Raw genomic sequence first — 56,073 nt, 5'->3', positions numbered from 1 at the left:
GGGCTATGGCCGCCAGAAGGGCCACACCGAGATTTATCGCGGCGCCGAATATGTCGTGAACTTCCTGCCCAAGCTGCGCATCGAGATCGCGGTCGCCTCCGACATCGCCGACAAGGCCGTGGGCGTGATCACCGCCTCCGCGCGCACCGGGCAGATCGGCGACGGCAAGATCTTCGTGACGCCGATCGACCACGCGCTGCGCATCCGCACCGGCGAAACCGACAGCGACGCGCTCTGACCAAATAACGTCTTCGTCGATCGCACCGGGCAACGAGGCCATAGGGTGCGACGTCATTTCTATGCCGGGGGAAACGAGATGGCCGGATTGTTGCGCCGCGCGGCGTGTATCGCTGCGCCGATCGGGTTTGTGTCGGTCACGACATCATCGGCGCAAGCCGCGGCAAGTGAGATCAACGCCGCCGACACCGCCTGGATGATCGTCGCCACCGCGCTGGTGCTGATGATGACAATCCCGGGCCTCGCGCTGTTCTATTCCGGCATGGTGCGCAAGAAGAACGTGCTCGCCACCATGGCGCAGAGCCTCGCCGCGGTCGCGCTGATCTCCATTCTCTGGGTCGCGTTCGGTTATTCGCTGTGCTTCGTCGGCGATGGGCCGTGGATCGGCACGCTCGACCGCTGGTTTCTCGCCGGCATGACCCTGGACAGCGTCAATCCGGCAGCGAAGACCATCCCGGAAGCGCTGTTCATGCTGTACCAGATGACGTTTGCCATCATCACGGTGGCGCTGGTCGCGGGCTCGGTCGCCGACCGGATGCGGTTCTCCGCCTATCTCCTGTTCTCCGTCGCCTGGTTCATCTTCGTCTACATTCCGCTGGCGCATTGGGTGTGGGGCGGCGGCTTCCTCAACAGCATGGGCGTGCTCGACTTCGCCGGCGGTCTCGTGGTGCACCTGTCGGCCGGCACCGGCGGCCTCGTTGCAGCGAAGGTAATGGGGCGTCGCCACGGCTACGGCAGCGAAAATCTCTCGCCGTTCGATCTTTCGCTTGCGGTGATGGGAACCGGTCTGTTGTGGGTCGGCTGGTTCGGCTTCAACGGCGGCTCGGCCGGCGGGGCCAATTCGCGCGCGGTGATGGCGATCATCGCAACGCACCTCGCCGCCTGCGCCGGCGCGTTGACCTGGGGCGCGATCGAATGGTCGACGCGGCGCAAGCCCTCCGTGCTCGGCATGATCTCCGGCGCGGTGGCGGGGCTTGGCACCATCACGCCGGCCTCCGGATTCGTGGCGCCCTGGCACGGCATCGTCATCGGCATCATTGCCGGTGCGATTTGCTATTGGGCCTGCACCTGGCTGAAGCACCGCTTCGACTACGACGATTCCCTCGACGTGTTCGGCGTCCACGGCATCGGCGGCCTGACCGGGACCCTGCTCGCCGGCGTGTTCGCCACCAGCGCCATCGGCGGCACCGCCGGCCTGTTCGAGGGCCATCCGCAGCAATTACTGATCCAGTTCTACGGGGTCGCCGTCACCTTCGTCTGGTCGGCAGGCGTGAGCTTCATCCTGCTCAAGCTGGTCGGCCTGTTCGTGCCCTTGCGCGTATCCCGTGAGCAGGAACTCGAGGGGCTGGATATTTCGCAGCACGGTGAAGCCCTGCAATGAGCGCCGACGCTACTTAATTACCATTTCGCTGCCCGACACATGAGCAACATTGTGTCGGCAGCCTGTCGTGCTTGCATTTTGAGCAGACGTGACCACGTTTTGGGCGCGACGGAATAGCGCACCGCACCGCGATACCCGTCAAACGCGAAAACCCCCGTCTTCATAGTCCGTTAGGCAACACGCCTGATCTGGCACGGCATTTGATTCTAAGGGTCCTGGCTGTGCCCGCGTAGTGAACTTCTCCCTCGTGGCGAACCAGTCGAGAACGCCCGGCCATGTCCGGACCGGGCCCAAGCGGGGATAGGACCCATGAAAATTGTTATGGCGATCATTAAGCCATTCAAGCTGGAAGAAGTCCGTGACGCCCTGACCGCCATCGGCGTTCATGGTCTCACGGTGACGGAAGTCAAGGGATATGGCCGTCAGAAGGGCCATACGGAAATCTATCGCGGCGCCGAATATGCCGTGAGCTTCCTGCCCAAGATCAAGATCGAGGTCGCTGTCGCCTCCGACCAGGTCGACAAGACCATCGACGCCATCACGTCCGCCGCGAAAACCGGACAGATCGGCGACGGCAAGATCTTCGTCATCAACCTCGACCACGCGGTGCGCATCCGCACCGGCGAGGCCGATGCCGCGGCCCTCTGATTTCGCGCTCAACCTTATCCAAGCAGGAGTGAATATTATGACGTTCAAGCGTCCCTATGGCGCGGGATTGGCGGCTCTCGCAGTCGGCCTGTTCGCTGCGACCGCAGCCTACGCCGAGCCAACGGTCAACAAGGGAGACAACGCCTGGATGCTGACATCGACAGTGCTGGTGCTGTTGATGACGATCCCCGGCCTCGCCCTGTTCTACGGCGGTCTCGTCCGCTCCAAGAACATGCTCTCCGTCCTGATGCAGGTGTTCTACACCGTCTGCATCGTCACCGTGATCTGGGCCGTGTACGGCTACAGCCTCGCCTTCACCGGCGGCTCCGACTTCATCGGCGGCTTCTCCAAGGCCTTCATGATGGGCGTCACCACCGACTCGAAGGCCGCGACCTTCTCGGTCGATGCCAACATCTCGGAGCTCATCTACATGTGCTTCCAGATGACCTTCGCGGCGATCACGCCCGCCCTCATCGTCGGCGCCTTCGCCGAGCGCATGAAGTTCTCGGCGATCGCCCTCTTCATCCCGCTCTGGGTCACGCTGATCTACTTCCCGATCGCGCACATGGTCTGGTACTGGCCTGGCCCGGACATGATCCAGGACGCTGCCAAGGCGCTCGCCGCGGCCACTGACGCGGCGGCAAAGACCGCGGCGCAGGCCAAGCTCGACGAGATCAACGCCGACGCCGGCTGGATCTTCAAGATGGGTGCGATCGACTTCGCCGGCGGCACCGTGGTGCACATCAACGCCGGCATCGCAGGCCTCGTCGGTGCTCTCCTGATCGGCAAGCGTGTCGGTTACGGCAAGGAGCTAATGGCCCCGCACTCGCTGACGATGTCGATGATCGGCGCCTCGCTGCTCTGGGTCGGCTGGTTCGGCTTCAACGCCGGCTCCAACCTCGAAGCCAGCGGCGGCGCTGCGCTTGCCATGACCAACTCCTTCGTCGCCACCGCGGCCGCCGCGCTGTCGTGGATGTTCGCGGAGTGGATCATCAAGGGTCATCCGTCGGTGCTCGGCGTGATCTCCGGCGCTGTCGCGGGCCTCGTGGCCGTCACCCCTGCCGCCGGCTTCTCCGGTGTCATGGGCGCGATCGTCCTCGGCCTGGTCGTCGGCGTGGTCTGCATGTTCTTCTGCACCGTCGTGAAGAACGCGCTGGGCTATGACGACAGCCTCGACGTGTTCGGCGTGCACTGCATCGGCGGCATCGTCGGCGCCCTCGGCACCGGCATTCTCGTCAACCCCGCCCTCGGCGGTGCCGGCATCATCGACTACACCGCGATCCCGCCGAAGGTCGCCGATTACGACTTCGCCGTGCAGATGCTGGCCCAGATCAAGGCCGTCGTCACCACGCTGGTGTGGTCGGGCGTCGGCTCGGCGATCCTCTACAAGGTCGTCGACGTGATCGTCGGTCTGCGCACCAATGTCGAAAGCGAGCGTGAAGGTCTCGACATCACCGAGCACACCGAGCGCGCCTACAACATGTGACTCCTCCCGGGCGCGGTCTCCTTCGGGGATCGCGCCCAGAACTACGGTTCGGGCACATACCCGGCAATGCCCTGACCGTCGAGGGGCTCCAGCGCAAGCTGGAGCCCCTTTCTTTTTGGTCGGGACGCAGAAGAAAACGATTGCCATTCCGCGCCGCCGGCGCGGAAATATCGACCACAAGAACCAACAATCGGGGAGGTCGTCATGCGTTTGGAAGGCGGATGCTATTGCGGCGAAGTGCGCTACGTGGCCGAGGGCGATCCGATGATGCAGGCCCAGTGTCATTGCCGCGAGTGCCAGTACATCTCGGGCGGCGCGCCCAACACCTTCATCGCGATGCCGGCGGCCGGCTTCAGCTACATCCTGGGACAGCCCAAGCAGTTCACTCGCAAGGACCTCGAACGCGCCGTCACGCGCGAATTCTGCGCCGAATGCGGCACCCATCTGGTGACCAAGGTCCCGGGCCTGGCGGCGATGATCGTGAAGGTCGGCACGCTGGATGAGCCAAAGCAGTTCCAGCCGCAGATGGCGATCTACACCTGCGACATCCAGGAGTTTCATACGATCCCCGCGGGGATGAAGACTTTCGAGAAGCTGCCGGGCCGCTGAGGCCGCGATGGCGGTGCTCTCCCTCCCCCGCTTGCGGGGGAGGACCGGGGAGAGGGTGTCTCAACATAGGGACAGTCCCTATGCGGAAAGAACCCTCACCCGCGCCTTCGGCGCGACCTCTCCCGCAAGCAAGCGGGAGAGGTGAGCAACCAGCCCCAACGGCAGCCGCATCCCGTTGTGATCCGGCCTCAATATTCCTGCTCTGGACGGAGGCGGCGGCCGATGGTTAATCGCGTCTTAACCTCGCCCTATCTATGGTGAACTGAACCGCTTCCCGCCGGCGCCGTGGTGCGCGACCGGCCGTTCCAAGAGTACTGGCGCCCAGAATGGTCATGACCGCTTCATCCCGCGCGCCGCAGGCCGGTGGAAGCTCCAGCAACGAACGCTCGCCCTTCGTCCGGCTGAACGAGCTGCTGGCGCCGCATCAGCCAGGCAAGCCCTTGATTTCGCTCGCGGTCGGCGAACCACAGCATCCCGTGCCTGATTTCGTCGGACCGGTGCTGGCCAAGCACATCGCCGATTTCGGCCGTTACCCGATGAACCAGGGCACCGACCCGTTCCGCCAGGCAGCAAGCGCCTGGCTGTCGTCGCGTTTCGAGCTGCCGCGGCCGCTCGACCCCAAAAGCGAGATTCTCGTCCTCAATGGCAGCCGCGAGGGGCTGTTCCTTGCCGCCCTTGCGGCGAAGCGCTACGTCGGCCCGCGACCCGGCACGCCCGCCATCCTGATGCCGAACCCGTTCTATCCGGTCTACGGTGCCGGCGCCCTGGCTGCAGCCTGCGAGCCGGTCTATCTGCCGACCACGATCGAAAACGGCTTCCTGCCCGATCTCGACGCCATCGACGAGGCGACGCTGGCGCGCACCGTGGCGTTCTACCTGGCCTCGCCGGCCAACCCGCAGGGCTCGGTCGCCTCGCGCGACTACTTCACGCGGCTGAAGCGCCTCGCCGATCGCTACGGCTTCATGATCCTCAGCGACGAATGCTATTCGGAGATCTACACCCGCGAAGCACCGGGCAGCGCGCTCGAATGTGCCGGCCCCGATTTCACCCGCGTGGCCGCGTTCCAGTCGTTGTCGAAGCGCTCGAACCTGCCGGGCCTGCGCGTCGGCTTCGCCGCCGGCGACAAGACGTTCATCGGCATGTTCCTGGAGCTGCGCAACATTGCCGCGCCGCAGGTGCCGGTGCCGCTCCAGCATGTCGCGACGTTTGCCTACGGCGACGAAGCGCATGTCGAGGAGAACCGCAGGCTGTACCGGATCAAGTTCGATCTCGCCGACCAGATCATCGGTAACCGTTACGGCTATCGTCGCCCCGATGCCGGCTTCTGCGTCTGGCTCAATACGTCCGCGATCGGCGACGACGTGTCCGTGACGCTCAAGCTGTTCAGGGAAGCCGGCGTCCGCGTGGTGCCCGGCAGCTTCCTGGCGCGGCAGCAGCCTGACGGATTCAATCCCGGCGCAGGCTACATTCGCCTCGCACTGGTGCAGGACAGCGAGACCACGGCGCAGGCGCTGCATCGCCTGGTCGAGACTCTGGGTTAGGCGGGCCCCTGAGCATGTCGGCAATCGAACGCGTCATTCCACTGGTCGGCCATCTGCCGCCATCGATCCGCGAGGGTCTGGCGCGGCGCATGCGCGAGCTCACCGGCCTCGGCCTGATCGCGCTCGCGGGCCTTGCCTCGGCCGCGCTGATGACCTGGTCGGTGCAGGATCCCAGCCTCAGCCACGCCACCTCGCGGCCGATCCGCAACATCCTCGGCTATGCCGGCGCGATCGGCGCCGATCTCGCGATGCAGATCCTCGGGCTCGGCGCCATCATGCTGGTCCTGACCGTCGCGGTCTGGGGCTGGCGCATGATGACGCATCGCCCGTTCGACCGCGAAGCGCTGCGGCTCGGCTCCTGGGTTCTCTGCGCGGTGCTCGCGGCGGGCTTCGTCAGCTGCTGGCCGCATGGCGGCGCATGGCCGCTGCCAACCGGCCTCGGCGGCGTGGTCGGCGACGCCCTGGTGCGCGCGCCCGCGGTGATTTTCGGACCCGCCGGCACGATCTACCGCATCGTGCTCGGCACGATCCTGTTCGCCGCAATGGCCGCGACCTTCCTGATCGCCTGCGGTCTTGGCGCCCGTGAGCAGGACGAGGAGCACACCGAGATCGAGGACGACGACAAGCCGCTCGACGAAGACGAGGAGGGCGATCGAGGCTCGGTGTCGCTGGGCTGGCTGTTCCATGCGCTGATGAGCACGAAGGCGCGGCTGATCTGGCTGTGTGGTGCCGCCTACCGTTCGCTGGTCTCGAGCGGACCGAAGGCCAAGGCCGTGGCGTTCAACCGCCAGGAGCCGAATCTCGGCGGCGGCCGCGCCGCGCCCCCGATCTCGCCGCAATCCGAAGACGAGGACTACGAGGATCAGCACGAGGACGAGGAAGAAGAGGAGGAGGAGGAGGAGCCCGTCGCGCGCGCCCCGCGCAAGAAGGCTGCGCCGAAGGCTCCTGCCAAGAAGTCCTCCGACAAGTTCGATCTTCCCTCCGTCTCCATGCTGGCCGCGCCGAAGGCCGGCGATCGCCAGCCGCTCAGCAAGGCCGAGCTGGAGACCAATTCGCGCTCGCTCGAAGGCGTGCTGCAGGATTTCGGCGTGCGCGGCGAGATCGTGAAAGCCAATCCGGGCCCGGTCGTCACGCTGTACGAGCTGGAGCCCGCGCCGGGCATCAAATCGTCCCGCGTGATCGGACTTGCCGACGACATCGCCCGCTCGATGAGCGCGCTGTCGGCGCGCGTCGCCGTCGTGCCGGGCCGCAACGCCATCGGCATCGAATTGCCGAACGCGCATCGCGAGAAGGTCTATTTGCGCGAACTGCTGGTCGCGAAGGAAGCGACCGAGACGGTGGCGAAGCTGCCGCTGTGCCTCGGCAAGACCATCGGCGGCGATCCCGTCATCATCGACCTCGCGCGCACGCCGCACATGCTGATCGCCGGCACCACCGGCTCGGGCAAATCGGTCGCCATCAACACCATGATCCTCAGCCTGGTCTACCGGCTGCGCCCGGACCAGTGCCGCCTGATCATGGTCGATCCGAAGATGCTCGAACTCTCCGTCTATGACGGCATTCCCCATCTGCTCACGCCCGTCGTGACCGACCCGAAGAAGGCGGTGGTCGCGCTGAAATGGGCCGTGCGCGAGATGGAAGAGCGCTACAAGAACATGGCCAAGCTCGGTGTGCGCAACATCGACGGCTACAACACGCGCCTGCTCGAGCTGAAGGCCAAGGGCGAGGAGCCGACGCGCACGGTGCATACCGGCTTCGACAAGGAGACCGGCAAGGCGATCTACGAGGAAGAGAAGCTCTCGCTCGACCCGCTGCCCTACATCGTCATCATCGTCGACGAAATGGCCGACCTGATGATGGTCGCCGGCAAGGACATCGAAGGCGCGGTGCAGCGCCTGGCGCAGATGGCGCGCGCCGCCGGCCTGCACGTGATCCTGGCGACGCAGCGTCCGTCGGTCGACGTCATCACCGGCACCATCAAGGCGAACTTCCCAACCCGCATCGCCTTCCAGGTGACGTCCAAGATCGACAGCCGCACGATCCTGGGCGAGATGGGCGCCGAGCAGCTGCTCGGCCAGGGCGACATGCTCTACATGGCCGGCGGCGGCCGCATCAGCCGCGTGCACGGACCCTTTGCGTCCGACGAGGAAGTCGAGAAAGTGGTGCGTCACCTCAAGACGCAGGGGCAACCGGAATATCTCGAGGCAGTGACCGCCGAAGAGCCCAGCGAGGACGAGGACGGCGGAGCCGTGTTCGACGCCAGCGGCATGGGTGCGGACGGCGGCGGCGATCTCTTCCAGCAGGCCGTTGCGATCGTCAAGCGCGACCGCAAGGCCTCGACCAGCTATATCCAGCGCCGCCTGCAAATCGGCTATAACCGCGCCGCATCGCTGATGGAGCGCATGGAACTGGAAGGCATCGTCGGACCCGCCAACCACGCCGGCAAGCGCGAGATTCTGGTCGAGGAAGAAGACAGCCATATGTGAGGCGGTCGCCTCAAAACATCATTTCACGCAAAATCGATATCTGCTTTTGCCCGAAATCACGCTAAAAAGGCGCCCAGCCATACAGGACGACGCGTTGGAAAGACATCCGGACATTCGATTCGCTGCCACCATCGCTGCGAGAAGCGCGCGCGTGGCTGGCGTGCTGCTCGTCACTGCCGCGATGGTGACCGCGACGTCGTTTGCGCAGACCGTGCCGGTGCCAAAGCCGGCGCCGAAGGGCCGCGATGGTGCTCAATCCGGAGGCGGTGGACCCGCTGTCACCGGCGCAACGCAGACGCCACCCACTCCGGTGATCCCGGATCCGCGCCGCAACGTGCCGAGCAGCATCTTCCAGACCTTCGATGCCAACCAGAAGGCGCAGGCGGCCAAGGTCAGCGCTTATCTGTCGTCGCTGCAGACGCTGGTCGGAAATTTCGTCCAGGTCGGCCCCGACGGCAGCAAGACGCAGGGCGATTTCTACATTCAGAAGCCGGGCAAGGTGCGTTTCGAATATGATGCGCCGAGCCCGATCGACATCGTCGCCGACGGATCGTCCCTGGTGGTGCGCGACCGCAAGCTTGCGACGCAGGATGTCTATCCGCTGTCGCAGACGCCGCTGCGCTTCCTTTTGTCCGACCGCATCGACCTGATGAAGGACACCAACGTCGTCAACGTCTCCGCCGACGACGTCTTCGTCAGCGTCACGATCGAGGAGAAGCAGGCGCTGGTCGGCACCAGCCGCTTGCTGCTGATGTTCGGAGCCAAGGACGGCCAGCTCAAGCAATGGACCGTCACCGATCCGCAGGGCTACGACACCACGATCGCGGTCTACAATCTGGATTCGAGCAAGAAGCTCGATCCCAGCATGTTCAAGATCGATTTCACCAATTACGGCCAGTCGCCGGGTTAAGCGCTCCGCTGCCGTAGGGTGGGCAAAGGCGCGTTTGCGCCGTGCCCACCATCTCTCACCTCATGGCAGGCACGTGGGCACGCTTCGCTTTGCCCACCCTACGAGAGCTCGTTGTGGACAAGCATTTTCTCCGCGCCGATCCATGCTAAGACGCATTTCCCATGCGTCTTTCCCTCACAACCTGGAACATCAATTCGGTGCGGCTGCGCATCGATCTGGTCGCGAAATTCCTCAAGAGCGCGCGGCCGGACGTGCTGTGCCTGCAGGAGACCAAGTGCATCGACGACGCCTTTCCGATGAAGCGCTTCAAGCGACTCGGCTATGAGCACGTCGCGCTGAACGGGCAGAAGGGCTATCACGGCGTCGCCATCGTCTCGAAGATTCCGTTCGACTCGAAGGATATCCGCACCTTCTGCGACAAGGTGGATTCGCGCCACATCTCCGTCTCGTTCGGCGAGAAGGCTCAAATCGCAAGGCCGCTGGTGCTGCATAATTTCTACGTGCCCGCCGGCGGCGACATTCCCGATCCCGCGCTGAACGAGAAGTTCGACCACAAGCTCCGCTTCCTCGACGAGATGAAGGCGTGCGAGCCGCTGCATCCGCGCGGGGAGGATCGCCACATCCTGGTCGGCGATCTCAACGTCGCCCCGCACGAGAACGACGTGTGGTCGCACAAGCAGCTGCTGAAGGTGGTCTCGCATACGCCGGTGGAAACCGAGAAGCTCAAGGCCGCGCTCGAAGCCGGCGAATGGGTCGACGTCGCGCGCGACCGCATTCCGATGTCCGAGAAGGTCTATACGTGGTGGAGCTACCGCTCGCCCGACTGGACCGTCGGTGACCGCGGCCGCAGGCTCGATCACATCTGGGTCTCGCGCGCGTTGAAGGACGCGGTCAGCGATTTCAAGATCCTGCGCGATGCGCGGAGCTGGGAGCGGCCATCGGACCACGTGCCCGTGACGGTGACGCTGGAGGTGTAGCGCCTGCCGTCATTCCGGGGCGCGCGTAGCGCGAACCCGGAATGACAGGGGCTACGACGTCAGCTTCGCGCCTGCCATCAATATGTCGCTGGCGATCTGGCTGGAGCGCACCGCGAATTCGTCGCGCAGACGCACGGCGGCGGCGGGGTCGCTTTCAAGCACGCGCTGAAACAGGCTGCGGGCGACGCGGATGACGGAGGAATGCTCCAGCGCGATCGCGCTCGACGGCCGCTTCATCGGCACCACCAGCGCGAGCTCGCCGATCAACGCGCCGGGACCGGCGATCATCTCGGCGCCGGCGCCGTCCTCGACCCGGAAGGCGCCGCGCTGCACCACGAAGCCGGCATCGGCATCATCGCCGAGATTGAACAAGGTATCGCCGCGGACGAAGTCGCGCTGCTCGGAGCCGATCGCCAGCATGCGCAACGAGGCGTCGCCCAACAGGCGCAGTGTCGGGACCCGCTCGAGAAGCGCAACGTCGTCGTCGATTGACATTCAGATCCGAGGCTCAAGGGCATGCGATCTAAAACGATTCGCACGCCCTTCGAGCGTATCACGGCACCAGCTTGTAGCCACCGGCTTCCGTGACCAGGATTTCCGGGTTGGCGGCGTCCTTCTCGATCTTCTGGCGCAGGCGGTAGATGTGGGTTTCCAGCGTGTGGGTGGTGACGCCGGAATTATAGCCCCAGACCTCCTGGAGCAGGGTCTCGCGGGAGACCGGCATCTGGCCGGCCCGGTAGAGGAAGCGGAGGATGGCGGTTTCCTTCTCCGTCAGCCGCACCTTGCGCGCATTGGCTGCGGTGAGCATTTTCGAGCCGGGACGGAAGGAATAGGGGCCGACCGAGAACACCGCGTCCTCGCTGGCCTCGTGCTGGCGGAGCTGGGCGCGAATGCGGGCCAGCAGGACAGCGAAGCGGAAGGGCTTGGCCACATAATCGTTGGCGCCGGATTCCAGCCCCAAAATCGTGTCGGAATCGGTGTCGTGCCCGGTCAGCATGATGATCGGGGCCTTGAAGCCGCCCTTGCGCAGGGAGCGGACCACCTCACGGCCGTCGGTGTCGGGCAGGCCGACATCCATCAGAACGAGATCGGGGGCATTGGCCTTGGCGGCGCTCGCGCCCTTGGCGCCGGTATCGACGGCGGAGGCTTCGAATTCTTCGTGTAGCGATAATTGCTCCACCAACGTATCGCGCAGATCGGTATCGTCATCCACGATCAGGATCTTGCGGGCATTGGCCATAGGGGGTCATCCTTTTGGGGTCCGGCTCGGCGCGCATCCATGCCGCACCCAGCCGTGAGGGGAAGTTTAGGGGTCGCTGTTGTTATTGTTGTTCGTGTTGAAGTAGTGGGCTGGCACCGATTCACAAGCCAGAACCACTCTAACCCAGAATAGCAGGGCGTTTTGATGAATGTCCTGTAATGAATTCGACATTGCACGTTCACATGAAAAACAGAGCTGCTTCAGTCGGTTACACCATGAATCGAAGTGCCGGGCCGCTCTCCGCGATCCGCGTTAAGCCTGCCGCCGGCAATCCCAGGCGAGGCTGGCTGACGGCGGGATCGCTGACCATTCCGGTCGCGCTGGGGCGGGGCGGCATCCTCGCCAACAAGCGCGAGGGCGACGGCGGCACCCCCAGGGGCAGCTTCCGCCCCCGGCGATTGTGGTGGCGGGGGGACCGGCACAGCCGCCCGCAAAGCTTCCTGCCGGCCCGGATCATCACTGGCGAGGACGCCTGGTGCGAGGATCCCCGAGACCGCCATTACAACCAGGGAATCCGGCTGAGCGAAGGGCAGGGCGGCGACCGGCTCAAGCGCACCGACCATCTCTATGACTTCATCATCGAGATCGACCACAACACGCGGCCACGGATCGCCGGCCGTGGCAGCGCGGTATTCCTGCACTTGGCCCGCGACAATTTCGGTCCGACCGCGGGCTGCGTCTCGATGACGAAATCGGCGATGCTGCAATTGCTGCGGCGCCTGGGCCCGCGAACGAAAATCATCATCGGGTGAGGATGCATGCTCGACAGGGATCAGATCGCGGCCGCTTCGCGCGTGCTCGTTCAACATTGGCGCGACGGCTCCAAGCTTGACGCGCTGGAAGCGCGGTTGCGGCCACAGAGCCGCACCGAGGGCTACGCCATCCAGGCTGCGCTCGAGACCCACTCGCCTGGAAAGCTGTTCGGCTGGAAGATCGCAGCCACCAGCGTATCAGGACAGCAGCACATCAATGTCACGGGACCGCTGGCCGGCCGCATCATGAGCGACACGCTCATTGCCGACGGCGGGACTGCGTCGATGAAGGGCAACGAGATGCGCGTCGGCGAGCCTGAATTCGCCTTCCGGATGGGACGCGATCTGCCCCCGCGCGCAGCGTCGTACACGGCCTTCGAGGTGCTGGCCGCCGTCGACAGCTTCCATCCCGCGATCGAGATTCCGGATTCGCGCTTTGCCGATTTCGCCCGGGCCGGCGAAGCGCAGCTGATTGCCGACAATGCCTGCGCGCATCTGTTCGTGCTGGGCGCGGCGACCGCTGCAGATTGGCGCGCGATGGATCTCGTCGAGGAGCGGCCACAGATCACGCTGCGCGGCGAGCGCTATGCCGGCCACGGCAAGAACGTGCTCGGCGACCCCCGCGCCGCGCTCGCCTGGCTTGCCAATGAGCTCTCCGGGCTCGGCATCACCTTGCGGGCAGGGCAGGTGGTGACCACCGGCACGTGCCATCCGCCGCTGCCGATTGCGGCCGGCGATCATCTTGCGGTGGACTTTGGGGTGCTGGGCAAAGTGTCGGTGGGATTTGCGTAGTCAGCTCCGCCGTCATTGCGAGGAGCCCTTGCGACGAAGCAATCCAGACTACCTCCGCGGAAAAATCCTGGATTGCTTCGCTACGCTCGCAATGACGAACTCAAGAGTTCGGTTGTGGCACGGCCCTCGCTTACGACAATCACCTATGCCCGAAGATCGCACTGCCCACACGTACATGGGTGGCACCCAGCATGATCGCGGTGGCGAAATCCGCGCTCATGCCCATCGAGAGATTGGTCAATCCATTGCGCGCGGCAATCTTGGCGGTCAGCGCGAAATGCGCCGCCGGCGGTTCGTCGACCGGCGGGATGCACATCAACCCGGAGATCGTCAGCCCATAGGTGTCGCGGCAGCTGGCGAGGAAGGCGTCGGCTTCGCCCGGCGCCACGCCGGCCTTCTGCGGCTCTTCACCGGTGTTGATCTGGACGAAGAGCTGCGGGTGCTTGTTCTGGGATTCGATTTCCTTGGCTAACGCTTGGCAAATGCTCGGACGGTCCACCGAGTGGATGGCATCGAACAACGCGACCGCCTCTTTCGCCTTGTTGGATTGCAGCGGTCCGATCAGATGCAGCGCGATGCCCGGGTAAACAGACGTTAACGCGGGCCACTTGCCCTTGGCCTCCTGCACCCGATTCTCGCCGAATACGCGCTGTCCGGCCTCGATGATCGGGGTAATGGCATCCGCGGCGAAAGTCTTGGACACGGCGATCAGCGTCACGGATGCGCGGTCGCGCCGCGCATCCTTGCAGGCGCGGGCGATTTCGACTTCGACCGCGGCGAGCGCGTTTGGTGAATGGCCGGTTACCGGCGCGGCGTTGGCTTCTGTCATGACGTCGATTGGCTGTAGTCCTAACCGAGGTAAGTCTAATTTTACCGAGTTCAAGAAAGAGTTTTTGAACCCTTCGCTTTACCTTGCCCTGCGGGGTGGGTAACGAAGATGGCAAGCATAAGTCTCAACCGCAAGCGGGCGAAACTCAAGCAGGTTCTCGGAATCCGGGCGCGGCTGGCGCTGCTTGCGGTGATTCTGGTGGCGCCCTTGATGTTCGAGCGTATCCGCTCGCTCGAGGACACCCGCGCGCGGCAGATCGCGCAGGCCACGGCCGAATTCACCACCATCGCAAGACATAGCGCCGATGCGCAACGCGAGGTGATCTCGTCGGTCGAGACCATCCTGAAAGCGGAAGCTTTCATCCGCGCCTCCGCCGGCGGCGTCACCAAGAGCTGCGACGTGCTGCGCGCGAGCCTGCCGTCGAACCTGCCCTGGATCCGCACGCTCTTGATCGCGGGCCAGGACGGACGCATCCAATGCGCCACCAACAACATGTATGTCGGCCTCGACCTCAGCGACCGGCCCTATTTTCAGCAGGCCCAGGAGAGCGGCCGCTTCGTGCTGAGCGATTTCATCCTGTCGCGCCCGGCACCGACGCCGACCGTGATGGCGGTTTACCCGGTGTCCGCGTTCAGCGGCGTCGCCGACGCCGTCGTGCTCGCCACGGTCAACCTCGACTGGATGTCGAAGGTGATGAGCAATCTGGGCGGTCGCGCCGGTATCACCGCCGTGCTGGTCGACAGCGCAGGCACCGTGCTGGCCGCACCGGCCGATCAGCACAGCTCGATCGGTCGTCCCCTCGACAGCATGCCGCTGATGGCGGCCATCGCCGACCGGGCGCTGCGGTCGGACCAGGACGAGGGCTCACTGTCTTTCCTCGCCGCCGACGGCTCGCGCCGCGCGGTCAGCTACATCCGTATCGCCGGCACCAATGCCCGCCTGATTGCCAGCATCGACGAAGACAAGGTGTCGGCGGCGGTCAGCCGCGACATCCGCACCGCCTATCTCCAGCTCGCTTTCGTCGTCGTGTTCGTCCTGCTCGGCGCGCTGATCGCTGCCGAGAAGCTCGTCATCAAGCCGATCGAGATGCTCGTCGACATGGCCAAGCGCCTCGGCGAGGGCGATCTGTCGGCCCGCGCCGCGCGCAATCGCCTGCCGGCCGAGTTCGTGCCGCTGGCCCGCGCCTTCAACGCGATGGCCGCGCAACTGAGCCAGCGCGAACGCGAGCTGATCGCGAGCAACGACCGGCTGACGGTGATGGCCTCGATCGACATGCTGTCCGGCCTCGCCAACCGCCGCGGCTTCCAGAGCCGGCTCGACTTCGAATGGATGCGCGCGCAGCAATATGGCAGCGACCTCGCGCTTCTGATGATCGACGTCGACCATTTCAAGCTGTTCAACGACACCTATGGTCATCTCGAAGGCGATTCCTGCCTGACCAGGCTCGGCGAATCGCTGTCCGGCATCGCCGCCGACACGATGGGCTTTGCGGCACGCTATGGCGGCGAGGAATTCTGCCTGTTGCTGCCGAACACCGATGTGGCTCGCGCCGTGAAGATCGGCGAACAGGTGCGCGCGACGGTGCTGAAGCTGTGTCTGCCGCACATCACCTCGGCCCATATGATCGTCACCGTCTCGATCGGCGTTGCCGCGACAAAGCCCAACGAAAGTCTGCGTCCCGGCGACCTGATCGAAGCCGCCGACGCCGCGCTCTACGCCGCCAAACACCGCGGCCGCAACAATGTCGTCGAGCACGGCATCCAGGCGATCGAGAGCGGCGCCGCGGATATGATGATGGCGGCCAGCGCCTAGCGGGCTGTTGCTTCACCTCGCCCCGCTCGCGGGGAGAGGGAGCGCACCGTCATCGTCTCGCCCGAACCTAGCCCGCAGCTTGCGCGCGATCGAGCTCGGTCTCCGTCACGACGCGATTGCGGCCGCCGCCCTTGGCGAGATAGAGCGCGCGGTCGCAGCGCTCGATGAGATCGGTGATCGCTTCGCCGGGCCGGTACTGCGCTACGCCGATCGACACGCTGATGTTGGGCAGGATCTCGCCGGTCGAGCGGCGCGTGATCGTGCATTCGGCAAGCGCGCGCCTGATGCGCTCGGCGATCTCGGCGCAACAGGCGAGATCGGCGGCCGGCAACACCGCGATCAGCTCCTCGCCGCCATAACGGGCCGGCAGATCCTGAGGGCGAACCTTCTCGCGCAACACCTTGGCCATCAGGCGCAGCACCTGGTCGCCGACGCCGTGGCCGAAATTGTCGTTGAAGGATTTGAAGTGGTCGATGTCGAGCATCAGCACGCTGAGCGGCTCGCCCCAATCCGCGGTCGCCTGCGCCTTGCGCAGGAATTCGTCGAGCGCCCGCCGGTTTGCAAGGCCTGTCAGCGTGTCGGTCCGGGCGCGCTCCTCGGACCTCGTGAGCGAATCCCTGATGACGTCGAGCTCGCGGGTCTTCTCCGCAAAGCCTGCCTCGAGCTGGGTCGCCTTCGTGGCGGCCCGGGCCAGCTCGTTCATGAGCTGGGCGACCAGCGCCTTCGGATCGACGCCAGCCTTGCCCTGGTCCGCCACCGCGCTGATGACCCGCATCTGCGAATGGTTGTCAGCGATCGCGGTCGCCAGAAATTCCCTCGCCGTACCCATGAGCGCATGCAGCCGCTCGGAGGTGTCGACGGCGGTGGCGCTCACCTGGGGTGCGACATAGGTCTCGAACAGGTCCTGATTGGTTCTGGCGTCAAAGGGACGATTGTGGTCGATCAAAAGATCGATCGCGTTGCGCAGATCGTCATGGCTGCCCGCGAAATATTGGTACCAGACCGCAAAATTGGTCGGGGTCGGCGCGATCCGCTGTTCGGCCATGCTGCGCATCGCCCGTCCGGCGATGGAGGCGGCATAGTCGTAGTCGGGATCGTCGAAGCTCGAATCCATCGCGGTCGTCCTGTCGGGCCGCAACATGGCATCGAGCCCTTAATCGCGCCCCAACATCGATCCTCGTAGTTATGCGGAGGCCGACGGTCATGGTTCCAAATCGCGGCAACCCATTGACCCCTTGAGGACTTCTATGGCCTAGTCCGCCGTCTTGAGACGGCCGGACCCACAAAAACCCCAACGATTCCATGACCTCCGAACGCTATAACGCCCGCGACGCCGAACCGCGCTGGCAACGCCTCTGGGACGAGCAGGCGATCTTCGTCTCCAAGAACGATGATTCGCGGCCGAAATATTATGTGCTCGAGATGTTCCCCTACCCGTCCGGGCGCATCCATATCGGCCATGTCCGGAATTACACGCTCGGCGACGTATTGGCCCGCTTCATGCGCGCCAAGGGGTTCAACGTGCTGCACCCGATGGGGTGGGACGCCTTCGGCCTGCCGGCCGAGAATGCCGCGATCGAGCGCAAGGTCGCGCCCAAGGCCTGGACCTACGACAACATCGCCGCGATGAAGAAGCAGCTCCGCTCGATCGGGCTGTCGCTGGACTGGTCCAGAGAGATCGCGACCTGCGATCCCTCCTATTACAAGCACCAGCAGAAGATGTTCCTGGACTTCCTGCGCGAAGGTCTCGCCGAGCGCGAGAAGCGCAAGGTGAACTGGGATCCCGTCGACATGACCGTGCTCGCCAACGAGCAGGTGATCGACGGCCGCGGCTGGCGTTCGGGCGCTGTCGTCGAGCAGCGCGAGATGAATCAGTGGGTCTTCAAGATCACGAAGTACTCGCAGGAGCTGTTGTCGGCGCTGGATACGCTGGACCGCTGGCCGGACAAGGTGCGGCTGATGCAGCGCAACTGGATCGGCCGCTCCGAAGGCCTGCTGATCCGCTTCGCGCTGGATGCGGCGACGACGCCGGCCGGCGAGAGCGAGCTGAAGATCTTTACGACGCGCCCGGACACGCTGTTCGGAGCGAAATTCATGGCGATCTCGGCCGATCATCCGCTGGCACAGGCCGCAGCCGCGAAGAACCCCGAGCTTGCCGCGTTCATTGCCGAGATCAAGAAGATCGGCACCGCGCAGGAGATCATCGACACCGCGGAGAAGCAGGGCTTCGACACCGGCATCCGCGCGGTGCATCCGTTCGATCCCTCCTGGAAGCTGCCGGTCTATGTCGCCAATTTCGTGCTGATGGAATACGGCACCGGCGCGATCTTCGGCTGCCCCGCGCACGACCAGCGCGACCTCGACTTCGTCAACAAGTACGGTCTCGGCAACACGCCCGTGGTTTGTCCGGAGGGCCAGGACCCGAAGTCGTTCGTCATCACCGACACCGCCTATGACGGCGACGGCCGCATGATCAATTCGCGCTTCCTCGACGGCATGACCATCGAGCAGGCCAAGGACGAGGTGGCGAAGCGCCTCGAGACCGAGCTGCGCGGCAACGCGCCGGTCGGCGAGCGGCAGGTCAATTTCCGCCTGCGCGACTGGGGCATTTCGCGGCAGCGCTATTGGGGCTGCCCGATTCCCGTCATCCATTGCCCGAAATGCGACGTGGTGCCGGTGCCGGATGCCGACCTGCCGGTGAAGCTGCCTGACGACGCGACCTTCGACCGGCCGGGCAACGCGCTCGACCATCATCCGACCTGGAAGCACGTCACCTGCCCCAAATGCGGAGGCAAGGCCCAGCGCGAAACCGACACCATGGACACCTTCGTGGATTCGTCCTGGTATTTTGCGCGCTTCACCGATCCCTGGAACGAGAACGCGCCGACCACGCCCGCGGTCGCCAACCGGATGCTCCCGGTCGACCAGTATATCGGCGGCGTCGAGCACGCCATCCTGCATCTGCTCTACAGCCGCTTCTTCACCCGCGCGATGAAGGCGACCGGGCACATCGCGCTGGACGAGCCGTTCGCCGGCATGTTCACGCAAGGCATGGTGGTGCACGAGACCTACCAGAAGGCCGACGGTACCTATGTGCAGCCGGCCGACGTGAAGGTCGAGGTTGGCGGCAATGGGCGCCGCGCGACGCTGCTCGGCACAGGCGAGGACATCACGATCGGCCCGATCGAGAAGATGTCGAAGTCGAAGAAGAACACGGTCGACCCCGACGACATCATCGAGACCTACGGCGCCGACGTCGCCCGCTGGTTCATGCTGTCGGACTCCCCGCCCGATCGCGACGTGATCTGGAGCGACGAGCGCGTCCAGGGCGCCTCGCGCTTCGTGCAGCGACTGTGGCGGCTGGTGAACGATTCCGTCGAGCTCGGCAAGGGCGCGCCGACGGCCCGGCCGGCCAGCTTCGGCCCGGATGCCACCCTCTTGCGCAAGGCCGCCCATGGTGCGCTGGACAAGGTGACCACCGGGATCGAGCGGCTGCACTTCAACGTCTGCCTCGCCCATATCCGCGAATTCACCAATAGCTTCTCGGAGATCCTGCAGCGCCCCGGCCAGCCGTCCGCTGACCTGGCCTGGGCGATCCGGGAAGCCGGCCAGATCCTGGTGCAGCTGTTCTCCCCGATGATGCCGCACCTCGCCGAGGAGTGCTGGCAGGTTCTGGGCCAGAGCGGGCTGGTTTCCGAGGCCAATTGGCCCCAAATCGAACGCGATTTGCTGGTTGAAGACAGCGTGACCCTGGTGGTCCAGGTCAATGGCAAGAAGCGGGGTGAGGTCACAGTTGCAACAGCGGCCCAGAATCCGGAAATCGAGGCTGCCGTTTTGGCACTCGATGCGGTAAAGCTGGCGCTGGACGGCAAGCCCGTCCGCAAGGTGATCATCGTCCCCAAGAGGATCGTAAATGTTGTCGGGTAGGATCCGCATCGCAGCCCGCTTGCTGGCGGTCGCCGCCCTGGCCGCGTTGACGGCCGGCTGCTTCCAGCCGATGTATGCCGAACGAAACGACGGCACTCCCGGCCTGCGCGAGAAGCTGATGGGCGTCGAGCTGCCCCCGATCAGCAAGCCCAATGCCTCCCGCGAGGCCCGCGTCGGCGTCGAGATCCGCAACGCGCTTGCTTTCAAACTTTACGGCTCGGCGACGGGCATGCCGCCGACCCACCGGCTGGACATCCGCTTCACCTCCAGCCGCTCCTCACTGATCGTCAGCACCGCGACGGGACTGCCGACCAGCGAAAATCTCGGCATCGACGCCCAATACAATCTGATCGACGTGGTGACCGGCAAGTCCGTCATGACCGGCTCGACTTTCTCGCGCGTGTCCTATGACATGCCGGGATCCTATCAGCGCTTCTCCCGCACCCGCGCCGTGCGCGATGCGGAGGACCGTGCCGCCAACGAGATTGCCGAGAACATCACGACCCGGCTCGCCTCGTTCTTTACCGCGGGGACGTAAACACTCCCTGGGGCGCCCGCAGGGCGAACTATGGTACGCAATTGCGCACCTGAGAATCTCGATCCAAAATCTCCGGATTCCGGGTTCGCGCGCCGCGCACCCCGGAATGACGATGGGGCCCGATGGTCGCGCTGCGCGGAAAAGAGATCGACGCCTTCCTCGCCCGCCCCGATGCGGGCCGTCCGATCATCCTGCTCTACGGTCCCGATGCCGGCCTCGTGCGCGAGCGTGCCGATGCGTTGATCGCTTCCAGCGTCGATGATCCCAACGATCCGTTCTCGCTGGTCAGGCTCGACGGCGACGAGCTTTCCGCCGAACCCTCGCGCCTCGTCGACGAGGCGATGACGGTGCCGCTGTTCGGCGGCCGCCGCGCCATTCGCGTTCGCGCCGGCTCGCGCAGCTTTGCCGGCGGAATCGAGACGTTGGCCGAGATGAACGTGAAGGATTGCCGCATCGTGATCGAGGCCGGCGAGCTCCGCCCGGAATCGCCGCTGCGCAAGGCCTGCGAGCGCGCCAAGACGGCTGTGGCGATCGGGTGCTATCCCGACACCGAGCGCGATCTCGCCAGGCTGATGGACGACGAGCTGCGGATCGCCAACCTGCGTATCGCGCAGGACGCCCGCGCGGCGCTGATGTCGTTCCTCGGCGGCGACCGCCAGGCCTCGCGCAACGAGCTGCGCAAGCTGACGCTCTACGCCCACGGCAAAGGCGAGGTCACGCTGGACGACGTGATGGCCGTGGTTGCCGACGCCTCCGAGCTGAAGCTCGACCCGATCGTCGACGGCGCCTTCGCCGGGCGGCCCGACATCGTCGAGACCGAGTTCGCAAAAGCCATGATCGCGGGCACCTATCCCGGCGTGATCATCTCCGCCGCGCAGCGCCAGGCTGCGTGGCTGCACAAATCCGCGCTCGCCATCGCCGACGGCCAGCCCGCCTCCGCCGTGCTCGATGGCGGCTTCCCGCGGCTGCATTTCTCACGAAAGCCCGCGGTCGAAACCGCGCTGCGCAATTTCAGCGTGGCGAAGCTCGCCGCCGTCATCGAGCAGCTCGCGACCGCGGCGCTCGACACCCGCAAGCAATCGATGCTCGCCGCCGCCATCGCCCAGCGCACGCTGATGGCGATCGCCGCGAACGCAAAGCGGCGGGGCTGAGCGCGGCCCTCTGCACGTCATTGCGAGCGCAACTCTTTCCACCCGTCATTGCGAGCGAAGCGAAGCAATCCAGAGTCTCGCCGCGGAAAGATTCTGGATTGCTTCGGCGCAACCGCTCCTCGCAATGATGTTGTGGCCGAGAGATGCGCGTCACAGAGGCGACGATAATTCCTCATCCTGAGGAGCGCGCTCCTGCGCGCGTCTCGAAGGATGAAGGCCCGTCTGTGGCTCCTCGCCCTTCGAGACGCCGCTTCGCGGCTCCTCAGGGTGAGGGAGATAGACTGGTTATGTTGCGCGACATTCCGGGTCTCGCATCGCGAGCCCGGAACGGCCAACGAAACTACAGCGCGCCCTTGGCCAGCCGCTTCATCACCTCGTCGAGCTGATCGAGGTTGCGGTAGTTGATCTGGACCGAGCCGCCGGGGTCGCGGTGATTGACGGTGACCTTGAGGCCGAGCGCATCGCTGACGCGCTTCTCCAGGTCGATCGTGTCGGGGTCCTTTTCCTTCCCTCCAGACGCGCGCGCCTTTTGCGGCTTGCGCTCCGGCACACCCTCTTCATGCGCGAGCGCTTCGGCCTGGCGGACATTGAGTCCCTCCTCGACGATGCGCTTGGCGGCGGCGAGCGGATCCGGCACGCCGATCAACGCGCGGGCGTGACCGGCCGTCAGCTCGCCGGTCGCGATGAAAGCCTGCACCTCCGCCGGCAGCTTGGTCAGCCGCATCATGTTGGCGACGTGGCTGCGGCTCTTGCCGACGACCTTTGCGATGTCGTCCTGGCTGCGTTTGAACTCGTTGGCGAGCGCGTGATAGCCCTGCGCCTCTTCCATCGGGTTGAGGTCCTCGCGCTGCACGTTCTCGACGATCGCGAACTCCAGCGCATCGCTGTCGCTGATGTCGACCGGAACGATCGGCACCTCGTGCAGACCGGCCATCTGCGAAGCGCGCCAGCGCCGCTCGCCGGCGATGATCTCGTAGCGGTCCTGTGCGCCTTTCACCGGACGCACCACGATCGGCTGGATCACGCCATGCTGCTTGATGGACTCGCTGAGCTCCTTCAGCTCGGCGTCCGAAAAGGTGCGGCGCGGATTGCGCGGATTGGCCTTGATGAATTCGATCGGCACCTTGCGCTGCGCGCGCGGACGATCGACATGCTGAGCCTCGCCGCCGACGTCGCCGATCAGGCTTGCAAGTCCCCGGCCCAGTCGCGAACGCGCTTCATCGGCCATCGCCAGCTCCCTTGGATTCACGGTGCAGCACTCCAGAACTGAATTGTCGTAAGTTGTAGGATGGGTAGAGCGCAGCGAAACCCATCGCTGTATGCGCTTTGGGTGATGGGTTTCGCTGCGCTCTACCCATCCTACGGATCAACGTCGCTTCAATGCGTCGTACGCAGCTCGCGCTCGCGCTGGATCACTTCGGTGGCGAGCCGCAAGTAAGCTTCGCTGCCGACGCATTTGAGATCGTAGACCAGCACCGGCTTACCGTAGGACGGCGCCTCCGAGATGCGCACGTTGCGCGGGATCATCGTCTTGTAGACCTTCTCGCCCATGAACTGCCGGACGTCGGCGACGACCTGGTTCGAGAGGTTGTTGCGGGAGTCGAACATGGTCAGCACGATGCCATGGATCGACAGGTTCGGATTCAGCGTCGAGCGCACCTGCTCCACGGTCTGCAGCAATTGCGACAGACCTTCCAGCGCGAAGAACTCGCACTGCAGCGGCACCAGGATCGCGTCGGAGGCCGCCATCGCGTTCACCGTGAGCAGGTTCAGCGAAGGCGGGCAGTCGATCAGCACATAGGTGTAGTCGGCATCCGGCGAGACGTTGTTGTTGAGCGCGCCGATGGCGTCGCGCAGCTTGAAGGCGCGGCCAGGCGTGGTGCCGAGCTCGAGCTCGAGACCGGAGAGGTCCATGGTCGAGGGCGCGATATGCAGCCGCGGCACCGCGGTCGAGACCACGGCCTCGCGCAAGGCGGCTTCGCCGATCAGCACGTCATAGGTCGAGCAGGAGCGGTTGCGGCGGTCGATGCCGAGGCCGGTCGAGGCGTTGCCCTGGGGATCGAGATCGACGATCAGGACGCGTTCACCGATCGCCGCGAGCGCCGTGCCCAGGTTGATCGCTGTGGTTGTTTTTCCCACGCCGCCCTTTTGATTCGCCAGCGCCAGGATGCGCGGGTGGCCATGCGGCACCTCCGCGGTCGGTTCTTGCGTCTTGTCTTGCTGCGGCTCGTCAATCACGGTCATCGAAATTTCCCCACTCAACCCCTGAGCGCCTCAGCTGCGCCTTTCGGCGGCATTGAGCTCCACGATCCAGCCGTCACCCGTCCGGCTCTGGTGCAGCTGAGGCTCAATATTCCAATATTTAGCGGCTTCGGTCAATTCAGCCTCTACATCTTGGCCCTTAAGGAACAGCGCCTTCGCGCCTTGGCGCACCAGCGGCTCCGCAAAGCCGATGAGTTGGTGTAGCGGAGCCAACGCACGCGCGGTCACGCAATCGACGGGGCCGGTGATTCTATCCACATTATCCCCGATCTCAGCGAGATGTACGACTCCCGGCGATGAGGTGATGCGAATTGCTTCGCGCAGGAAGGCCGCCTTCTTGGCGATCCGCTCGACGAGATGGACGCTGGCACCCGGCATCCCCGCCATGGTGCAGGCCAGGACGACGCCGGGAAACCCGCCGCCGCTGCCGAGATCGGCCCAGCGTCTTGCCGTGGGCGCGAGATCGACCAGCTGGAGCGAGTCGGCGATGTGCCGGGTCCAAAGGTGCGGCAAGGTCGAGGGCGCAACCAGATTGGTCTTGGCCTGCCACTCCCGCAGCAGCGCGATGTAGCGGTCGAGCCGCGCTTCCGTTTCATGTGAAACGGGAGCGAGCTTCAGTGCCGCGGCCTTGTCGGCGGCGATGACGGAATCCAGCGCCTGATCGTTGGCGCGGGCTTTGTCGATTTTCGGATTGGCCGGCGCGTCGTCCCGACCCGCGCCGGCACCTGTTCCGGGTCGTCGTGATAGCGGTCTGTCCCCGCCCGGTCCGCGCTGTTTCACGTGAAACGCCTATGCGATGGCTTATGCGATTGCCTTATGCAATTGCCTTGGAGCTCTTCCGTGCCTCACGCCGGAGATAGGCCGCGAGGATGCCGAGCGCAGCCGGTGTCATGCCGTCGATCCGGCCGGCCTGGCCGACCGTGAACGGCCGCGCCTTCTCCAGCTTGGCCCGCACTTCGTTGGAGAGACCGGGGACAAGGCTGTAATCGACCTCCGACAGCACCATCCCTTCGTCGCGCCGGAAGGCCTCGACGTCGGCACTTTGCCGCTCGAGATAGACATCGTACTTGGCGTCGATCTCGAGATGGGTCGCGATCACGGGATCGATCCGCGCCAGCTCCGGCCAGATCGCCCGGACTTGGCTCCAGCCGATGTCCGGATAGGCCATCAGCTCGAAGGCCGACCGGCGCTGGCCGTCCCGGTTCAGGGACAATCCGTGCTTGATGGCCTCGTTTGGGGTGATCGTCAGCGACTTCGAGAGCGTCCGGGCCGCATTCAGGGCGTCCATCTTGGCGCGGTGGTGCAAGGTCCGGGCGCTTCCAACGCAGCCCAAGGCGATGCCCTTCTCGGTCAGACGCTGATCCGCATTGTCAGCCCGCAGCGTAAGCCGATATTCGGCCCGCGAGGTGAACATCCGATACGGCTCGCTGATCCCGCGGGTGACGAGATCGTCGATCATCACACCGAGATAGCCGTCGGCGCGGTCGAACACCGTCAGTGCCGCCCCGCTCGCAGCAAGCGCCGCGTTCAGGCCTGCGACGATGCCCTGCCCGGCGGCCTCTTCGTATCCGGTGGTGCCGTTGATCTGCCCGGCCAGGAACAGACCGCGCAGACGCTTGGTCTGCAGGGTCGGATCGAGCTCGCGGGGATCGATGTGGTCATACTCGATGGCATAGCCCGGACGGACCATCTTCACCCGTTCCAGGCCAGGGATGCTGGCGAGGATCGCGAGCTGGACCTCCTCGGGGAGCGAGGTCGAGATGCCGTTGGGATAGACCGTGCTGTCGTCGAGCCCTTCCGGTTCCAGGAAGATCTGGTGGCCATCGCGGTCGCCGAAGCGGACGATCTTGTCCTCGATCGACGGGCAATAGCGCGGCCCGGAGCTCTTGATCTGGCCGGAGTACATCGGCGAGCGGTGGACATTGGCCCGGATCACCTCGTGGGTTGCCGCGGTGGTCCGGGTGATCCCGCACTGGATCTGCGGGGTCGTGATCCGCTCGGTCATGACCGAGAATGGCTCCGGCGGCTCGTCTCCGGGCTGCATCTCGACCGCGGACCAGTCGATCGTGGTGCCGTCCAGACGCGGCGGGGTGCCCGTCTTGAGCCGTCCCAAGGTGAAGCCGACACGCTCAAACGACGAGGAAAGGCCCATCGCCGGGGCCTCACCGACACGGCCGGCGGGCCAATTATTCTCGCCGAGATGAATGAGGCCGCGGAGGAAGGTGCCGGTGGTGACCACCACGGCCCCTGCCCGAAGCTCGCGGCCATCGGCCAGACGCAGACCCGTGACCCGGCCCTCGGCTACGATCAGCTCATCAGCCTCGCCTTCAATGACCGAAAGGCCCTCGGTCTCGCGGATCGCGGCCTGCATGGCCGCGGCATAGAGCTTTCGATCGGCCTGAGCCCGGGGACCACGGACCGCCGGACCTTTGCGACGATTGAGCACGCGAAACTGGATGCCGCCGGCATCGCCGACCCGGCCCATCAGACCGTCAAGCGCATCGACCTCACGAACCAGATGGCCCTTGCCGAGACCGCCGATAGCGGGATTGCAGGACATGGCGCCCACGGTCGAGAAGCGGTGCGTGACCAGGGCGGTCGTTGCGCCCCTCCGCGCGGACGCCGCCGCGGCTTCACAGCCGGCGTGGCCACCGCCAATCACGATGACGTCGAAGCTCTCTCGCTCGGTTCGCATGGGCGGACTTCTAGCTCACAGGCGGGAAAGCCGGAAGTGGAAACTGGGAGGCAACGTGTTTCACGTGAAACGACGGAGAGGTGAAACTGATTTCGCGAAAACAACCCCATGCACAGTAGAATGGGCATTGTTGCGACTGTGGTTTTGAAGGCGGAGAAACCGCAAGTCCGGCTGTGTTTCACGTGAAACAAGCTCGGCGGCCTCGGGACAGACAGCCACGGATGTGGGTCAGGCGGCGTGACTTTAGCCCATCTTCCGTCCTGGGCGTTGGACCGGCGTAATCCCGCCGGCCGGCACTGAGCGAAGAGGTCACATTTGGTCGGATCCGATGGGGGCCAATCCACCTTCCCTCACGCAGCGAACGCACTCCAGATTCTTTCGCTCGTGTCTCGGACAAGCAGCAACGCGCGCGTTGCTGCGCAGAGCCGGGATCCAGGAGCTCCGAACGCCTGCGACCTTGGGCCCCGCTCAGCAGCGCACCGTCGAAGAGACGCTGCGCTGCGTCCGGGGCACATGGGGGAGAGAAGAGAGCAGCCGCCGGCCGTCCGCTCCTGTTTCACGTGAAACATGTGTGCCGTAGGAAGTCAGGGAGAAAGGGCTCGTGCGATCGGTCCCGCAGTCTGCACCTCGTTTGTCCGCGGGGACGGCTCTTGGAACCAGCCGTTTCACGTGAAACACGAACTCACCGTTTCACGTGAAATACCAAGAAATGGAACAAGTCCTAGTTCTACAATGAAGAACTAGATCTACTTTCCGATGCAGAACTTCTGGAAGATCGCCCCGAGGACGTCCTCGACGTCCACCCGGCCCAGCAGCCGGCCGAGCGCATAAGCGGCGGCCCGCAATTCCTCGGCAGCCAGCTCCTCGCCCTCTTCTACAAGCTCAAGGCTCCGGCGCAAGCTGTCCAAGGCCCGGCTCAACAGCTCGCGCTGGCGCGCCCGGGTCACCATGGCGCCCTCGCTGGCTCCGAAGAACTCGGCCGCGAATTCGACGAGGGCCTGGACCAGATCGGGGATGCCGTCGCCTTCCCGCGCCGAGATCGCAAACTCGCCGCGCGCCGCAGCGCCCCCGGCCCTGCCCAGATCGATCTTGTTGCGGATGATCCAGACCGGGCCGCTGGACCGCTGCGCATCCATCCCGGAATTCCGAAGCAACCGCATCGTCTCGGGATCGACGGCCTGCCCGGACTCGACCAGCCACAACACCAGGTCGGCATCCTCGGCCCGCGCCCGCGCCCGGCGCACGCCCTCCTGCTCGACCGGATCGTCGGTCTCGCGGATGCCGGCCGTGTCGATGATCGTGACGGGATAGCCGTCGAGGTCGAGCTGGACCTCGATCACGTCGCGCGTCGTGCCGGCATGCGGCGAGACGATCGCGACCTCGCGGCGTGCAAGCTGGTTCATCAGCGTCGACTTGCCGACATTCGGCTCGCCCGCGATCGCAACCACCAGCCCGTCGCGCAGGCGTTCGGAATGTCCCTGTGCCGCAAGGACATTTGCAATTTCGTCGTGCAGCGCTTGGATCGCTTCGACGGCCGGCGCCATCAATTCGGCCGGTACATCGCCCTCGTCGGAGAAATCGATGCCGGCTTCGATCAGCGCCGACGCCTCGATAATCCGCTCGCGCCAGTCGCGCGCGCGGTCGCCGAGCAGGCCCTGCAACTGCCGCAGCGCCTGGCGCCGCTGCCGGTCGGTGTCGGCGTGAATGAGATCGTCGAGACCCTCGGCCTCCGTGAGGTCGAGCTTGCCGTTCTCGAACGCCCGCCGCGTGAACTCACCCGGTTCGGCCGCGCGTGTATTCCGAATAACCGAAATTGAGGCAAGGAGCGCCGCCAGCACCGCGCGGCCGCCATGGACGTGAAATTCGGCGATGTCCTCCCCGGTCGCGCTGGCCGGTCCTGGAAACCAGAGCACGACCGCATCGTCGATCGGCTGGCCCGCCCCGTCACGGAGCAGCCGGCGGCTGGCCAGCCGTGGGGCCGGCAGCTTGCCGGCAAACGTTGTCAGCACGGGGCCGGCCTGCGAGCCCGACACACGCACCACAGCTATCGCGCTCGGCGCCCGACCGGACGACAATGCAAAGATGGTCTGGTCTCGCGGATGCATGGCCTATTTGTCCAGCTGCCGATCAAAAGGCAAATGTCCGCTCGGGCGGCGGACAGCAGGGTTTGCTGCACCGTCTGCCGCAGCAAGCCCTTTTATTGCAACGCAACATACCAGGGAATTTTGCTGCAATTACTCCCGGGCGCTATCCACGTGGGCAGCGGGCCGTCACCTATTACGTAAGCAAGATCAACACATTAAGTGGGACCTCCGCCCCGGCCTCACCTCGCATTTCATGCTGCGCATCCGCTGCAACAAACCTGCACAATAAATAAAAAGGGCGCCCGCAGGCGCCCTCTGAACTTAAGCAGCTTATGCTGCACCGCACTCAGGTATTCATGGAGTCGAAGAACTCCGAATTGCTCTTGGTCGAGCGCAGCTTGTCGAGCAGGAAGTCGATCGCGTCCATCGTGCCCATCGGATTGAGGATGCGGCGGAGCACGTACATCTTCTTGAGCACCTGCGGATCGGTGATGAGCTCTTCCTTGCGGGTGCCGGAGCGCGAGATGTCGATCGCCGGGAAGGTGCGCTTGTCCGAGACCTTGCGGTCCAGGATCAGCTCCGAGTTACCGGTGCCCTTGAACTCTTCGAAGATGACTTCGTCCATGCGGCTGCCGGTATCGACCAGGGCGGTCGCGATGATGGTCAGCGAGCCGCCCTCCTCGATGTTGCGGGCGGCACCGAAGAAGCGCTTGGGGCGCTGCAGCGCGTTGGCGTCGACACCGCCGGTCAGCACCTTGCCTGAGGACGGCACCACGGTGTTGTAGGCGCGGCCGAGACGGGTGATCGAATCAAGCAGGATCACGACGTCGCGGCCATGCTCGACCAGGCGCTTTGCTTTTTCGATCACCATCTCGGCGACCTGGACGTGGCGCACCGCCGGCTCGTCGAAGGTCGACGACACGACCTCGCCCTTCACCGAGCGCTGCATGTCCGTGACTTCTTCCGGACGCTCGTCGATCAACAGCACGATCAGATAGCACTCGGGATGATTGTGCGTGATCGAGTGCGCGATGTTCTGCATCAGCACGGTCTTACCCGTGCGCGGCGGCGCCACGATCAAGGCGCGCTGGCCCTTGCCGATGGGAGCGACGATGTCGATCACCCGTGCAGAAAGGTCTTTCCGCGTCGGGTCGTCGATTTCCATGCGGAAGCGCTGATTCGGAAACAGCGGCGTGAGGTTGTCGAAATTGACCTTGTGCTTGGCCTTTTCCGGATCCTCGAAATTGAGCGTGTTGACCTTCAGCAGCGCGAAATAGCGCTCGCCCTCTTTCGGGCTGCGGATGTGGCCTTCGATGGTGTCGCCGGTGCGCAGGCCGAAACGGCGGATCTGCGACGGCGAAACGTAGATGTCGTCCGGGCCCGGCAGATAATTCGCATCGGGCGAGCGGAGAAAGCCGAAGCCGTCGGAGAGAACCTCGACGACGCCCTCGCCGACGATGTCGGTTTCGGCAAGCGCAAGTTGCTTGAGGATGGCGAACAGCAGCTCCTGCTTGCGCATCGTGCTGGCGTTCTCGACCCCATGCTCTTCCGCGAACGAGACGAGCTCGGCCGGCGTCTTCGACTTGAGGTCCTGAAGTTTAATTTCCCGCATTGGGGTGGTCCTGTGGGGTAACCTTGGAAGGGGGGTGCGAGGAGGCTCTGAAATGCGGACGTGAGAAGATAAGGTCCGCAGGTCTGGCAAGGTTAAGTGCCGGTGAGGCTTCAAACCTGATGCGGTGTCCGGCCTCTGGAAAGCTCAGACACAACCACATCCGCCTGCGTTGGGTGGGATGTCGCCAATATAGAAAATCGCTTCCTGCTCTGCAAGCCGAAGCGCTGGGCTTATCGTCACGGGCCTTGCCTAGAACGGCTTCACGATCACCATGATGACGATGAAAATCATCAGAACGGTCGGCACCTCATTGATAATGCGATAGAATTTCTGGGTGCGCGGGCGCCGGTCGGCGGCGAAATCCTTCAGCCAGCGGGAAAAAAAGCCGTGGACCGCAGACATCACCAGGACCAATGCCAGTTTTACGTGCAGCCAGCCGAATGAGAACCAATGGCCGGACCAGGCGAGATAGAGCCCGGCGAGCCAGGTGACGGTCATGGCAGGGTTGATGATGGCCTTGAGGAGCCGGCGTTCCATCACCTTGAACGTTTCCGACTGCTTCGAGCCGATCTCGGCCTCGGAATGATAGACGAATAGTCGCGGCAGATAGAGCATGCCGGCCATCCAGGCGATGACGGCGATCACGTGCAGCGCCTTGATCCAGAGATAGACGTCTTCGAACATTTTCGCGGGTCCGGCCTTCTGCGCAGTGAAGGGAACTGGGGATAGTAAGAACTCGTTAAGGTCTCACCGTGCACACATATCCGTCCGTAGCGCCTTCCTCAAATCTAGAATCTTAGATTCTTAAGGTTTGAGTCTATGTGACCGTGGATTGGACTCATGCAATTCCATCCGCGAGTTCGTGCGCGCTTGTTCACATCCATCCACATATCCCGATAAGGTCTGCCGACTTCCGATAAGTCAGCCGGCTGCAAAGACTTGCGCGATTCTGTCGGCAGCTTATCAAGGCGGTTGTCCGCGCAATCCCGTTTCCGGCCCGACCGGGCGGCAAACTTGTTCTGAGGGGCAGCGGTGTGAATAAAATTGGCACTTGTCCCGCCCCCGGTGTCGCGCAACCCTTTCCGAGGGGTTAAGCTCCACAGAAATCCACAATCCACACCGCCCTCATACAAAGAGTTTTTGTGCCGACCTCGAACAATTATTTCCATCTGCACCTCGTCTCCGACTCCACCGGCGAAACGCTGATCACCGTGGCGCGCGCGGTTGCGGCCCAATACGCCAACGTCACGCCGGTCGAGCATGTCTATCCGCTGGTGCGCAGCCAGAAGCAGCTGGACCGCGTGCTCGACGAGATCGAGGAAGCCCCGGGAATCGTGCTGTTCACGCTGCTGGAGAAGGATCTGGTCTCCAGGCTCGAGGACAAGTGCAAGGAGATCAACGTTCCGAGCCTGTCGATCATCGGCCCGGTGATGCAGCTGTTCGAAGCCTATCTCGGGGCTGCGACCACGGGCCGCGTCGGCGCCCAGCACGTCCTCAACGCGGAATATTTCAAGCGCATCGACGCGCTGAACTACACCATGATCCACGACGACGGCCAGCATGTCGAAGGCCTCAACGACGCCGACGTCGTTCTGGTTGGCGTCTCCCGCACTTCGAAAACGCCGACCTCGATCTATCTCGCCAATCGCGGCATCCGCACCGCCAACGTGCCGCTGGTTCCGGGCATCCCGGTGCCCTCGCAATTGGAGACGCTGACGCGGCCGCTGGTCGTCAGCCTGCACGCGACGCCGGAACGCCTGATCCAGATTCGTCAGAATCGCCTGCTCTCGATGGGAGCGGAGTCCGGCAGCGAAACCTACACCGACAAGCAATCGGTCACCGAGGAGGTCGCGTTTGCGCGCAAGCTCAGCGCCAAGCACGATTGGCCGCTGCTGGACGTCACGCGCCGCTCGATCGAGGAAACCGCGGCAGCGATCATGAAGCTCTACAGCGATCGCCAACGCAACCGGCCTTCCGAATAGGTGTCGCGATGGGGCTGTGGCTCGGCACATCTCCGTTGATCCTGGCCTCGCAGAGCAGCGCGCGTAAAATGCTGCTGGCCAATGCCGGGCTGGAGTTCAAGGCTGTTACCGCCGATATCGACGAACGCGGTATTCAAGCAGCCTCGAAGCTTTCAAATCCGCGCGAGATCGCTCTAAAGCTCGCGCGCGAAAAGGCCAAGGCGGTCTGCGCCCGTCATCCCGGGAGCTACGTGATCGGCGCCGATCAGACCCTGGCTCTTGGCAGCCGCCTCTTCAACAAGCCCGCCGGCCGCGACCAGGCATTGGCGCAATTGCGCGACCTCGCCGGCAACAGCCATGAGCTGAATTCCGCGGTCGCTATGGCGCATGACGGCAAGATTGTTTTCGAAGACGTCTCGATTGCCCGCATGACCATGCGTGCGATGACCGAGGCGGAGCTATTGGCCTATCTCGACGCCGCCGGCGACGCCGTCACGACCAGCGTCGGCGCCTATCAGCTCGAGGGGCTGGGCGTTCATCTGTTCGAGCGCATCGAGGGCGACCATTTCACCATTCTCGGCCTGCCGCTACTGCCGCTTCTTGCGTTCCTGCGGCGTGAGCGGCTAGTTGCGGTCTGACTGACGGAGATGGCTGCACGCTGATGCGGATCCTGGGACTGACCGGCTCGATCGGGATGGGAAAATCCACCACCGCGAAACTGTTCGCGGAGGCCGGTGTGCCCGTCTACGATGCCGATGCCGCGGTGCATCAGCTCTATGAAGGCGAGGCAGCGCCCGCGATCGAGGCTGCCTTTCCCGGCACCACCGTGAACGGCAAGGTGGACAGGTCAAAGCTGTCGGCGCGCGTCGTGCATGATCCCGCCGCGATCAAGCAGCTCGAGCAGATCGTGCATCCGATGCTCGGCGCCTCCCGGCAAAAATTCTTCGTCGAGGCCGAGGCAGCCAAGGCGCCGGTCGTGGTGCTCGACATCCCGCTGCTGTTCGAGACCGGCGGCGAGAAACGGGTCGACGCCGTGGTCGTGGTGTCGACTTCGCCGGAACTCCAGCGCGAGCGGGTGCTGGCGCGGGGCACGATGGACGAAGCCAAGCTCGATGCCATCATCGCCAAGCAGACGCCTGATGCCGAGAAGCGCAAGCGGGCCGATTTCGTGGTGGATACCTCGCACGGACTTGAGCCGGTGCGGGCGCAAATCGCGCAGATCCTGGCCGAGGTCGTTAAGATGCCGCAGCGGCGAACCTGATTCGCCGCCTCATAACGGCTCTCACGACACTGATCTCAAGAGACTGATCTCAAGACATGCGCGAAATCGTCCTCGACACCGAAACCACCGGCCTCGATCCGCTTCGCGGCGATCGCCTGGTCGAAATCGGCTGCGTCGAGATCCTCAACCGCATGCCGACGGGCCAGACCTATCACGTCTATATCAATCCTGAGCGGGACATGCCGGCGGAAGCCTTCGCGGTGCACGGGCTGTCGGCCGAATTCCTGTCGACCAAGCCGCTGTTCCACGAGGTCGTCGATGGGTTCCTGGAGTTCATCGGCGACGACCCGCTGGTGATCCACAACGCCTCGTTCGATATCAGCTTCATCAATGCCGAGCTCGACCGGATCAAGCGCGCAGCGATCCCGCGGGAGCGGCTGGTCGATACGTTGCTGCTGGCGCGGCGCAAGCATCCGGGTGTGTCGAACCGGCTCGACGATCTCTGCTCGCGCTATGCGATCGACAATTCGCACCGCACCAAGCACGGCGCGCTGCTGGACGCCGAGCTGCTGGCCGAGGTCTATGTCGACCTGGTCGGAGCCCGGCAGTCGCAGCTGCTTCTGGCGTCGGAGAGGGAAGAGATTCGCGTCAACGCGGCGGGCGATACGCCGCGGCGGCAGCGCCTGGCGCCGCTCGCGCCGCGGGTTTCGGATGCCGAAAGAGAGGCCCATCGGGCCTTCATCGCAACGATGGGTGAAAAGGCGATCTGGAACGAGTATCTCGCCGCTCCAGTCGCCTCTCCGGCCGGTTCAGCTTTGATTTAGGCCTGGCCGGTCTGGCCACCGCCCTGGGCGGCCATTTGCCGCTCCATGTTCTGGCGATATAGACCGACGAAGTCGACCGGATCCAGCATCAGGGGCGGGAACCCGCCGTCGCGCACCGCGGTCGCGATGATCTCGCGCGCGAACGGGAAGAGCAGGCGCGGACACTCGATCATGACCAGCGGATGCAGATTCTCCTTCGGCACGTTGGCGATGCGGAACACGCCGGCATAGGCGAGCTCAAACGAGAACATGATCTTGCCGGCAGTATCGGCCTTGCCCTCGACCGACAGCGTCACCTCGAATTCCTGCTCGCTGAGATTGTTGGCGCTGACGTTGATCTGGATGTTGATCTGGGGCGGCTGGCTCTGCTGCTGGAGCGAGCCCGGCGCGTTCGGATTTTCGAACGACAGGTCCTTGGTATATTGCGCCAGCACGTTGAGCTGGGGAGCCTGGGCCGCCTCGGGAGGGGTGCCGTTACCGTTGGTCATGAGAGTCTCTCCTTACCCGATTGGGGCTGAATTTCGCGGCGGTTGGCTAACATAGGGCCGCCTCGTTCCACAAGGACGAACGGTCCCGGGGGCGGGGATTCGGTCCGCGCCGACACCTTTGACGGTCACCCTGCCTTTTCCGTAAAATTGCGCCTTAAACGATTGAAGATACGCGATTTCCGGGCAGGATCGGGTTTCCCCTTAAGCATAAAACGCGCTACACTCGGTGCTGTGCCAAAAGGCGCCATTGGCCCGGCAAGATTTCGTGCCTACATCCCAAGGACCTGATGTGGACCTAAATTGGCGATGTAGACTTGCCGTTCCCGTAGGGAACGGTCTACTGGCCGGATTGATTTTCCCGGCGACGACCCCGAAAGCGAAGACCCAGAGCAAAGACCAGAAAGCGAATCTGACGTGGACATCTACACCATTATCTTCCTGGCGCTGGCGGTCTTCATCTTTCTGCGGCTGCGCAGCGTGCTTGGGCAGCGAACCGGCAACGAACGGCCGCCGTTCGATCGGACCGCCGCCCGCAATGCGCTGGGGGGTGCCCAGGACAACAACGTTGTGACCATGCCGGGCAAGGTGATCGACCAGGCACCTCTGGCGCCGTCGGCCGACCCGACCCCGCCCTCCGACCGCTGGAAGGGCTTGGCCGAGCCCGGCACCGCGCTGGCGCAGGGCCTGGACGCCATCGTCGACAAGGAGTCCACGTTCGACCCGCGTCATTTCATCTCGGGCGCCCGCGGCGCCTACGAGATGATCGTGCTGGCCTTTGCCAATGGCGACCGCCGTGCGCTGCGCGACCTGCTGTCGTCGGAGGTCTACGAAAGCTTCGACGCCGCGATCAAGGAGCGCGAGAAGAACGAGCAGAAGACCGAGACCCGCTTCGTCTCGATCGACAAGGCCGAGCTCGTCGGCGCCGAGCTGCGCGATCGTACCGCCCAGCTCACGATCCGTTTCGTCTCGCAGATGATCTCGGCCACCCGCGACAAGGCCGGCAACATCGTCGACGGCAGCGCCGACACGGTCGCCGACATCACCGACATCTGGACTTTCGCCCGCGACGTCACCTCTCGCGATCCGAACTGGAAGCTGGTTGGCACCGGAAGCGCGAATTAAGATCTTTCTGAAGACCAGCGCGACCGCGCTTTGCGCAGGCGCCGTCGCGCTGTCATCGTTTTCGCTCGGCGCCGAGGCGGCGCGGCGCCACTATCGCAACCATCACCATCATCATCCGCCGCAATTGCCTGCCGCGCCATTGCGGGCCTTGCCCTACCCGCAGGTCCCCCTGCCGTTCGACATTCCCGGCGCGCAATATTTGCCGCTCTCCTGGGCTGACGTGAAGGGTTGGGGCGACGACAATCACCTCGCCGCTTACAAGACGTTCCGTGCCAGCTGCCGCTCGATCAACGCGCAGAACGGATCGGCTGAACCCAAGGCGCTCGGCGGCTCGCTGAGCGAGCCTTGCCGGGTCGCCAGATCGCTCGAGATCAGCGACGACGCCAAGGCCAAAACCTTCTTCGAGGAGAATTTCGCGCCGCTGCGCATTTCGCGCCTCGGCGAGCCCGATGGTTTCGTCACCGGCTATTATGAGCCGGTGCTGGAGGGATCGCGCACACAGACCGACGTCTACAACGTTCCGGTCTACCGCCGTCCCTCAAATCTGTTCGTGCGCGGCTACAAGCAGGATTCGTTGAGCCTGCCCAACAAGGGCCCGGTCTATCGCAAGATCGGCCGCCGCAAGCTGGTGCCCTATTACGACCGCGGCGAGATCGAGGACGGCAAGATCGCCGGCCGCGGGCTGGAGATCGCCTGGCTGAAGGACCCGACCGATCTGTTGTTCGCGCAGATCCAGGGCTCGGCGCGGATCAAGTTCGACGACGGCAGCTCGGTCCGGCTGAATTACGACGCCTATAACGGCTATCCCTACACCGCCGTCGGGCGCATCCTGATCGAGCGCGGCATCATCCCGAAGGAGGAGATGTCGATGCAGAAGATCAGGGAATGGATGGCGCAGAATCCTGACGGCGCCAAGGAGCTGCGCCGCGCGAACCGCGCCTACATCTTCTTCCGCGAGGTCAACCTCTCCGACAAGGAGGAGGCGGTGGGCGCGCAAGGCATTCCCTTGACGGCGGGACGCTCGATTGCGGTCGACAAGTCGCTGCATGTCTATGGCACGCCGTTCTTCATCGAGGGCGAGCTGCCGATCGAATCCGAACGCGCAAAGACGCCGTTCCATCGGCTGATGATCGCGCAGGATACCGGCTCGGCCATCATCGGCCCCGCGCGCGCCGATCTGTTTTTCGGCGCGGGCCAGGAGGCGGGCCGGGTCTCCGGGCGGCTGCGCCATCCCATGCATTTTGTCATGCTGGTGCCGAAGGGCCTCGATCCCTCGGTTCGCGCCGCGCGCCTGCCGGTGCCTGATCCGCGTCCCTCGGAGAAGATCGCAAAGCTGTTTCCGCAAAGCGATCCGGGCAAGGGGACCGCGAAGCCGGCCGCTGTCGCCGGCGCAATGGACAACAAGAACGAAACCGTTGCCATCGCAGGTCCTGTCCCGCTGCCGGTGCCGCGCCCCGCGATGGAGCCTGCCTCGGAGCCGCAGCGGCCGGTGAAGAAACGTCCCCTTCGACAGCAATGAAGCGATCGTCCCGTCCGCCCGTGCTCGAGCCTCGCCCCTCGCCGCGCCGCCGCGCGCTGAGCGAGGAGGAGCGCGCGCTGTGGGATACGGTCGCCAAGCAGGTCAAGCCGCTGCGGAAGCAGCGCGCGGCGAAAGCGCATGCCGCTCCGCGCACCGAGCCTTTGCCCGCAGCATCCGTCTCGCGGCCTGCATCATCGCCACGGCCGATCGCCGCCGCGCCGGCACCACGTGCCGCAAAACCGGCCGTCCCGCCCTTGGCGCCGCTCGGCAAGCGCGAGCGGACAAAATTGTCGCGCGGCCGCAGTGAGATCGAGGCGCGGCTCGATCTGCACGGCATGACGCAGACGCGCGCCCATCGCGCGCTGACCGGCTTTCTGCACCGCGCCCATCACGACGGCCTGACCTTCGTGCTCGTCATCACCGGCAAGGGCCGCAGCGGCGGCGAAAGCGGCGTGCTGCGGCGCCAAGTGCCGGAATGGCTGAGCCTGCCGGAATTCCGCGCCTTCGTCGTCGGCTTCGAGACGGCGCATATCGGCCACGGCGGCGAGGGCGCGCTGTATGTGCGGATCAGGCGGGCGAGGGGTTAGCGATGCCGACGCGCCCGGGCGATGCGAAGCATCGTCCCGCGCGGCGGCTGAGGGCTCTCTCCTCTGCGGAGAAAGCCCTCTCCCCAACCCTCTCCCGCAAGCGGGAGAGGGAGCGCACCGCCGCTGCAGCTGCAAGCGAAGCTCAAAACGGCCGGATGATGCCGACGCGCGGGATCAGTGTGAGGACCAAGCCGAAGATGTTGGTGTTGCGATCCTCCGCCGGAATCAACTCCGTCTCCCGTGCCGCCGGCAGCATCTTCACGGCGTGCAGGATCAGGAACATGCAGACCGCCCAGTTCGAGATCCAGCGCGAATAGTCGAACACCATCGCGAACATCACGAGGTAGCCGAGGCTGACGCCAGCCAGCGCCGCGATCACCAGGCGGCGGTGCATCTCGCTGGCAAGCGCCCCGATCAGCTTGGCAAAATAGCGCCACAGCGGCGTGTGCAGCCAGATCAGCAGCGCGAACACGGGCACGCCGAGGATGTTGTGCGGCAGGCGGCCCCAGGTGTCCGAAATCTCCTTCGCCAGCGGCTGATACCAGATATAGGCGAATTGCAGGAGGTCGTTTCGGGACGGATCGGCCATTCGGCTCTTCAGATGCGCGACGAAATCCGCTTCCGGGATCGGCATCGTTCCCCAAAACTGCGCGGCAAGGAACAGCGCGGAGACGATGAGCAAGGCAACGATGCCGAAGGCGACATTGCTGCGATCGAGCCCGCAGGCGAGATAATGCCTGACCACGACGATGGTGAAGATCGTGGGCACGTACATCAGCAGATGAATGTGGTGGATCAGCACGAGGATGACCGCGAACAGCGCTGCCGTGGCGACGAACAGCAGCGAGCGCGCCGGCATCAGCAGCAGGACGAGCGCCAGCGCACAGCCGTAGATGTCGAAATGGCCGAGCGTGTGCATGAAGTTCTTCAGGAAGAACGGCGATCCCGCCATGAAGACGAACAGCGGCAGCGTCCTCGCGGTGAAGCCGAACGTTTTCTGAAAGAGTCTTGAAAACAGCGCTGATGTCACGAGCCATGTCACGCCGCCGAGCGCAAAGACCAGCCAGACCGGCACCTTGTCCGTGACCAGCACGACGATGGCTCCGATCAGTGCGCGCTTGATGAAGCCGAAATGGTAGTCGACCAGAAGGTGGATGTAGGGGACGTAAGGCGGCAGCAGGAGCTTGTGAATGAACACGCCGACGATAACCGCCGCGTTGATCGCGAGCAGCAGCCGCCAGGGATTTTGCCAGCTGTTAGCGGGCACGTGGCACCCGCCGCACGTCAACCTCCGCTGTCGTCCCGGGCAAGCCACCGGGTCCGCGCAAAGCGCGGCCCGATGACAGGCTCCGCGCGACCCGGGACCCATAACCACAGGAGGTCGTGTGTGCCGGGATTGGAGCCGCCATCTGTTTCAACAAGGACCGCTGGTGGTTATGGATCCCTGCTTTCGCAGGGACGACAGCGGATAGATAGCGGACTGAACCGGAATTACAAAATGAACCGGCTCAGATCCGCGTTCTTGGCGAGGTCGCCGACGTGCTTCTGCACGAAATCGGCGTCGACCTTGACGGTCTCGCCGCTGCGGTCGGGGGCGGTGAAGGAGATCTCGTCCAGCACCCGCTCCATCACGGTCTGCAGCCGCCGCGCGCCGATGTTCTCGACGGTGGAATTGACGGCGACCGCGACATCGGCAAGCGCGTCGATCGCGCTGTCGGTGATGTCGAGCGTCACGCCCTCGGTCTGCATCAAGGCGATATATTGCTTGATCAGCGAGGCCTCGGGCTCGGTCAGGATGCGGCGCATGTCGTCGCGGGTCAGCGCCTGCAATTCGACGCGGATCGGCAGCCGGCCCTGCAATTCCGGCAGCAGGTCGGACGGTTTTGCGACGTGGAAGGCGCCGGAGGCGATGAACAGGATGTGGTCGGTCTTCACCGCGCCGTGCTTGGTCGAGACCGTGGTGCCCTCGATCAGGGGCAGGAGATCGCGCTGCACGCCCTCGCGCGAGACGTCGCCGCCGACGCGGCCGTCACGGGCGCAGATCTTGTCGATCTCGTCGAGGAACACGATGCCGTTGTTCTCGACCGCGCTGATCGCCTCCAGCGTCAGCTGCTCGGTGTCCAGCAGCTTGTCGGATTCCTCGTTGACGAGGATCTCGTGCGAGCTCTCGACCGTCAGCCGCCGCGTCTTGCTGCGGCCGCCGAGCTTGCCGAAAATGTCGCCGAGCGAGATCGCGCCCATCTGCGCGCCCGGCATGCCGGGGATCTCGAACATCGGCATGCCGCCGCCTGAGGACTGCGTCTCGATCTCGATCTCCTTGTCGTTGAGCTCGCCGGCGCGCAGCTTCTTGCGAAAGGATTCTCGCGTCGTGGACGAGGCATTGGCGCCGACCAGCGCGTCGAGCACGCGCTCCTCGGCGGCGAGCTGCGCGCGGGCGTGCACGTCCTTGCGCTTCTTCTCGCGGACCTGTGCGATCGCGACCTCGACGAGGTCGCGCACGATCTGCTCGACGTCCCGGCCGACATAGCCGACCTCGGTGAACTTGGTCGCTTCCACCTTCAGGAACGGTGCGTTCGCGAGTTTTGCCAATCGCCGCGCGATCTCGGTCTTGCCGACGCCGGTGGGGCCGATCATCAGAATGTTTTTCGGCAGCACCTCCTCGCGCAAGGAGCCGGACAGCTGTTGCCGCCGCCAGCGGTTGCGCAGCGCGATCGAGACGGCGCGCTTGGCATCGGCCTGGCCGACGATGAAACGGTCGAGTTCGGAAACGATTTCACGCGGAGAGAAGTCTGTCATGGGACCTTAGCTAGGGTCAGTTGCGGGGTAGGACAAGCCGCTTTTTTCGGCCGTCAGATGATCGGCGGGCCGGATTGCCATTGCTTCACGGCCTCGATCGGATGGATCAGCATCAGGATGTTGAGCGTCAGATTGTCGCGAATGTGAAGCGCCAGCATGATCTCGAAGGCGAGCCCGAGCAGGACGGTCGCGGTGACAGGCAACGAACGCGCGGCGAGGAACCCGAACACCATGGCCAGATTGTCGGAGACCGAGTTGACGATGCTGTCGCCGAAATAGTCCAGCGAGATCGTGCCGGCGCGGTAGCGCTCGATGATGAAGGGCGAGTTCTCGACGATCTCCCAGGCACCTTCGATCAGCATGGCGACGATCAGCCGTGCCGGCCAGGAGAGGGGCAGGAACGGCAGGCGCGCGAACAGCAGCCAGGTCAGGCCGTAGAACAGGAAGCCGTGCAGAACGTGCGAGAAAGTGTACCAGTCGGCGATGTGCTGGGAGTTCTCCGAGCTGTTCACCACCCCGTGCCACAGCTTGACAGTGCCGCAGGTGCAGATCGGCACGCGGCCCATCGCAAGCAGGATCGCGGCCTGCAGCGCCAGCAGCAGCAGCGCGATGCCGGCCCAGGCGAGCGGCGGAAACGAGACCTTGCTCTCGCGCGCGTGGACCAGCGTCATGGTTCACGCACCATCAGCAGCGCCGGCCCATCCGGCGTCTCCACCACGCGGTCGCGGACGAAACCGGCCTTCTCATAGGCACGCAAGGCGCGTGCGTTGAGCGGGTCGGGATCGGTGACCATGCGCGGCAGGCCGCTGCGAAACTGCTCATCGACAAACTGGCGGATGAAGGCCGAGCCGTGACCGCGTTCGATCATGTCGGTTTCGCCGATGAACAGGTCGATCCCACGCGTGCCCTCCGGTTGCGGCCCAAAGCCCGTATTCCAGGCGGTGAGGCGGTAGCACTGAAGATAGCCCAGGGGCTGCTGGCCGGCCAACACGATGAACTGGTCCATGGCCGGTTCATCGAGATCGCCGCTGACAAGCGCAAACTGCTCGTCCGGATCGCCCCACCAGTCCCGCACATGGGCCTCGCCCAGCCACCGCCGGATCAGCGGCAGGTCGGCGGCGGTCATGGGATGGAAGGTGTAGGTGTGGACCATCTATCGACCATCGCGGCACTGCGCTCCCTCTCCCGCCTGCGGGAGAGGGTTGGGGAGAGGGTATCTCCGCGATGGGACAATCCCCCAGAGGAGGAAACCCTCACCCGGCGCTATGCGCCGACCTCTCCCGCAGGCGGGAGAGGTTACAGCCGGTCCGGAGCGCCGCTGTTGAGTCACAAGATAGGCCCCTACCCCGTCGCCAGGCTCTCGATGGTCAAGCTGCGGTTGGTGTAGACGCAGATATCGGCGGCGATGTCCATGGAGCGGCGGACGATGGTCTCGGCGTCCTTGTCGGTGTCGAGCAGGGCCCGTGCCGCCGCCAGCGCGTAATTGCCGCCGGAGCCGATCGCCATCACGCCGGCCTCGGGCTCCAGCACGTCGCCGGTGCCTGTCAGCACCAGGGAGACGTCCTTGTCGGCCACGATCATCATGGCCTCGAGCCGCCGCAAATAGCGGTCGGTGCGCCAGTCCTTGGCCAGCTCGACCGCGGCCCGGGTCAGCTGCCCCGGATATTGCTCGAGCTTGGCCTCCAGCCGCTCGAACAGGGTGAAGGCGTCGGCGGTTGCGCCGGCAAAGCCGCCGATCACGTCGCCCTTGCCGAGCTTTCGGACCTTCTTGGCGTTGGACTTGATCACGGTCTGGCCGATCGAAACCTGGCCGTCGCCGCCAACCACCACCCTGCCGCCCTTGCGGACCGTCAAAATCGTGGTGCCGTGCCAGCCCGGCGAGCTGTTCTGGGAATCCTGCATGAATGATCCTCGTTGTCCGCTTGATTTAGGCGGTCGCGGACAAGGGGACAACCTGGGCACAACGGGCCGTTCCGGGCCAAATTTCGCTCACCATAGGCAGAAGTAGAGGCCCGGCCGGCCGTTCCCGCAGTAGCGAAGGTGTCATTTGGCTGTTAAGAGACTGGCGTTTTCGGCCCCGAGCATGATCCCGGAAAAGTGGGTACCGGTTTTCCGAGCAGGACATGCTCAAATAGAAGCGAAAGCCTTCAATGCGCACCGCGACGATCAAGCGCAAGACCAAGGAAACCGAGATCGAGGTCTCCGTGAACCTCGATGGCACCGGCGTGGCCAATATCGCGACCGGCATCGGCTTTTTCGACCATATGCTCGATCTCCTCGCCCGCCATTCCCGCATCGACCTCACGGTCAAGGCGGTGGGCGATCTGCACATTGATTATCACCATACCACCGAAGACACCGGCATCGCGCTCGGCCAGGCGGTCAAGCAGGCGCTCGGCAACATGGCGGGCATCACCCGCTATGCCGGCGTGCACATGCCCATGGACGAGACGCTGTCGCGCGTGGTCATCGACATTTCGGGCCGCCCGTTCCTGGTGTTCAAGGCCGACTTCCCCCGCGACAAGATCGGCGAGTTCGACACCGAGCTGGTGCGCGAGTGGTTCCAGGCCTTTGCCATCAACGCCGGCGTGACTCTGCACGTCGAGACCCTATATGGCGATAACAGCCATCATATCGCCGAGTCTTGCTTCAAAGGTCTGGCGCGGGCGCTGCGCACGGCGGTCGCGATCGATCCGAAAGCGGCGGGCGAGATCCCGTCCACCAAGGGCTCGCTCGGCGGCTGACGTCTCTTCCCGGCGGCACGCGCCGCCTGCGGTATCACTGACTTGCTAGGAACGGGGCATCACCATGCCTGTCTACACAGTTCATGCGCCCTCCCCTGCCGGAGCCGATCTGCGCGCGACCGACAAGTTCGTGTTCGTGCGCGACGGTTTCCATTTCTGGGCGATGATCTTCGGACCATTCTGGCTGCTGTGGAATCGGCTGTGGCTGGCGCTGATCGGCTATCTGATCTTCATCGCCGCGTTCAATGCGGGGCTGTCGAGCCTCGGTATCGGACGTTCTTCGATCTTCTTCGCCGATCTCATCATCGCGCTGCTGATGGGTCTGGAGGTCTCGAGCCTGCGGCGCTGGACGCTGTCGCGCGGCAAATGGCGCCAGCTCGATGTGGTGGTTGCCGACGACGAGGACACCGCCGAGCGCCGCTTCTTCGAGCGCTGGAGCCAGAAGCAGCACGGCATCGTCAACGATCAATGGGCCGTCGATCGCGGCGGTCCGCCGCCGACCCGCAGCGTGCCGGGCCAGCAATTCTCGAACCCGCCGCCGATTCCGGCCGGCGGCATCATCGGGTTGTTTCCAGAACCGGGAGGGTCAAGATGAGCGTCGCCATCATCGATTACGGTTCCGGCAATCTGCATTCCGCCGCCAAGGCTTTCGAGCGCGCCGCGCGCAGCATGGAGAACCCGCAAAAGGTCTTTGTTACCAGCGATCCCGATCAGGCTTACGAGGCTGATCGTCTGGTGCTGCCGGGCGTCGGCGCGTTCGCCGATTGCCGGCGCGGGCTCGATGCCGTCAACGGCATGGTCGAGGCGATCACGGAAGCGGTGCGCGTCAAGGCGCGGCCGTTCTTCGGCATCTGCGTCGGCATGCAGCTGATGGCGAGCCGCGGCAAGGAGCACGTCATCACCGAGGGCCTGAACTGGATCGGCGGCGACGTCGAGAAGATCACGCCGCGCGACGAGAGCCTGAAGATCCCGCACATGGGCTGGAATACGCTCGACCTGCTGCAGGAGCATCCGGTGCTGAACAAGCTGCCGCTCGGCCCGAAGGGCCAGCACGCTTATTTCGTGCACTCCTATCACCTCAATGCGGCCAACGAGGCGGACGTGCTCGCGCGCGCCGATTACGGCGGTCCCGTCACCGCGATCGTGGGCAAGGACACCGCCATCGGCACGCAATTTCACCCCGAGAAGAGCCAGCGTTTCGGCCTGGCCCTGATCTCGAACTTCTTGCGATGGAAACCGTGATGGCCGCTTCGCTCTCTCTTGTCACCTCCCCCCTTGTGGGGGAGGTCGAACGCGCAGCGTTCGGGAGGGGGGTAAGCCCCGACGGCGGTGCCCGCGGCTACCCCTCTCCCCAACCCTCCCCCACAAGGGGGGAGGGAGCGCACCGTGTGCGCGGAAAAATCCTGGCTCAATCATGATCCTCTTCCCCGCGATCGACCTCAAGAACGGCCAGTGCGTGCGCCTCGAGCAGGGCGACATGGCGCGCGCGACCGTGTTCAACCTTAATCCGGCGGCGCAGGCGCAGAGCTTCGTCGAGCAGGGCTTTGAGTATCTCCACGTCGTCGATCTCGATGGCGCCTTTGCCGGCAAGCCGGTGAATGCCGAGGCCGTCGAGGCGATGCTGAAGACGATCAGGATTCCGGTGCAGCTCGGCGGCGGCATTCGCGATCTCAAGACCGTCGAAGCCTGGCTCGACAAGGGCATCACCCGCGTCATCATCGGCACGGCGGCGGTGCGTGATCCCGAGCTGGTGAAATCCGCCGCGAAGAAATTCCCCGGCCGCGTCGCGGTCGGGTTAGATGCCCGCGACGGCAAGGTCGCGGTCGAAGGCTGGGCCGAGACCTCGCAAGTGACCGTGCTGGAGATCGCAAGGCGGTTCGAGGATGCCGGCGTCGCCGCCATCGTCTTCACCGACATCGCGCGCGACGGCCTGCTCAAGGGCCTGAATCTGGACGCGACCATTGCGCTCGCGGACGCCATCTCGATTCCGGTGATCGCCTCCGGCGGACTCGCCTCGATCGAAGACGTCAAGGCGATGCTCACGCCGCGTGCGAACAAGCTCGCCGGCGCGATCGCCGGACGTGCGCTCTATGACGGCCGCCTCGATCCCGCGGCCGCCCTCACTTTGATCCGCGACGCGCGCAGGAGCTGACACATGTTCAAGGTGCGTGTGATCCCCTGCCTCGACGTCAAGGACGGCCGCGTCGTCAAGGGCGTCAACTTCGTCGATCTCAGGGATGCCGGCGACCCCGTCGAGGCTGCGATCGCCTATGATGCGGCCGGCGCCGACGAGCTCACCTTCCTCGACATCACCGCGACCCACGAGAACCGCGGCATCATGCTGGACGTGGTCCGGCGCACCGCGGAAGCCTGCTTTATGCCTGTCACCGTCGGCGGCGGCGTGCGTGAGGTCAACGACATCAAGACGCTGCTGCGCGCCGGCGCCGACAAGGTCTCGATCAACAGCGCCGCAGTCTCGCGGCGCGAGTTCGTCAAGGAAGCGGCCGAGAAATTCGGCGAACAATGCGTCGTGGTCGCGATCGACGCCAAGCGGGTGAAGCGCCCGGGCGGCGACCGCTGGGAGATCTTTACCCATGGCGGCCGCAACTCGACCGGCATCGACGCGATCGAATATGCCCAGGAAGTCGTCGCGCTCGGCGCCGGTGAAATCCTGCTCACCTCGATGGACCGGGATGGCACCAGGCAGGGATTCGACATCCCCCTGACCCGGGCGATCGCCGACAGCGTGCCCGTTCCGGTGATCGCCTCGGGCGGCGTCGGCAATCTCGACCATCTCGTCGACGGTATCCGCGACGGACACGCCACCGCCGTGCTGGCGGCCTCGATCTTCCATTTCGGGGAATTCACCATCCGTGAAGCCAAGGAGCATATGGCGCGGCGCGGGCTGCCGATGCGCCTCGATGCCTGACGACTCCCGCTAGCAAAAATGTTACACAAGCCGGTGGGCAACGGCCTCTGTGGCCCCCTGTGTTTCCGAGTAATCCGATGCCGCGTTTCACGATCCATGACCTGGCCGAGACCATCGACGTCCGCGCGGCGGACGGCGGCGAGGCGTCCTATACCCGCAAGCTGCTCGACAAGGGCGTCGAGCATTGCGCCAAGAAGTTCGGTGAAGAGGCAATCGAAACCGTAATCGCAGCAGTCGAAAACGATCGCGCGCATCTGGTCGCTGAAAGTGCCGACCTGCTCTATCATTTCCTTGTGCTTCTGAAGGCGCGCGGCATAAAGCTGGAAGAGGTCGAGGCGGCGCTGGGTAAGCGCACTTCGATGTCAGGGTTGGAAGAAAAGGCGTCGCGCAAGCGCGATTGATCGAAGCAACGGAAAGGCGGCGTCATGGATATCCGCGCACCCGAGCAGCAGTATAATCCCTACCGGGTCTATACGCGCGAAGAATGGGCGCGCCTGCGTGACGACACGCCGATGACGCTGGAGCCGGGCGAGTTCGACCGGCTGCGTTCGCTGCACGATCGCCTTGACCTGCAGGAAGTCGAGGACATTTACCTGCCGCTGTCGCGCCTGCTCTCGATCTACGTCGATGCGATGCAGCGCCTGTATTACGCCGAGCGCCAGTTCCTCAACATCCGCGACCGCAAGGTGCCCTACATCATCGGCGTCGCCGGTTCGGTCGCCGTCGGGAAGTCCACCACGGCCCGCGTGCTCCAGGCCCTGCTGGCGCGCTGGTCGCCGCGCCCGAAGGTCGAGCTGATCACCACCGACGGGTTTCTCTATCCCAACGCCGTGCTCGATCGGCAGGGCATCATGCAGAAGAAGGGTTTCCCTGAGAGCTACGACCTTCCGCTGCTGCTCAGCTTCCTCTCCGATATCAAGTCCGGTCGCGGTCATGTGCGTGCGCCGGTCTATTCGCATCTGACCTACGACATCGTGCCGAACCAGTGGGCCGAGGTCGATCAGCCCGACATCCTGATCGTCGAGGGCGTCAACGTGCTGCAGACCGGCAAGCTGCCGCGCGACGGCAAGGCGGTGCCTGTGGTCTCCGACTTCTTCGACTTCTCGGTCTATATCGACGCCGACGAGGCGGCGCTGCGGCAATGGTACATCAAGCGCTTCCTGGCGCTCCGCGACACCGCGTTCACCAACCCGAAATCCTACTTCAACCGCTACGCGCTGCTGTCGGACGAGGAAGCCACCGCCACCGCCATCGCGATCTGGGAACGCACCAACCTCGCCAATCTCGAGGACAACATCCTGCCGACCCGGCCCCGCGCGACGCTGATCCTCAAGAAGGGCGCCGACCATACGGTGGAGAGCGTGGCGTTGCGACGGCTGTAATCGCGCCGGTTGCCGAGCTCCTGGTTCGTCCGGGCAAGTGTCTTTTGTTGCAGACCGGCAAAAGGTATTCGACTATGAGCGTACGAAACGCGAGGACGCCATGGTTGACCGTCTCAGAAGTGCTGCCGAGTTGCTTGAAGCGCCGAGCTGCCCGGACTGCCATATCGAGATGAAATGGTTCCGCTCAGAACTGCTCGCGGACGAGCCGGTTCCGATCATCGCGCATCTCTTCGTGTGCCCTCATTGCAAGCGCGCCGCCCAGGCGGATACGGTCTTCAAGCCAACCCCGGTGAAGCCGGATAAGCTCTCCGCGCCGCGGTTCGCTGCCTACGCTGTGACAGTTCATTCCCGGACCTTCTGTCGTTCTTTCGAGCCGGCGTAGATGTGCCACGTCGTCAGGAACATTGCGGCGACGAGCGGGCCGATGACGAAACCGTTGGCTCCGAAGGTCGCAAGGCCGCCGAGCGTCGCCAGCAGCACGAGATAGCTCGGCATCTGGATCGACTGGCCGACCAGGATCGGGCGGAGAAAATTGTCCGCGAGGCCGATCACGAACGTCCCGAAAGCGAGCAGGATGATTCCCTTCGTCACGGCGCCTGCCAGCAGCAGATAGAGGCCGGCGGGAACCCAGACCAGGGCGGAGCCCAGCACCGGAAGAAGCGACAGCAGCGCCATGATGGCGCCGGCCAGCAGCGGCGCAGTCAGGCCGAGCAGCCAGAAAATCAGCCCGCCAAGCGCGCCTTGGATCAGCGCAACCAGGATGATCCCCTTGATCGTCCCGCGAACCGCCAATGTGAAGGCATCCAGGATCTCGGCGGTTTGGCCCGCGCGCAGCGGTAGCGCGTCGCGGATGCGCAGGCTCAGCTCGTCACCGTCGCGCAGGAAAAAGAACAGCAGGTACAGCATCACGAGCAGGCTCGCGACGAACTCCAGCGTCAGCTGGCCGATGTTGATCGCATGCCCGGCCAGCTGCTGGCCGGCCGGGACCACCAGGCTCGACAGGCGTTCCTTCAGGGCCGAGAGATCAATCCCGGCCAGGCGACCTGAGATGGAGGCGGCCCAGTCCGGCAGCGCGGCCTTCAGTTGCTGCAGCGGATGAGCCAGATTGATCTCGCCGGCCTGAACGCGCTGATATAGCTCGCCGCCCTGGTCGACGAGCGAAGCGATCACGATCCCGACCGGGATCAGGACCAAGACGACCACCACGATGACGGTGGAAAGCGCGGCAAGGTTGCGCCATTCCGGAAACCCTTCCAGGAAACGGCGATAGACGGGCGCGAAGATGATCGCCAGCAGCGTGGCCCATAGCAATGCACCGGAGAACGGCCAAAGCAGCCAGCCGAACGCGAGGGTGATGAGGCCGAGCCAGACGAGGAATGAGCGGTGTTCCGATGTTCTCACGTGTCGCCGGGCTCCAGTCGCGCCTCACGGCACTTTGGTAGCACAGGATCGTGGCGGAGCGGCAAGTCTCGCCACGCCTCCGTCGTGCCGGCGGCCGGATCCGATGCGGCCTGTCACTGGCCGGTCTTCGCAGTCCAATCCGCGATCTTGATGCGTCCTGCGAAGGTGGCGGGGCCGGAGCCGCCGGCCTTGTAAACGAAGGCCTCGCCTTCCTGGACGTCACCGGCCTCCTTGCCAAAGGCATCGGCGATGTTGGTCTTGTGCGTGACCAGAAACGTGTTGGCGCCTGCCTTCGGCGGCGCATCGACGAGCTGACGCACGGCCTGTCCGGCCTTTGCATTGGCGCCGGTCGGGTTTGCCATTCCCGACGCACTGGCATTGCTGCTGTCCGTCAAGGCATCGACCGGCTTGACCTCGCGGCCGGAGATCAGCTTGCCGGCCTCGATCGCGCGGTTCAGCCGGCTGGTGTAGACCTCGCCAATCGGGATCGCGAACTCCTTGACCGCCGCCCCGATCTGGCGCGCCATCTCCCTGCCCTTGTCGCTGAGCTGACGCTGGGCGCTCATATCGTCGAACTTGAACGGGTAGATATCCTTTTGGCCGTCGTCGGTGGCGGTGTGCCGAAAGATCAGGACAAAGCCGCCTTGCTTGAGCGAGGCGATGAGCTCAGGGGTATCGGCTGCGGCGTGCCGGGAGAAACCGGCGAGAACAACAATCAATGCGAGGCGGCAAAGCACATTCATGCGCTAAATCCTCTATGGCAAATGCCCCCGAGGATGGTGACGCGTAACGCGGTCGATTTCAATTCTCGATTGTCGGCCCGACCGGGTTCCCGCGAGGTTCCCGATCAGACCGGCAGCCGCGGTGATGCCGCGAGCTCAGCAAGCGCTTCGTCGAGCTTGTCGCGATCGAGCGGCTTGATCAGAAATCCGGTCATGCCCGCCTCGAAGCAGGCATTGCGATCCTCCACCAGCGTATTGGCGGTGAGCGCGAGGATCGGTGTGTGACGGCTGCCCATGGCCGCCTCATGCGCACGGATGCGCTTCGTCGCCTCGATACCGTCGAGCTGCGGCATCTGGATATCCATCAGCACGAGATCATAGGGCGTACCGGCCGACCATGCGGCGAGCCACGATTCCAGCGCGACCTCGCCGTGGACGGCGATGACGACGCGATGGCCGAGCTTCGTCAGCAGCGAGCGCATCAACAGCGCGTTGATCTCGTTGTCCTCGGCGACGAGGATCGAGAGGCCCGTTGCGGGTGTAACATGGGCAGCTTCAACCATCGGTTCCGGCGCAAGCTCCGGCGAGGCGATCTCCGGCGCCAGCGCAAGGCGCGCGGCGAGCGAGGCCGCCCGCAGCGGCTTCATCAGAAACCCGGTGAAGGCCGGCGACAGCTTTTCATGGCGCGAGCTCGACGTCAGCAGCACGAGGCGCTGCAGCGCATGTGCGCGGGCCAACTCGCCCAGATGGTCGGCCATGGCAGGACCGAGCGCGCGATCGATCAGCACTGCGTGCCAGGAACGTTCCGGCAGCAGCGCTTCGGCGACCGCTGCGTCCGCAACCAGGCAGGTCTGGCCGCCCCAGCGCTCCAGTCGTCGCGCGATCAGCGCGGCTTCGATGCCGTCGGCGACGACGAGGATCGACTTGCCGGCAAGGTCGGTGCTCGGAAAGGCCGTCTGTCCCGCGCCGGCTTGCGAGGCCGGAAGCGGCACTGCGACCTCGAAGGTCGAGCCTTTGCCCGGCTCGCTGGTGAGCGTGATGCGACCGCCCATCCGCTTGACGATGCGCTCGCTGATGGCAAGGCCGAGCCCGGTGCCACCATGGGTGCGGGCGACGCGCTCGTCGGCCTGCTCGAATTCGCGGAAGATGCGTTGCTGCGCCTCCGGCGCGATGCCGATGCCGGTGTCGCGGACCAGGAAGCTGATCTCGTTCGGCCAGATGCCGGGCTCGACGATCAGCGCGACGCCACCGCTTGCGGTGAACTTGATGGCGTTGCCGGCGAGGTTGAGCAGCACCTGGCGCAGCCGCGCGGCATCGCCGACCACCTCCAGCGGCAGGCGCTCGTCGACATAGGCGGCGATCTCGAGCGACTTCGCCTGCGCGCGGGGCGCGAGCAGCTCGCAGATCTCCTCGATCAGGGTCGAGAGCGCGAAGGGACGCTGCTGGAGATCGAGCTTGCCGGCCTCGATCTTGGAATAGTCGAGCAATTCCTCGATCAGCGCCATCAAGGCTTCGCCCGAGGTCTTGACCGCCTTGGCATAGGTCGCCTGCTCCGGCGTCAGATTGGTGTCGAGCAGGAGGCCGCCCATGCCGATGATGCCGTTGAGCGGCGTGCGGATCTCGTGCGAGGCCATTGCGAGGAAGCGCGATTTGGCGCGGTTGGCGGCATCGGCCTGGTCGCGCGCGTCGGACAAGGCGCGCTCGGTTTCGGTGCGATCGGTAACGTCGCGCCCCACGCTCTGCAATTCGGCGGGCTGGCCGGCATCGAGGCGGACATAGCCCTCGCGCCAGGCGATCCAGCGCGCGCCGAGCGGGGTCGCGATCTTCTGGTCGTGGATGCGCGTGCCGCTGCTCTCGCGCGCGCTGTCGCCCTGCTCCAGCACGTCGAAATCGAAACGCGTGCCGACCAGCGCGTCGCGCGTCTGTCCCGCGAGCGCGCAATAGGCCTCGTTGGCGAAGGTGATGCGGCCATCGGTCGCGCGCAGCACGATGAGATCGCCCTGCTGCTCGAACAGGCTGCGGGCGCGCTCTTCCGCTTCCTTCAGCTCCCAATTGCGGTCGATCAGGGTCTCGTTGTGGGCCGCGAGTGTACGCAGCCGCTTGCCCACGAAACGCAGGCGCATGCTCAGCGTCGCAAGCCCGAGGCAGGCGAGCGCGAACAGGAAGCTCGCGCCGATCGCAAAGGTGTGGGGATCGTAGCCGGAGTTATCCGACCGGCTGCCGGACACGAACCCATAGGCGCCGCCGAAGGTCGCCGAGAAGATCATGAAGGAGCGGATCGCGAAGGCGATGCGGGGGTGCTGTCGCCTGAAACGGCGCATGCGCACCTTGATCCGGAACGTCCGACCCATCGTCACCGATCCTTGTCTGAAACCCGCCGCCGTGTGCGACGATGTCGCGTCGACCTTGCGAACAGTTTGAGGCTTTGGCCCAGCCTCCAAACAGGGTTGACGAAGTGTTAACGCTTCAGAGCGAAGCGGCCTGGAGCTGGCGCTGACTGCCGTGGGCGCCGACGATCAGCGCCGCAGCCTCGCGCAGCGAGACCGACTTCGAGCGCACATAGATGCGGTAATCCGCCGGTCCCTCGCTGGAGAGATAGATCACCTGGCCGCCATCGACGGGCTGAGCGGCAATCGAGACGAGGCGCCTCGAAGGATTGGCCTGACAGGTCTCCGGCTCGGAACCGAGGCCGTCGTCGACCAATGCGAAGTCCGCGGCGTCAGCGTCGTCGGTGACCTGGACCCGGACCGTTGCCCGCGCGGGATCTTCGGTGAAGGCGACATGCATGCCGGCGGTCCAGAACAGCGAGGTGAGCTCGACCGAGATCTCGCCCACGGCGATGCAGGGATGCGAGACCGATCCGATCTCGGCGCGGGCAAACACCGCAGCCGCCAGCAGGGGAACAACCGAGGCAAGGATCTTGAAACGCAACATGACACTCTACTCGCCGGGCCCTCGGGGAACTCGCAGCCGAAATGAGCGGGCCCTATGGTTTGCAGAGCGTAAAGGAAACTCGTTACCGCCGGGTTGATGCGCGGTATCATCAGGCCATCTGTCGCACATCCTCCGCGAGTGCGCGATAGGACAGCGCTTCGGCAAGGTGCAGCCGGCCGATCTTGTCGGCATGATCGAGGTCGGCCAGCGTGCGCGCCACCCGCAGCACACGGTGATAGCCGCGTGCCGACAGCCGCATGGTCTCGGCGGCGTCGCGCAGCAGTTTTTGTCCCTGCGCGTCCGGCTTGGCGATCTCCTCCAGCACCGACGCGGGCGCCTCGGCATTGGTCCGGACATGGGGCAGGCCGGCACCGGCATAGCGTGCGAGCTGGATGTCGCGCGCTGCCGCCACGCGCGCGGCGACCTCGACCGAGCCCTCCGCCGGCGGCGGCAGGATCAGATCGGCCGCGGTCACGGCCGGCACCTCGATGCGCAGATCGATGCGGTCCATCAACGGGCCCGAGATGCGCGCCTGGTAATCGCCGGTGCAGCGGTCGATGCGGCCGCGCTTGCAGGCATAGCCGGGCTCGAACGCATTGCCGCAGCGGCACGGATTCATCGCCGCGACCAGCATGAAGCGGGCAGGGTAGGTGATGCGATGATTGGCGCGCGACACCGCGACCTCGCCGTTCTCCAGCGGCTGCCGCAGCGAATCCAGCACGCGCGGATCGAATTCGGGCAGCTCGTCGAGGAACAGCACGCCCTGATGCGCCAGCGAGATCTCGCCGGGCTTGGCGCGCATGCCGCCGCCGGTGAGCGCGGCCATGCTCGCGGAATGATGCGGCGAACGGAACGGCCGCCGCGCCGTCAGCGCGCCGCCTTCGATCTCGCCGGCAACGGAGGCGATCATCGAGACCTCGAGCAGCTCTCCCGGGGACAGCGGCGGCAGGATCGAGGGCAGCCGCGCGGCCAGCATCGACTTGCCGGCGCCGGGCGCGCCGATCATGAGCAAATGATTTCGTCAATGCAAAAAGGCGAAATCAATGGGTCCCCTTTCGCTCACCGGACCCTATTTTGATCGACCCCGGCGCTCCGACTTCAAAGTTCCTCGGCCTGAAGGGGCGACCGTCGCCAAAGTTACGGCTGCAGGTTTTACCAAGGTGCCGAGGTGGTCTGCGTAGCCAAGCAGAGCGTAAGAGCGGCGGCGCATTTAAGAGCTATTAACAAAATCCTGTGGACGTTTGCTCATTGCTTTTAGCGAGAAGCCAAACTCTTCAATGGGATAGCTCAGCATCCTACGTCATTGCGTCGTAGAGCCAAATCGGCGTACGGTCACCGCGCCTTACGGAGTTGCTGCGAAAGCGGAAGGGGGTCACCCAGCGCTAACTGGATGACCCCAAACGGCGCCGTTAGGGCACCTTCACACAAGGACTACGGGAGACCTGCCTTGCCTATCGGCTGGGTAGGCTCCTGCAGTGCGCACGCACGTACTCCACCCTTCCGAGCCGTATGCGAACGTAGTCGCAGACAGCCACGGGTTGGTGTATCGGACACGACGCCGGACGAGCCATTGTTGCAATCCCGAGGGAACTGGGTCCCTTGGTCCCCGGCCGCACGATTGCGCCTCCGTGCGCGCATACGTGCCCCGTGGGGGATCACTCGGATCGAGTCGTCGTTTCCAATCTGCTCCTTCTACCATCGGCGGGTAAAGTGCCGGCGGGTCTCGGCTGGGTTATCCCCACAAGTAGCACAGGATAACCAGTGTTCCAGTTTTGTTCTGAGGCTCGCGCCTGCCTAAGTGCTTCAGTCAGTAGTCAAAGTCTGCAGGATCGGGCCCCTCGTCCGACCATGAGGCCGCGGCCGGGCTGTTTATTTCTCGATACAGCTCGTGCAGCTTGATTTTCCCGTTAGCGAAGGCCACGAGCGCATCCGCGTGTTTCCTCCACTTCGCAGCCATTGGGTCTACGATGGCCGGGAGAAGGTCCGAGAAGAAGCGCTGCGTGCGGCCGTGCGGCTCTTCGGAGGCGAGAACATCGGTGAAACCGAGGTTACGCGCGTGGCGCACCTGGTTGGCGAGGTCCGCGTGATCGGCTGGGTAGTATTGGTAAAGGCTCTCGTGCGCGATAATCCCTGCAGGGTAAAAGAGGTTGTTTCGCGTTGTGTAGTGTAGTCGGCGTGCGACGAGAACCGGGATTATACCGAGGTCGGATGCCTTGATGATCAGTTCTTTGATGACCCCGTGGTCAGGGTAGATCCACTCTCGATAGTTTTTACATTCGATGCAAAGGGCGCCCGCGGCGTGGCCGAACTGAAAGAAGTCGGCTTCCTTTTTCGTGGTGTGCTCCCCCATGTTTTTTGGTGGTTGGACGCGGTGATAGCGGCCTTGGCGGTTCTTGGGTTGCGTGAGGTCGAAGTGGCCTTGGTAGGTGAAGCGACGATGTCGGCTGTGAACATCCCGCAGAGCTTTCCAGACTATGACCTCAAGGGCGTCCCCGGAGAGGTTTCCGAAGCCGTGGCCACTAACGCTGGCGTATAAGGGAGCAAGGAAGTCGACACGCGCAGTGACCTCGGCAGGGGCGCGGCCGGGATTGGAGAACCAGCCAACATGGCCTGTCGCCGGGTGGTTGTTGGTGACAAGCCGGTTGAGCTCCGAGAGGTCGACGATGGCGCGCCCGATGAGATGGGGGTCGACGCGCATCTCGCGGGGGCCTTGTTCAGCGATTTTTTGTTCGAGTGTCTTCTGGCAGGCGGCTGTATCTCGGTCGAGAATGGATTGAATGCGGCGCTTGGCGATAGCGATGCGCGCCAAGGCTTCGTCGCTGTTTTCCTCAGCTCCGGAAAGGATTTTGCGGGAAAACTGCGACTTATCAATCACTTGGTTTTTGTATCTGTATGTAAGAATAGGTCGGGGTCACCCGGGAGCCGCCAAAGGCCGTCCGAGTAGATGATCTTGTGCTCTCGCTTGAGGCGGGTGAGCTGGGGGCTAAGGCTGGGACGGATGAGCTTCCAGCCGAATCGGGCGTTGATTTTGGCCAAGAGGTCGAGGGCGAGAAGGCCCCGAGGGTGGTCGGCGAGGACCGTCAGCACTGCTTCCTTGATAGTGGTTTGGGGGGCTTTGCGCCGAGTCACGCCCAGCGGCGGGCTTTGGAGTCCGTTAGGTATACCGATTGCTCGCGCGGCCGTGCGGAGGTCAGCGAGTTCGCGCTCGATTTCCCGGATTTTGGCTTCCCTTTCGCTAACTTCTTGCCGAAGCGGCACGAGCGAGTCCTCGAGTTTTCGGATGCGGTCGGTGAGGTAGTCTTTAACTTGGCTCATGTTCCAGAGATAGCGTCTTTGGAGTCCGAGTCAATAGTTCGTACGAAAAGACTTGGTAATCGTAAACGGACTCTTACCAAAACGCAGGGAGCCGCGGAGAGCGAGGCGTCGGCGGAGGGGCGAGCTGTGGGGGCGGG

Annotated in this window: 53 protein-coding genes and 1 pseudogene (1 of these 54 only partly in view); 30 read left to right on the top strand and 24 right to left on the bottom strand. The window is 64.5% G+C overall.

Features of this window, described 5'->3' with window-relative positions:
• The 9 genes from AC066S_RS28775 to xth all read left to right on the top strand — a co-directional run.
• Positions 1-238, top strand: the 3' portion of a protein-coding gene (locus tag AC066S_RS28775) for a P-II family nitrogen regulator (RefSeq protein WP_027535359.1). The gene continues 101 nt to the left of window position 1, outside the view; 238 of the gene's 339 nt are visible here — the last part of the coding sequence; its start codon lies off the left edge, out of view; its stop codon occupies positions 236-238.
• A gap of 78 nt (positions 239-316) precedes the next feature.
• Positions 317-1,618 (top strand): ammonium transporter, encoded by a 1,302-nt coding sequence (locus AC066S_RS28770; protein WP_126256852.1) that lies wholly within the window; start codon positions 317-319, stop codon positions 1,616-1,618.
• A gap of 309 nt (positions 1,619-1,927) precedes the next feature.
• The gene (locus tag AC066S_RS28765; protein WP_008142813.1) at positions 1,928-2,266 is read left to right on the top strand and encodes a P-II family nitrogen regulator; all 339 of its coding nucleotides are present in this window, start codon (positions 1,928-1,930) and stop codon (positions 2,264-2,266) included.
• Between the two features lie 37 nt (positions 2,267-2,303).
• Positions 2,304-3,752: an ammonium transporter gene (locus AC066S_RS28760; protein ID WP_126256853.1), complete on the top strand. Its 1,449-nt coding sequence runs from the start codon at positions 2,304-2,306 to the stop codon at positions 3,750-3,752.
• A 204-nt stretch (positions 3,753-3,956) separates the two neighbouring features.
• A complete protein-coding gene (locus AC066S_RS28755; protein WP_135170145.1) occupies positions 3,957-4,361 on the top strand; it encodes a GFA family protein in 405 nt (134 codons plus the stop codon).
• A gap of 326 nt (positions 4,362-4,687) precedes the next feature.
• On the top strand, positions 4,688-5,902 hold the full coding sequence (locus AC066S_RS28750) for an aminotransferase class I/II-fold pyridoxal phosphate-dependent enzyme (protein WP_135170144.1): 1,215 nt from the start codon (positions 4,688-4,690) through the stop codon (positions 5,900-5,902).
• 8 nt (positions 5,903-5,910) lie between these two features.
• On the top strand, positions 5,911-8,388 hold the full coding sequence (locus AC066S_RS28745; RefSeq protein WP_135170143.1) for a DNA translocase FtsK: 2,478 nt from the start codon (positions 5,911-5,913) through the stop codon (positions 8,386-8,388).
• 151 nt (positions 8,389-8,539) lie between these two features.
• Entirely contained in the window at positions 8,540-9,298 is a 759-nt protein-coding gene (locus AC066S_RS28740; RefSeq protein WP_135170142.1) for an outer membrane lipoprotein carrier protein LolA, read from the top strand.
• Positions 9,299-9,459: 161 nt separating this feature from the next.
• Positions 9,460-10,275 carry an exodeoxyribonuclease III gene (xth, locus tag AC066S_RS28735; protein ID WP_478271201.1) on the top strand — a complete coding sequence of 272 codons (816 nt, stop codon included), beginning with the start codon at positions 9,460-9,462 and terminating at the stop codon, positions 10,273-10,275.
• A gap of 51 nt (positions 10,276-10,326) precedes the next feature.
• Here xth and AC066S_RS28730 read toward each other — a convergent pair whose 3' ends face one another.
• Both AC066S_RS28730 and AC066S_RS28725 read right to left on the bottom strand, forming a co-directional pair.
• A complete protein-coding gene (locus AC066S_RS28730) occupies positions 10,327-10,770 on the bottom strand; it encodes a cyclic nucleotide-binding domain-containing protein (RefSeq protein ID WP_028133428.1) in 444 nt (147 codons plus the stop codon).
• Between the two features lie 58 nt (positions 10,771-10,828).
• Positions 10,829-11,515, bottom strand: a complete 687-nt coding sequence (locus AC066S_RS28725; RefSeq protein WP_007598630.1) for a response regulator transcription factor — start codon at positions 11,513-11,515, stop codon at positions 10,829-10,831.
• 236 nt (positions 11,516-11,751) lie between these two features.
• Here AC066S_RS28725 and AC066S_RS28720 point away from each other — a divergent pair, with 236 nt between their 5' ends.
• The gene (locus AC066S_RS28720; RefSeq protein WP_235885141.1) at positions 11,752-12,288 is read left to right on the top strand and encodes a L,D-transpeptidase family protein; all 537 of its coding nucleotides are present in this window, start codon (positions 11,752-11,754) and stop codon (positions 12,286-12,288) included.
• 6 nt (positions 12,289-12,294) lie between these two features.
• Positions 12,295-13,080, top strand: a complete 786-nt coding sequence (locus AC066S_RS28715) for a 2-keto-4-pentenoate hydratase (protein ID WP_478271200.1) — start codon at positions 12,295-12,297, stop codon at positions 13,078-13,080.
• A 139-nt stretch (positions 13,081-13,219) separates the two neighbouring features.
• On the opposite strand, the gene AC066S_RS28710 is transcribed toward AC066S_RS28715, so the two are convergent.
• Positions 13,220-13,909 carry a YggS family pyridoxal phosphate-dependent enzyme gene (locus AC066S_RS28710; RefSeq protein ID WP_478271199.1) on the bottom strand — a complete coding sequence of 230 codons (690 nt, stop codon included), beginning with the start codon at positions 13,907-13,909 and terminating at the stop codon, positions 13,220-13,222.
• A gap of 108 nt (positions 13,910-14,017) precedes the next feature.
• On the opposite strand from AC066S_RS28710, the gene AC066S_RS28705 reads away from it, so the two are divergent.
• On the top strand, positions 14,018-15,721 hold the full coding sequence (locus AC066S_RS28705) for a diguanylate cyclase domain-containing protein (protein ID WP_126256865.1): 1,704 nt from the start codon (positions 14,018-14,020) through the stop codon (positions 15,719-15,721).
• 67 nt (positions 15,722-15,788) lie between these two features.
• Here the strand turns inward: AC066S_RS28705 and AC066S_RS28700 are convergent, their stop codons facing one another.
• On the bottom strand, positions 15,789-16,835 hold the full coding sequence (locus AC066S_RS28700) for a GGDEF domain-containing protein (protein WP_478271198.1): 1,047 nt from the start codon (positions 16,833-16,835) through the stop codon (positions 15,789-15,791).
• A gap of 188 nt (positions 16,836-17,023) precedes the next feature.
• Between AC066S_RS28700 and leuS the strand changes: the two genes are divergently transcribed.
• The 3 genes from leuS to holA all read left to right on the top strand — a co-directional run bounded on the left by leuS (position 17,024) and on the right by holA (position 21,337).
• The gene (gene leuS / locus AC066S_RS28695; protein WP_478271197.1) at positions 17,024-19,648 is read left to right on the top strand and encodes a leucine--tRNA ligase; all 2,625 of its coding nucleotides are present in this window, start codon (positions 17,024-17,026) and stop codon (positions 19,646-19,648) included.
• Positions 19,635-20,186, top strand: a complete 552-nt coding sequence (gene lptE, locus AC066S_RS28690; protein ID WP_478271196.1) for an LPS assembly lipoprotein LptE — start codon at positions 19,635-19,637, stop codon at positions 20,184-20,186. The genes leuS and lptE overlap by 14 nt, the downstream gene beginning before the upstream one ends.
• 122 nt (positions 20,187-20,308) lie before the next feature.
• On the top strand, positions 20,309-21,337 hold the full coding sequence (gene holA, locus AC066S_RS28685; protein ID WP_135170137.1) for a DNA polymerase III subunit delta: 1,029 nt from the start codon (positions 20,309-20,311) through the stop codon (positions 21,335-21,337).
• A 340-nt stretch (positions 21,338-21,677) separates the two neighbouring features.
• Here the strand turns inward: holA and AC066S_RS28680 are convergent, their stop codons facing one another.
• The 7 genes from AC066S_RS28680 to hemJ all read right to left on the bottom strand — a co-directional run bounded on the left by AC066S_RS28680 (position 21,678) and on the right by hemJ (position 30,674).
• Positions 21,678-22,565: a ParB/RepB/Spo0J family partition protein gene (locus tag AC066S_RS28680; protein WP_164718507.1), complete on the bottom strand. Its 888-nt coding sequence runs from the start codon at positions 22,563-22,565 to the stop codon at positions 21,678-21,680.
• Positions 22,566-22,714: 149 nt separating this feature from the next.
• Positions 22,715-23,581 carry a ParA family protein gene (locus AC066S_RS28675; RefSeq protein ID WP_135165703.1) on the bottom strand — a complete coding sequence of 289 codons (867 nt, stop codon included), beginning with the start codon at positions 23,579-23,581 and terminating at the stop codon, positions 22,715-22,717.
• A gap of 30 nt (positions 23,582-23,611) precedes the next feature.
• Positions 23,612-24,253 carry a 16S rRNA (guanine(527)-N(7))-methyltransferase RsmG gene (gene rsmG, locus AC066S_RS28670; protein ID WP_478271267.1) on the bottom strand — a complete coding sequence of 214 codons (642 nt, stop codon included), beginning with the start codon at positions 24,251-24,253 and terminating at the stop codon, positions 23,612-23,614.
• Between the two features lie 160 nt (positions 24,254-24,413).
• Positions 24,414-26,294, bottom strand: coding sequence for a tRNA uridine-5-carboxymethylaminomethyl(34) synthesis enzyme MnmG (gene mnmG / locus AC066S_RS28665; protein WP_478271195.1), 1,881 nt, complete (start codon positions 26,292-26,294; stop codon positions 24,414-24,416).
• 746 nt (positions 26,295-27,040) lie between these two features.
• Entirely contained in the window at positions 27,041-28,399 is a 1,359-nt protein-coding gene (gene mnmE / locus AC066S_RS28660) for a tRNA uridine-5-carboxymethylaminomethyl(34) synthesis GTPase MnmE (RefSeq protein WP_478271194.1), read from the bottom strand.
• A gap of 325 nt (positions 28,400-28,724) precedes the next feature.
• Positions 28,725-29,990 carry a transcription termination factor Rho gene (gene rho, locus AC066S_RS28655; RefSeq protein ID WP_028133442.1) on the bottom strand — a complete coding sequence of 422 codons (1,266 nt, stop codon included), beginning with the start codon at positions 29,988-29,990 and terminating at the stop codon, positions 28,725-28,727.
• Between the two features lie 249 nt (positions 29,991-30,239).
• Complete coding sequence (hemJ, locus tag AC066S_RS28650; RefSeq protein WP_135170132.1) at positions 30,240-30,674, bottom strand: protoporphyrinogen oxidase HemJ; 435 nt, start codon at positions 30,672-30,674, stop codon at positions 30,240-30,242.
• A 458-nt stretch (positions 30,675-31,132) separates the two neighbouring features.
• Here hemJ and AC066S_RS28645 point away from each other — a divergent pair, with 458 nt between their 5' ends.
• From AC066S_RS28645 to dnaQ, 4 genes are read left to right on the top strand one after another with little or no spacing between them, the layout of a single operon-like run.
• Positions 31,133-31,972 (top strand): pyruvate, water dikinase regulatory protein, encoded by an 840-nt coding sequence (locus AC066S_RS28645; RefSeq protein WP_126256874.1) that lies wholly within the window; start codon positions 31,133-31,135, stop codon positions 31,970-31,972.
• Positions 31,973-31,980: 8 nt separating this feature from the next.
• Entirely contained in the window at positions 31,981-32,589 is a 609-nt protein-coding gene (locus tag AC066S_RS28640) for a Maf family nucleotide pyrophosphatase (RefSeq protein ID WP_478271193.1), read from the top strand.
• Between the two features lie 23 nt (positions 32,590-32,612).
• Positions 32,613-33,212, top strand: a complete 600-nt coding sequence (gene coaE, locus AC066S_RS28635; RefSeq protein WP_478271192.1) for a dephospho-CoA kinase — start codon at positions 32,613-32,615, stop codon at positions 33,210-33,212.
• Between the two features lie 56 nt (positions 33,213-33,268).
• Positions 33,269-33,997 (top strand): DNA polymerase III subunit epsilon, encoded by a 729-nt coding sequence (dnaQ, locus tag AC066S_RS28630; protein WP_126256876.1) that lies wholly within the window; start codon positions 33,269-33,271, stop codon positions 33,995-33,997.
• Here the strand turns inward: dnaQ and secB are convergent.
• Positions 33,994-34,485: a protein-export chaperone SecB gene (secB, locus tag AC066S_RS28625; protein WP_028133448.1), complete on the bottom strand. Its 492-nt coding sequence runs from the start codon at positions 34,483-34,485 to the stop codon at positions 33,994-33,996. The genes dnaQ and secB overlap by 4 nt on opposite strands.
• A 414-nt stretch (positions 34,486-34,899) precedes the next feature.
• Between secB and AC066S_RS28620 the strand changes: the two genes are divergently transcribed.
• The 3 genes from AC066S_RS28620 to AC066S_RS28610 are packed head-to-tail and all read left to right on the top strand — an operon-like array spanning position 34,900 to position 37,713.
• Positions 34,900-35,607 carry a Tim44/TimA family putative adaptor protein gene (locus AC066S_RS28620; protein ID WP_126256877.1) on the top strand — a complete coding sequence of 236 codons (708 nt, stop codon included), beginning with the start codon at positions 34,900-34,902 and terminating at the stop codon, positions 35,605-35,607.
• Positions 35,585-37,126: a murein transglycosylase A gene (gene mltA / locus AC066S_RS28615; RefSeq protein ID WP_478271191.1), complete on the top strand. Its 1,542-nt coding sequence runs from the start codon at positions 35,585-35,587 to the stop codon at positions 37,124-37,126. Before AC066S_RS28620 ends, mltA begins: the two co-directional genes overlap by 23 nt.
• Positions 37,123-37,713 (top strand): Smr/MutS family protein, encoded by a 591-nt coding sequence (locus AC066S_RS28610; protein ID WP_478271190.1) that lies wholly within the window; start codon positions 37,123-37,125, stop codon positions 37,711-37,713. Before mltA ends, AC066S_RS28610 begins: the two co-directional genes overlap by 4 nt.
• 142 nt (positions 37,714-37,855) lie before the next feature.
• Here the strand turns inward: AC066S_RS28610 and AC066S_RS28605 are convergent, their stop codons facing one another.
• The 5 genes from AC066S_RS28605 to hslV all read right to left on the bottom strand — a co-directional run bounded on the left by AC066S_RS28605 (position 37,856) and on the right by hslV (position 42,411).
• Positions 37,856-38,980 (bottom strand): hypothetical protein, encoded by a 1,125-nt coding sequence (locus AC066S_RS28605; RefSeq protein ID WP_478271189.1) that lies wholly within the window; start codon positions 38,978-38,980, stop codon positions 37,856-37,858.
• A 224-nt stretch (positions 38,981-39,204) separates the two neighbouring features.
• On the bottom strand, positions 39,205-40,509 hold the full coding sequence (gene hslU / locus AC066S_RS28600; protein ID WP_135170127.1) for an ATP-dependent protease ATPase subunit HslU: 1,305 nt from the start codon (positions 40,507-40,509) through the stop codon (positions 39,205-39,207).
• Between the two features lie 53 nt (positions 40,510-40,562).
• On the bottom strand, positions 40,563-41,180 hold the full coding sequence (locus AC066S_RS28595) for a DUF2585 domain-containing protein (RefSeq protein WP_478271188.1): 618 nt from the start codon (positions 41,178-41,180) through the stop codon (positions 40,563-40,565).
• Positions 41,177-41,662, bottom strand: coding sequence for a GNAT family N-acetyltransferase (locus AC066S_RS28590; RefSeq protein WP_478271187.1), 486 nt, complete (start codon positions 41,660-41,662; stop codon positions 41,177-41,179). Before AC066S_RS28590 ends, AC066S_RS28595 begins: the two co-directional genes overlap by 4 nt.
• A 188-nt stretch (positions 41,663-41,850) precedes the next feature.
• On the bottom strand, positions 41,851-42,411 hold the full coding sequence (gene hslV / locus AC066S_RS28585; protein WP_126256883.1) for an ATP-dependent protease subunit HslV: 561 nt from the start codon (positions 42,409-42,411) through the stop codon (positions 41,851-41,853).
• A 248-nt stretch (positions 42,412-42,659) separates the two neighbouring features.
• Here hslV and hisB point away from each other — a divergent pair, with 248 nt between their 5' ends.
• The 8 genes from hisB (at position 42,660) to AC066S_RS28545 (ending at position 47,946) form a co-directional block, all read left to right on the top strand.
• Entirely contained in the window at positions 42,660-43,253 is a 594-nt protein-coding gene (gene hisB, locus AC066S_RS28580; RefSeq protein WP_126256884.1) for an imidazoleglycerol-phosphate dehydratase HisB, read from the top strand.
• Between the two features lie 64 nt (positions 43,254-43,317).
• Positions 43,318-43,848, top strand: a complete 531-nt coding sequence (locus AC066S_RS28575) for a DUF2628 domain-containing protein (RefSeq protein WP_478271186.1) — start codon at positions 43,318-43,320, stop codon at positions 43,846-43,848.
• Positions 43,845-44,495, top strand: a complete 651-nt coding sequence (gene hisH / locus AC066S_RS28570) for an imidazole glycerol phosphate synthase subunit HisH (RefSeq protein WP_126256886.1) — start codon at positions 43,845-43,847, stop codon at positions 44,493-44,495. Before AC066S_RS28575 ends, hisH begins: the two co-directional genes overlap by 4 nt.
• Positions 44,496-44,667: 172 nt before the next feature.
• The gene (gene hisA / locus AC066S_RS28565; protein ID WP_135170199.1) at positions 44,668-45,405 is read left to right on the top strand and encodes a 1-(5-phosphoribosyl)-5-[(5-phosphoribosylamino)methylideneamino]imidazole-4-carboxamide isomerase; all 738 of its coding nucleotides are present in this window, start codon (positions 44,668-44,670) and stop codon (positions 45,403-45,405) included.
• A 3-nt stretch (positions 45,406-45,408) separates the two neighbouring features.
• Positions 45,409-46,182, top strand: a complete 774-nt coding sequence (hisF, locus tag AC066S_RS28560) for an imidazole glycerol phosphate synthase subunit HisF (protein WP_028133461.1) — start codon at positions 45,409-45,411, stop codon at positions 46,180-46,182.
• A gap of 77 nt (positions 46,183-46,259) precedes the next feature.
• Positions 46,260-46,583: a phosphoribosyl-ATP diphosphatase gene (locus AC066S_RS28555; protein WP_126256888.1), complete on the top strand. Its 324-nt coding sequence runs from the start codon at positions 46,260-46,262 to the stop codon at positions 46,581-46,583.
• Positions 46,584-46,607: 24 nt separating this feature from the next.
• Positions 46,608-47,564 carry a type I pantothenate kinase gene (gene coaA, locus AC066S_RS28550; RefSeq protein ID WP_126256889.1) on the top strand — a complete coding sequence of 319 codons (957 nt, stop codon included), beginning with the start codon at positions 46,608-46,610 and terminating at the stop codon, positions 47,562-47,564.
• A gap of 100 nt (positions 47,565-47,664) precedes the next feature.
• Positions 47,665-47,946 (top strand): hypothetical protein, encoded by a 282-nt coding sequence (locus AC066S_RS28545; RefSeq protein WP_126256890.1) that lies wholly within the window; start codon positions 47,665-47,667, stop codon positions 47,944-47,946.
• Here AC066S_RS28545 and AC066S_RS28540 read toward each other — a convergent pair.
• The 7 genes and pseudogenes from AC066S_RS28540 to AC066S_RS28510 form a co-directional block, all read right to left on the bottom strand.
• Entirely contained in the window at positions 47,907-48,965 is a 1,059-nt protein-coding gene (locus AC066S_RS28540; RefSeq protein WP_478271185.1) for an AI-2E family transporter, read from the bottom strand. The two genes, AC066S_RS28545 and AC066S_RS28540, sit on opposite strands and share 40 nt — an antisense overlap.
• A gap of 113 nt (positions 48,966-49,078) precedes the next feature.
• Complete coding sequence (locus AC066S_RS28535) at positions 49,079-49,708, bottom strand: histidine phosphatase family protein (protein ID WP_126256892.1); 630 nt, start codon at positions 49,706-49,708, stop codon at positions 49,079-49,081.
• Between the two features lie 104 nt (positions 49,709-49,812).
• Positions 49,813-52,038 (bottom strand): ATP-binding protein, encoded by a 2,226-nt coding sequence (locus AC066S_RS28530; RefSeq protein ID WP_164718510.1) that lies wholly within the window; start codon positions 52,036-52,038, stop codon positions 49,813-49,815.
• A gap of 115 nt (positions 52,039-52,153) precedes the next feature.
• Positions 52,154-52,621 carry a hypothetical protein gene (locus AC066S_RS28525; RefSeq protein WP_126256894.1) on the bottom strand — a complete coding sequence of 156 codons (468 nt, stop codon included), beginning with the start codon at positions 52,619-52,621 and terminating at the stop codon, positions 52,154-52,156.
• Positions 52,622-52,730: 109 nt separating this feature from the next.
• A pseudogene (locus AC066S_RS28520) lies at positions 52,731-53,639 on the bottom strand (YifB family Mg chelatase-like AAA ATPase); the annotation flags it as partial.
• Positions 53,640-54,428: 789 nt separating this feature from the next.
• Positions 54,429-55,496 carry a hypothetical protein gene (locus tag AC066S_RS28515; RefSeq protein ID WP_478271184.1) on the bottom strand — a complete coding sequence of 356 codons (1,068 nt, stop codon included), beginning with the start codon at positions 55,494-55,496 and terminating at the stop codon, positions 54,429-54,431.
• Positions 55,493-55,936: a hypothetical protein gene (locus tag AC066S_RS28510; RefSeq protein WP_478271183.1), complete on the bottom strand. Its 444-nt coding sequence runs from the start codon at positions 55,934-55,936 to the stop codon at positions 55,493-55,495. Before AC066S_RS28510 ends, AC066S_RS28515 begins: the two co-directional genes overlap by 4 nt.
• Positions 55,937-56,073: the final 137 nt, after the last annotated feature.

The sequence above is a fragment of the Bradyrhizobium sp. CFUWI genome, from assembly GCF_056429085.1.
Note: the sequence above shows the minus strand (reverse complement) of the source record. Positions and strands in the feature narration are given on the sequence as shown.

What these genes read in the sequence shown, in the direction of transcription:
- AC066S_RS28770 (WP_126256852.1), top strand. Translation starts at nt 317, where the DNA reads ATGGCCGGATTGTTGCGCCGCGCGGCGTGTATCGCTGCGCCGATCGGG.
- AC066S_RS28765 (WP_008142813.1), top strand. Translation starts at nt 1,928, where the DNA reads ATGAAAATTGTTATGGCGATCATTAAGCCATTCAAGCTGGAAGAAGTC.
- AC066S_RS28760 (WP_126256853.1), top strand. Translation starts at nt 2,304, where the DNA reads ATGACGTTCAAGCGTCCCTATGGCGCGGGATTGGCGGCTCTCGCAGTC.
- AC066S_RS28755 (WP_135170145.1), top strand. Translation starts at nt 3,957, where the DNA reads ATGCGTTTGGAAGGCGGATGCTATTGCGGCGAAGTGCGCTACGTGGCC.
- AC066S_RS28750 (WP_135170144.1), top strand. Translation starts at nt 4,688, where the DNA reads ATGGTCATGACCGCTTCATCCCGCGCGCCGCAGGCCGGTGGAAGCTCC.
- xth (WP_478271201.1), top strand. Translation starts at nt 9,460, where the DNA reads ATGCGTCTTTCCCTCACAACCTGGAACATCAATTCGGTGCGGCTGCGC.
- AC066S_RS28730 (WP_028133428.1), bottom strand. Translation starts at nt 10,770, where the DNA reads ATGTCAATCGACGACGACGTTGCGCTTCTCGAGCGGGTCCCGACACTG.
- AC066S_RS28725 (WP_007598630.1), bottom strand. Translation starts at nt 11,515, where the DNA reads ATGGCCAATGCCCGCAAGATCCTGATCGTGGATGACGATACCGATCTG.
- AC066S_RS28720 (WP_235885141.1), top strand. Translation starts at nt 11,752, where the DNA reads ATGAATCGAAGTGCCGGGCCGCTCTCCGCGATCCGCGTTAAGCCTGCC.
- AC066S_RS28715 (WP_478271200.1), top strand. Translation starts at nt 12,295, where the DNA reads ATGCTCGACAGGGATCAGATCGCGGCCGCTTCGCGCGTGCTCGTTCAA.
- AC066S_RS28710 (WP_478271199.1), bottom strand. Translation starts at nt 13,909, where the DNA reads ATGACAGAAGCCAACGCCGCGCCGGTAACCGGCCATTCACCAAACGCG.
- AC066S_RS28705 (WP_126256865.1), top strand. Translation starts at nt 14,018, where the DNA reads ATGGCAAGCATAAGTCTCAACCGCAAGCGGGCGAAACTCAAGCAGGTT.
- AC066S_RS28700 (WP_478271198.1), bottom strand. Translation starts at nt 16,835, where the DNA reads ATGGATTCGAGCTTCGACGATCCCGACTACGACTATGCCGCCTCCATC.
- leuS (WP_478271197.1), top strand. Translation starts at nt 17,024, where the DNA reads ATGACCTCCGAACGCTATAACGCCCGCGACGCCGAACCGCGCTGGCAA.
- lptE (WP_478271196.1), top strand. Translation starts at nt 19,635, where the DNA reads ATGTTGTCGGGTAGGATCCGCATCGCAGCCCGCTTGCTGGCGGTCGCC.
- holA (WP_135170137.1), top strand. Translation starts at nt 20,309, where the DNA reads ATGGTCGCGCTGCGCGGAAAAGAGATCGACGCCTTCCTCGCCCGCCCC.
- AC066S_RS28680 (WP_164718507.1), bottom strand. Translation starts at nt 22,565, where the DNA reads ATGGCCGATGAAGCGCGTTCGCGACTGGGCCGGGGACTTGCAAGCCTG.
- AC066S_RS28675 (WP_135165703.1), bottom strand. Translation starts at nt 23,581, where the DNA reads ATGACCGTGATTGACGAGCCGCAGCAAGACAAGACGCAAGAACCGACC.
- mnmG (WP_478271195.1), bottom strand. Translation starts at nt 26,294, where the DNA reads ATGCGAACCGAGCGAGAGAGCTTCGACGTCATCGTGATTGGCGGTGGC.
- mnmE (WP_478271194.1), bottom strand. Translation starts at nt 28,399, where the DNA reads ATGCATCCGCGAGACCAGACCATCTTTGCATTGTCGTCCGGTCGGGCG.
- rho (WP_028133442.1), bottom strand. Translation starts at nt 29,990, where the DNA reads ATGCGGGAAATTAAACTTCAGGACCTCAAGTCGAAGACGCCGGCCGAG.
- hemJ (WP_135170132.1), bottom strand. Translation starts at nt 30,674, where the DNA reads ATGTTCGAAGACGTCTATCTCTGGATCAAGGCGCTGCACGTGATCGCC.
- AC066S_RS28640 (WP_478271193.1), top strand. Translation starts at nt 31,981, where the DNA reads ATGGGGCTGTGGCTCGGCACATCTCCGTTGATCCTGGCCTCGCAGAGC.
- coaE (WP_478271192.1), top strand. Translation starts at nt 32,613, where the DNA reads ATGCGGATCCTGGGACTGACCGGCTCGATCGGGATGGGAAAATCCACC.
- dnaQ (WP_126256876.1), top strand. Translation starts at nt 33,269, where the DNA reads ATGCGCGAAATCGTCCTCGACACCGAAACCACCGGCCTCGATCCGCTT.
- secB (WP_028133448.1), bottom strand. Translation starts at nt 34,485, where the DNA reads ATGACCAACGGTAACGGCACCCCTCCCGAGGCGGCCCAGGCTCCCCAG.
- AC066S_RS28610 (WP_478271190.1), top strand. Translation starts at nt 37,123, where the DNA reads ATGAAGCGATCGTCCCGTCCGCCCGTGCTCGAGCCTCGCCCCTCGCCG.
- hslU (WP_135170127.1), bottom strand. Translation starts at nt 40,509, where the DNA reads ATGACAGACTTCTCTCCGCGTGAAATCGTTTCCGAACTCGACCGTTTC.
- AC066S_RS28595 (WP_478271188.1), bottom strand. Translation starts at nt 41,180, where the DNA reads ATGACGCTGGTCCACGCGCGCGAGAGCAAGGTCTCGTTTCCGCCGCTC.
- AC066S_RS28590 (WP_478271187.1), bottom strand. Translation starts at nt 41,662, where the DNA reads ATGGTCCACACCTACACCTTCCATCCCATGACCGCCGCCGACCTGCCG.
- hslV (WP_126256883.1), bottom strand. Translation starts at nt 42,411, where the DNA reads ATGCAGGATTCCCAGAACAGCTCGCCGGGCTGGCACGGCACCACGATT.
- hisB (WP_126256884.1), top strand. Translation starts at nt 42,660, where the DNA reads ATGCGCACCGCGACGATCAAGCGCAAGACCAAGGAAACCGAGATCGAG.
- AC066S_RS28575 (WP_478271186.1), top strand. Translation starts at nt 43,318, where the DNA reads ATGCCTGTCTACACAGTTCATGCGCCCTCCCCTGCCGGAGCCGATCTG.
- hisH (WP_126256886.1), top strand. Translation starts at nt 43,845, where the DNA reads ATGAGCGTCGCCATCATCGATTACGGTTCCGGCAATCTGCATTCCGCC.
- hisA (WP_135170199.1), top strand. Translation starts at nt 44,668, where the DNA reads ATGATCCTCTTCCCCGCGATCGACCTCAAGAACGGCCAGTGCGTGCGC.
- hisF (WP_028133461.1), top strand. Translation starts at nt 45,409, where the DNA reads ATGTTCAAGGTGCGTGTGATCCCCTGCCTCGACGTCAAGGACGGCCGC.
- AC066S_RS28555 (WP_126256888.1), top strand. Translation starts at nt 46,260, where the DNA reads ATGCCGCGTTTCACGATCCATGACCTGGCCGAGACCATCGACGTCCGC.
- coaA (WP_126256889.1), top strand. Translation starts at nt 46,608, where the DNA reads ATGGATATCCGCGCACCCGAGCAGCAGTATAATCCCTACCGGGTCTAT.
- AC066S_RS28545 (WP_126256890.1), top strand. Translation starts at nt 47,665, where the DNA reads ATGGTTGACCGTCTCAGAAGTGCTGCCGAGTTGCTTGAAGCGCCGAGC.
- AC066S_RS28535 (WP_126256892.1), bottom strand. Translation starts at nt 49,708, where the DNA reads ATGAATGTGCTTTGCCGCCTCGCATTGATTGTTGTTCTCGCCGGTTTC.
- AC066S_RS28530 (WP_164718510.1), bottom strand. Translation starts at nt 52,038, where the DNA reads ATGGGTCGGACGTTCCGGATCAAGGTGCGCATGCGCCGTTTCAGGCGA.
- AC066S_RS28525 (WP_126256894.1), bottom strand. Translation starts at nt 52,621, where the DNA reads ATGTTGCGTTTCAAGATCCTTGCCTCGGTTGTTCCCCTGCTGGCGGCT.
- AC066S_RS28510 (WP_478271183.1), bottom strand. Translation starts at nt 55,936, where the DNA reads ATGAGCCAAGTTAAAGACTACCTCACCGACCGCATCCGAAAACTCGAG.